General features: G+C 42.2%; 43 protein-coding genes and 1 tRNA gene. 5 read left to right on the forward strand and 39 right to left on the reverse strand.

What is annotated here, in order from left to right; genetic code table 11:
* Positions 1-547 precede the first annotated feature (547 nt).
* Together tsf and rpsB are read right to left on the reverse strand one after the other, a co-directional pair.
* Positions 548-1588, reverse strand: coding sequence for a translation elongation factor Ts (gene tsf, locus AB5Y61_RS08940; protein ID WP_126404945.1), 1041 nt, complete (start codon positions 1586-1588; stop codon positions 548-550).
* Positions 1589-1669: 81 nt separating this feature from the next.
* Positions 1670-2452: a 30S ribosomal protein S2 gene (rpsB, locus tag AB5Y61_RS08945; RefSeq protein WP_003002189.1), complete on the reverse strand. Its 783-nt coding sequence runs from the start codon at positions 2450-2452 to the stop codon at positions 1670-1672.
* A 264-nt stretch (positions 2453-2716) separates the two neighbouring features.
* On the opposite strand from rpsB, the gene AB5Y61_RS08950 reads away from it, so the two are divergent.
* Both AB5Y61_RS08950 and AB5Y61_RS08955 read left to right on the forward strand, forming a co-directional pair.
* Positions 2717-2787, forward strand: a tRNA-Cys gene (locus AB5Y61_RS08950).
* 144 nt (positions 2788-2931) lie between these two features.
* Positions 2932-3690 carry a hypothetical protein gene (locus AB5Y61_RS08955; protein ID WP_368403899.1) on the forward strand — a complete coding sequence of 253 codons (759 nt, stop codon included), beginning with the start codon at positions 2932-2934 and terminating at the stop codon, positions 3688-3690.
* 251 nt (positions 3691-3941) lie between these two features.
* Here AB5Y61_RS08955 and nusG read toward each other — a convergent pair whose 3' ends face one another.
* The 3 genes from nusG to rpmG all read right to left on the reverse strand — a co-directional run bounded on the left by nusG (position 3942) and on the right by rpmG (position 5003).
* Complete coding sequence (gene nusG, locus AB5Y61_RS08960; RefSeq protein ID WP_003002077.1) at positions 3942-4478, reverse strand: transcription termination/antitermination protein NusG; 537 nt, start codon at positions 4476-4478, stop codon at positions 3942-3944.
* A 186-nt stretch (positions 4479-4664) separates the two neighbouring features.
* Entirely contained in the window at positions 4665-4841 is a 177-nt protein-coding gene (secE, locus tag AB5Y61_RS08965; protein WP_003002261.1) for a preprotein translocase subunit SecE, read from the reverse strand.
* Between the two features lie 9 nt (positions 4842-4850).
* Positions 4851-5003, reverse strand: coding sequence for a 50S ribosomal protein L33 (gene rpmG, locus AB5Y61_RS08970; RefSeq protein WP_003009043.1), 153 nt, complete (start codon positions 5001-5003; stop codon positions 4851-4853).
* Positions 5004-5147: 144 nt separating this feature from the next.
* Here rpmG and ypfJ point away from each other — a divergent pair, with 144 nt between their 5' ends.
* A complete protein-coding gene (gene ypfJ / locus AB5Y61_RS08975; protein ID WP_368403900.1) occupies positions 5148-6062 on the forward strand; it encodes a KPN_02809 family neutral zinc metallopeptidase in 915 nt (304 codons plus the stop codon).
* Positions 6063-6104: 42 nt separating this feature from the next.
* On the opposite strand, the gene pbp2a is transcribed toward ypfJ, so the two are convergent.
* A complete protein-coding gene (gene pbp2a / locus AB5Y61_RS08980; RefSeq protein WP_368403901.1) occupies positions 6105-8339 on the reverse strand; it encodes a penicillin-binding protein PBP2A in 2235 nt (744 codons plus the stop codon).
* A gap of 103 nt (positions 8340-8442) precedes the next feature.
* On the opposite strand from pbp2a, the gene AB5Y61_RS08985 reads away from it, so the two are divergent.
* Positions 8443-9306, forward strand: coding sequence for an RluA family pseudouridine synthase (locus AB5Y61_RS08985; RefSeq protein ID WP_368403902.1), 864 nt, complete (start codon positions 8443-8445; stop codon positions 9304-9306).
* Positions 9307-9333: 27 nt separating this feature from the next.
* On the opposite strand, the gene AB5Y61_RS08990 is transcribed toward AB5Y61_RS08985, so the two are convergent.
* The 33 genes from AB5Y61_RS08990 to AB5Y61_RS09150 form a co-directional block, all read right to left on the reverse strand.
* Positions 9334-12108 carry a GBS Bsp-like repeat-containing protein gene (locus AB5Y61_RS08990; RefSeq protein ID WP_368403903.1) on the reverse strand — a complete coding sequence of 925 codons (2775 nt, stop codon included), beginning with the start codon at positions 12106-12108 and terminating at the stop codon, positions 9334-9336.
* A 143-nt stretch (positions 12109-12251) separates the two neighbouring features.
* Positions 12252-15722, reverse strand: coding sequence for a GBS Bsp-like repeat-containing protein (locus AB5Y61_RS08995; protein ID WP_368403904.1), 3471 nt, complete (start codon positions 15720-15722; stop codon positions 12252-12254).
* A 145-nt stretch (positions 15723-15867) separates the two neighbouring features.
* Complete coding sequence (locus AB5Y61_RS09000; RefSeq protein WP_302692327.1) at positions 15868-16920, reverse strand: galactofuranosyltransferase; 1053 nt, start codon at positions 16918-16920, stop codon at positions 15868-15870.
* Between the two features lie 10 nt (positions 16921-16930).
* A complete protein-coding gene (locus tag AB5Y61_RS09005; RefSeq protein WP_368403905.1) occupies positions 16931-17923 on the reverse strand; it encodes a Stealth CR1 domain-containing protein in 993 nt (330 codons plus the stop codon).
* Positions 17920-19020 (reverse strand): UDP-galactopyranose mutase, encoded by a 1101-nt coding sequence (glf, locus tag AB5Y61_RS09010; RefSeq protein ID WP_368403906.1) that lies wholly within the window; start codon positions 19018-19020, stop codon positions 17920-17922. The genes AB5Y61_RS09005 and glf overlap by 4 nt, the downstream gene beginning before the upstream one ends.
* A 10-nt stretch (positions 19021-19030) precedes the next feature.
* The gene (locus tag AB5Y61_RS09015) at positions 19031-20446 is read right to left on the reverse strand and encodes a flippase (RefSeq protein WP_368403907.1); all 1416 of its coding nucleotides are present in this window, start codon (positions 20444-20446) and stop codon (positions 19031-19033) included.
* Between the two features lie 2 nt (positions 20447-20448).
* Positions 20449-21597, reverse strand: a complete 1149-nt coding sequence (locus tag AB5Y61_RS09020; RefSeq protein WP_049486286.1) for a hypothetical protein — start codon at positions 21595-21597, stop codon at positions 20449-20451.
* Positions 21598-21629: 32 nt separating this feature from the next.
* Positions 21630-22700 (reverse strand): glycosyltransferase family 2 protein, encoded by a 1071-nt coding sequence (locus AB5Y61_RS09025; protein ID WP_368403908.1) that lies wholly within the window; start codon positions 22698-22700, stop codon positions 21630-21632.
* Positions 22693-23664 carry a DUF6625 family protein gene (locus AB5Y61_RS09030; protein WP_368403909.1) on the reverse strand — a complete coding sequence of 324 codons (972 nt, stop codon included), beginning with the start codon at positions 23662-23664 and terminating at the stop codon, positions 22693-22695. Before AB5Y61_RS09030 ends, AB5Y61_RS09025 begins: the two co-directional genes overlap by 8 nt.
* Positions 23661-24302 (reverse strand): DUF1919 domain-containing protein, encoded by a 642-nt coding sequence (locus AB5Y61_RS09035; protein ID WP_368403910.1) that lies wholly within the window; start codon positions 24300-24302, stop codon positions 23661-23663. The genes AB5Y61_RS09030 and AB5Y61_RS09035 overlap by 4 nt, the downstream gene beginning before the upstream one ends.
* A 1-nt stretch (position 24303) precedes the next feature.
* On the reverse strand, positions 24304-25452 hold the full coding sequence (locus AB5Y61_RS09040) for a glycosyltransferase family 4 protein (RefSeq protein WP_368403911.1): 1149 nt from the start codon (positions 25450-25452) through the stop codon (positions 24304-24306).
* Between the two features lie 2 nt (positions 25453-25454).
* Positions 25455-26627, reverse strand: a complete 1173-nt coding sequence (gene cps2T / locus AB5Y61_RS09045) for a beta 1-4 rhamnosyltransferase Cps2T (protein WP_368403912.1) — start codon at positions 26625-26627, stop codon at positions 25455-25457.
* Between the two features lie 38 nt (positions 26628-26665).
* The gene (locus tag AB5Y61_RS09050) at positions 26666-28042 is read right to left on the reverse strand and encodes a sugar transferase (RefSeq protein ID WP_368403913.1); all 1377 of its coding nucleotides are present in this window, start codon (positions 28040-28042) and stop codon (positions 26666-26668) included.
* Positions 28043-28061: 19 nt separating this feature from the next.
* Positions 28062-28754 (reverse strand): tyrosine-protein kinase, encoded by a 693-nt coding sequence (locus AB5Y61_RS09055; RefSeq protein WP_049474176.1) that lies wholly within the window; start codon positions 28752-28754, stop codon positions 28062-28064.
* A 12-nt stretch (positions 28755-28766) separates the two neighbouring features.
* The gene (locus AB5Y61_RS09060; protein ID WP_150906710.1) at positions 28767-29462 is read right to left on the reverse strand and encodes a Wzz/FepE/Etk N-terminal domain-containing protein; all 696 of its coding nucleotides are present in this window, start codon (positions 29460-29462) and stop codon (positions 28767-28769) included.
* 44 nt (positions 29463-29506) lie between these two features.
* Positions 29507-30238: a capsular polysaccharide biosynthesis protein Cps4B gene (cps4B, locus tag AB5Y61_RS09065; RefSeq protein ID WP_045760016.1), complete on the reverse strand. Its 732-nt coding sequence runs from the start codon at positions 30236-30238 to the stop codon at positions 29507-29509.
* Positions 30235-31704 (reverse strand): LCP family glycopolymer transferase CpsA, encoded by a 1470-nt coding sequence (gene cpsA / locus AB5Y61_RS09070; RefSeq protein WP_368403914.1) that lies wholly within the window; start codon positions 31702-31704, stop codon positions 30235-30237. The genes cps4B and cpsA overlap by 4 nt, the downstream gene beginning before the upstream one ends.
* Before the next feature lie 188 nt (positions 31705-31892).
* The gene (gene nrdG / locus AB5Y61_RS09075) at positions 31893-32492 is read right to left on the reverse strand and encodes an anaerobic ribonucleoside-triphosphate reductase activating protein (protein ID WP_368403915.1); all 600 of its coding nucleotides are present in this window, start codon (positions 32490-32492) and stop codon (positions 31893-31895) included.
* Positions 32458-33003 (reverse strand): GNAT family N-acetyltransferase, encoded by a 546-nt coding sequence (locus AB5Y61_RS09080; protein WP_009731856.1) that lies wholly within the window; start codon positions 33001-33003, stop codon positions 32458-32460. Before AB5Y61_RS09080 ends, nrdG begins: the two co-directional genes overlap by 35 nt.
* Positions 33004-33012: 9 nt before the next feature.
* Positions 33013-33513: a GNAT family N-acetyltransferase gene (locus tag AB5Y61_RS09085; RefSeq protein ID WP_368403916.1), complete on the reverse strand. Its 501-nt coding sequence runs from the start codon at positions 33511-33513 to the stop codon at positions 33013-33015.
* Between the two features lie 39 nt (positions 33514-33552).
* Positions 33553-33693 carry a hypothetical protein gene (locus tag AB5Y61_RS09090; protein ID WP_141754472.1) on the reverse strand — a complete coding sequence of 47 codons (141 nt, stop codon included), beginning with the start codon at positions 33691-33693 and terminating at the stop codon, positions 33553-33555.
* An 11-nt stretch (positions 33694-33704) separates the two neighbouring features.
* Positions 33705-35915: an anaerobic ribonucleoside-triphosphate reductase gene (gene nrdD, locus AB5Y61_RS09095; protein ID WP_368403922.1), complete on the reverse strand. Its 2211-nt coding sequence runs from the start codon at positions 35913-35915 to the stop codon at positions 33705-33707.
* Between the two features lie 122 nt (positions 35916-36037).
* Complete coding sequence (locus AB5Y61_RS09100) at positions 36038-37894, reverse strand: MFS transporter (protein WP_368403917.1); 1857 nt, start codon at positions 37892-37894, stop codon at positions 36038-36040.
* 170 nt (positions 37895-38064) lie between these two features.
* A complete protein-coding gene (cls, locus tag AB5Y61_RS09105) occupies positions 38065-39600 on the reverse strand; it encodes a cardiolipin synthase (RefSeq protein WP_368403918.1) in 1536 nt (511 codons plus the stop codon).
* 276 nt (positions 39601-39876) lie between these two features.
* Entirely contained in the window at positions 39877-40287 is a 411-nt protein-coding gene (locus AB5Y61_RS09110; RefSeq protein ID WP_368403919.1) for an SP_0198 family lipoprotein, read from the reverse strand.
* A 76-nt stretch (positions 40288-40363) separates the two neighbouring features.
* Positions 40364-41596 carry a folylpolyglutamate synthase/dihydrofolate synthase family protein gene (locus tag AB5Y61_RS09115; protein ID WP_368403920.1) on the reverse strand — a complete coding sequence of 411 codons (1233 nt, stop codon included), beginning with the start codon at positions 41594-41596 and terminating at the stop codon, positions 40364-40366.
* Positions 41597-41753: 157 nt separating this feature from the next.
* Complete coding sequence (locus tag AB5Y61_RS09120) at positions 41754-42059, reverse strand: DUF1292 domain-containing protein (protein WP_003001941.1); 306 nt, start codon at positions 42057-42059, stop codon at positions 41754-41756.
* A gap of 22 nt (positions 42060-42081) precedes the next feature.
* Complete coding sequence (gene ruvX / locus AB5Y61_RS09125; RefSeq protein WP_023919889.1) at positions 42082-42501, reverse strand: Holliday junction resolvase RuvX; 420 nt, start codon at positions 42499-42501, stop codon at positions 42082-42084.
* Positions 42501-42767 carry an IreB family regulatory phosphoprotein gene (locus AB5Y61_RS09130; protein WP_003002070.1) on the reverse strand — a complete coding sequence of 89 codons (267 nt, stop codon included), beginning with the start codon at positions 42765-42767 and terminating at the stop codon, positions 42501-42503. Before AB5Y61_RS09130 ends, ruvX begins: the two co-directional genes overlap by 1 nt.
* A gap of 123 nt (positions 42768-42890) precedes the next feature.
* Positions 42891-43487 (reverse strand): SP0191 family lipoprotein, encoded by a 597-nt coding sequence (locus tag AB5Y61_RS09135; protein WP_031576799.1) that lies wholly within the window; start codon positions 43485-43487, stop codon positions 42891-42893.
* A 135-nt stretch (positions 43488-43622) separates the two neighbouring features.
* Positions 43623-44021 (reverse strand): transcriptional regulator Spx, encoded by a 399-nt coding sequence (spx, locus tag AB5Y61_RS09140; protein WP_003009108.1) that lies wholly within the window; start codon positions 44019-44021, stop codon positions 43623-43625.
* Between the two features lie 87 nt (positions 44022-44108).
* Positions 44109-45254 carry a recombinase RecA gene (gene recA / locus AB5Y61_RS09145; protein ID WP_003002082.1) on the reverse strand — a complete coding sequence of 382 codons (1146 nt, stop codon included), beginning with the start codon at positions 45252-45254 and terminating at the stop codon, positions 44109-44111.
* Positions 45255-45374: 120 nt separating this feature from the next.
* Positions 45375-46643 carry a competence/damage-inducible protein A gene (locus tag AB5Y61_RS09150; protein WP_195529622.1) on the reverse strand — a complete coding sequence of 423 codons (1269 nt, stop codon included), beginning with the start codon at positions 46641-46643 and terminating at the stop codon, positions 45375-45377.
* A gap of 376 nt (positions 46644-47019) precedes the next feature.
* On the opposite strand from AB5Y61_RS09150, the gene AB5Y61_RS09155 reads away from it, so the two are divergent.
* The gene (locus tag AB5Y61_RS09155) at positions 47020-48051 is read left to right on the forward strand and encodes a S66 peptidase family protein (RefSeq protein ID WP_368403921.1); all 1032 of its coding nucleotides are present in this window, start codon (positions 47020-47022) and stop codon (positions 48049-48051) included.
* Positions 48052-48161: the final 110 nt, after the last annotated feature.

Below are 48161 nucleotides of genomic sequence, written 5' to 3' on the forward strand. Positions count from 1 at the left end.
AGAGTATAGACAAACTGTTTTTTACAAATCTAATAAATTCTATAAAACAAAAAAATTTATTTATTAGAATTACTCAGTCATCTACTAAAACTTTCCGCTGTGAGAAAAGTGCTAGAAACAATCATGTTTCTAGCACTCGGGAGTTTTGGAAGTAAAACAGTTCGGGGAACTGTTTTAGCATGAGCTTAAAATTTGAAAAGCGAATGGGTCTAAAACTAATTGAACACGGGCTGCGGATTGTGTCAAAAAGCGCAAAATACATTAGTACTAAATCCAAGACACAGTAGCTGATTGAATTCTTCTCTCACCTTTTAGCTCGGAAGAATCCTAATCAGCCTTGTGGGGGCAGGACAACGAAGCAATCCCATACAGCAGTGCTTCTGTTCTGCTCCCTATTTTGACTTTATCCGCAGACGCCCTTTGTATCTTAATAAGTCATGGAACTTCTTTGAAGTTCGCTGACGTCCGTACTCACCTAAGGAAAGTTATTTAGATGAATTTATTTTACAAAAAAGAGGTTTCCTTCGAAACCTCTTATTTATTATTCTTAGTTGTTAAGAGCTGCTGCCATTGTAGCTGCAACTTCTGCTTCAAAGTCATTTGAAGCTTTCTCAATACCTTCACCAACTTCAAAGCGAACGAATTCAACAACTGAAGCATTTACTGATTCAAGGTAAGCTTCCACTGTCTTGCTGTCGTCCATGATGTAGACTTGTGCAAGAAGTGTGTAAGCTTGGTCAACTTTCGTGTTGTCCAAGAAGAAGCGATCCATTTTACCTGGGATGATTTTATCCCAGATTTTTTCTGGTTTACCTTCAGCTGCCAATTCAGCTTTGATATCTTCTTCAGCTTGAGCGACAACTTCGTCTGTCAATTGAGCTTTAGAACCATACTTCAAGTGTGGAAGAGCTGGTTTACCAACCATTGCACGGCTTTCGTTATCTTGGTCGATAACGTGGTTCAATTGTGCCAATTCATCTTTCACGAATTGTTCATCCAATTCTTTGTATGAAAGAACAGTTGGTTTCATTGCAGCGATGTGCATTGAGATTTGTTTAGCAAGTGCTTCGTCTCCACCTTCGACAACAGAGATAACACCGATACGTCCACCGTTGTGTTGGTAAGCACCGAAGTGTTGTGCATCTGTTTTTTCAAGCAAAGCAAAACGACGGAATGAAATTTTTTCACCGATAGTTGCAGTTGCAGATACGTATGCAGCTTCAAGAGTTTCACCTGAAGGCATTGTCAAAGCAAGAGCTTCTTCGTTGTTAGCTGGCTTCCCTTCAGCGATGACTTTTGCAGTTTCGTTTACCAATTCAACGAATTGAGCGTTTTTCGCAACGAAGTCAGTTTCAGCATTTACTTCAACTACTGCTGCAACGTTACCATTGACATAAACACCAGTCAAACCTTCAGCGGCAACACGGTCAGCTTTCTTAGCTGCTTTAGCCATACCTTTTTCGCGAAGCAATTCGATCGCTTTTTCGATATCACCATCAACTTCAACCAATGCTTTTTTAGCGTCCATGACACCAGCACCAGATTTTTCACGCAATTCTTTTACAAGCTTAGCTGTAATTTCTGCCATTTTTGTTCTCCTATATTTTTTAATAAAATAAGAGGGTCGGGCTGAGCCCTGCCCTCTTAGGTTCGTTACTTATTGAATGAATTAAGCGTTGTCGCCTTCTACAACTTCAACGATTTCTTCGATTGAATCAGCTTGACCTTCAGTAGCTGCCAATTCAGCTTCTACTGTAGCAACACTGTCTTCACCTTGACGTCCTTCGATAACAGCGTCAGCCATTTTCGCAGTGATCAATTTAACAGCGCGGATAGCGTCATCGTTCGCTGGGATGATAACATCGATATCATCTGGGTCAGTGTTTGTATCAACCATCGCTACAACTGGGATACCCAATTTCTTAGCTTCTTTAACAGCGATTTGTTCTTTATGTGGATCCACAACGTACATTACGTCTGGGATACGAGGCATGTCTTCGATACCACCCAAGAATTTTTCAAGACGAGCGCGTTGTTTGTTCAACAATGCAACTTCTTTCTTAGGAAGAACTTCAAAAGTTCCATCTTCTTCCATGCGTTTGATTTCTTTCAAACGAGCGATACGTTTTTGGATTGTTCCCCAGTTAGTAAGAGTTCCACCCAACCAACGGTGGTTGATGAAGTATTGACCTGCACGAACAGCTTCTTCTGCAACAGCATCAGCAGCTTGTTTCTTAGTACCTACAAACAAGATCACTGCATCGTTTGCAGCTGCATCACGCATGAAGTCGTATGCTTGGTCTGCATATTTTACAGTTTGTTGCAAGTCGATCACGTGGATTCCGTTACGTTCTGTGAAGATGTACTTAGCCATCTTAGGGTTCCAGCGACGAGTTTGGTGACCGAAGTGTACACCAGCCTCAAGAAGTTGTTTCATTGAAATTACTGCCATGAGTAGTTTCTCCTTTTTTGTTTTTTTCTCCTCTCTCAGACGTCAGCTTGCAACACGACCACAAGGGCAACGGTGCCACAATGGATCCGAGATGAGTATTTGCTGTCTTAGACAACTCTATAAGTATAGCAAAAATCCCTAGAATTCGCAAGCTATTTGAGAGATTTTTTCAATCCCTACGATGAAATGGTTTTCTAAAGTTATTTGACGTAAAAAGTTTTTCTTGACCTATCTTGTTTTTTAGGTTACAATATTATATGTTACGGCGGTATAGCCAAGTGGTAAGGCACGGCTCTGCAAAAGCTTGATCGTCGGTTCAAATCCGTCTACCGCCTTGATAATAAAATTTTTTATCATCTTTTATCTTTTAAAAATTCCCCTAGCAATAGGGGTTTTTTTGTTTCCATTTGCTCCATTCCTGGATTATTGATATAATAAAACCTCGCCTAATCGGCGAAGCACAATTAGAAAGGGTATTTATGAAAAACATTCGTTTCTTTACGATCGGCCTTCTGTCTCTAGTGACACTAGCAGCTTGCTCTCCTGCCAATTCTGGGCAACAAGCAAAAACAGCTTCTAGTTCTAGAAAACCGATCAAACAATCTTCAACCAAAAAATCATCTAGTAAACCGTCGAGCGCTTCTTCAGACAGCAGTAGCTCAGATGATTTTTCAGATCGCTACAGTTTGGATCCAGATGATGGTTCCTCTCTCCAATATGTGCCGGGAGCTGCATCCATTCCTGAGATCGAAAAACTCAAGAAACTCCATCTGAGCACTGGTTTTGTATTAAGAACCGAAGATGGACAAGAGGTTGGTGGGCCAAAAGAAAGAAGCAGTTACGATGACGTAGTTGCAGCCTTTGGTCAACCCGTAAGTAGTACAGACAGTTCGAATCCTGGCGATGGGGTCAATGTTTGGGCAACAGACAATGGCGATATCATGGCTGTCTTCCGCAATAATGTCCTAACAGATATCACCTTCCGTTTAAAAGGAGGCGATGCCAACCACCAGTCTACCGGTAGCATTTCCAAATCCGATACACCAAAAACAGCCCTCGAACGTCTTGGAAAACCCTATATCATTATGCGTTCCGAACGTTGGACCAGCTATGTCTATAAAGATAGCAACGGAGACGAATCTAACTTCTCTACACAGGGAGACAAGATCGTTGATGTCATGTCTGCTGCAGAAACCAAGCAGCTAAAAAAGATCACTGGCCTGGATAAAAATCAATAAAGCGCAATGAAAAGAGGCTGGGACAAAAGTCCTAGCCTCTTAATTGTTTTTGGATTGTCGAGCAAGACGCAGTGGTTGAGTGCTCAAAGCACTGCTTTGAGGTGGCGGATAGAACTTGCGAAGCAAGTATCCTAAGTCTTTGTTCGCTTTTTAAGCTTCAAAGATGCCCTATGTTGACGGAAACTATGTTTCCTTTATCTGCAACCTTCAACAGTCTCCCAGACTGTTGAAGCTGTCCCACTCTCTCTTTCTTACAATTCAGCAATTTGGTTCAGGTTCACTTCTGCAACTGTATCGTTACCGAACATAGAAATGACCATTTTCACTTTGTTGTTATCAATTTCAGTGATCTTACCAGTATAGTCTGTGAAGGCACCGTCAATGATACGAACCGTATCGCCCACCTTAACATCCAAATCAAACTCTTGAACGGTTTGACCCATAGAGAGCAAGATGCTGCGGATTTCTTCTTCCAACAATGGAGTTGGTTTTGAACGGTTCCCGTGGGATCCGACGAAACCAGTAACATTCGGTGTATTCCGAACAACAAACCAAGCTTCATCTGTCATGACCATTTCTACCAAGACATAACCTGGGAAGCGGTTTTCTTCGATTTCTTTTGTTTTACCGTTTTTCTCAACTTGTACGGTTTGAGTTGGAATCTCTACGCGCAAGATGTTTTCTAACATATTGTAAGTTTGCGCACGTTGCAAAAGATTCTCTTTTACCTTGTTTTCATATCCTGAGTAGGTTTGTAGTACAAACCAGCCTTTATCAAAACTGTCCATTTGGGCATCCTTTCTTTCTGTTTAGCCTGCTCGAGCTTTTGTGAACATACTAAAAAAAGCCTCTTGGCTTTCCGTTTCCTAGCTTCATTATACCACATTTTGCCGGAATGCAAAGAGGTTTGCTGATTTATTTTTAAGAAAAGACCATAAAAGCAGGACCCTTGGGATCCCGCCTGGCTTCTTTTCTTAAAAGAAATTGATCATGTGCAATAGGCCACGTGCAATGACTTTGTCGAACAAATAAATCAATGCAACAAAGAAAGCGGTGTACTCAATCACTGAGATAAAGTTTTTCCATCTTTCCTTGCGATTTGGCCAAGTTGTATCTTTTAGTAAGACGAAAATATCTTTAATGAATTTCACAACTCTCTCCTATCGTGTTTCTTTATGGATGGTATACTTGCTGCAATGTTTGCAGAATTTATTGACTTCTAGACGTGTTGGTTTTGGCGTCCCACTCAACTTAATGGAGTAATTGCGTGACCCACAAACCGTACACGCTAGACTTGCTTTTTTTAATGCCATAACGCCTCCGTTCACCCCATTATAGCAAGTTTTCCACGTTTTGACAAGAACAGAAAATCTCCTGTCAAGAAAAAAGCAAATATAAAGCGTTATCACTCTGGTTTTCGCCTCATTTTTGGTAAAATAAAACAAGAGGAGACGAATATGAAAAGTGATAACTTAAAAGAAAGTAGAAATATCGAAGACCGTCGAGGGCAAAGCTACTCCCAGTCTTCAGGCAACAGTAACCTTGGCGGGGGCATTTTACAAATTTTGCTATCGCCTGGTAGCTTCAAGAGTAAGATCATCATCATCCTTCTCGTGGTCCTTCTAGGAGGGGGAGGAGCTAGCCTTGGGGGCCTCTTTGGAAATGGGACTTCTTCTCAACCTTACCAGTCCACCCAAGTCACACGCACCAACAAAACCCATGTCGACGATGCAGATGCTGAGTTCGTCAGCAAAGTCCTTGGAACGACCGAAGATCATTGGCACAAGGTCTTTCAGGCCGAAGGACGGACCTACCAGGAGCCCAAACTAGTCTTCTATACCGGACGGACAAAGACAGGCTGTGGGGTTGGGCAAGCATCGGCTGGTCCCTTCTACTGTCCAACCGATAAGAAAATTTATTTGGATATGAGCTTCTATAAGGAATTGACCACCAAATACAAGGCTAGTGGGGACTTTGCCATGGCCTACGTCATCGCCCATGAAGTCGGCCACCACGTACAAAATGAGCTGGGAATCCTTGGCAAATACCATCGGATGCAACAAGGACTTTCTGAAAAGGAACGGAATGCCATCAGCGTCCGCATCGAGCTACAAGCTGATTATCTAGCAGGCGTCTGGGCCCGCTCCATTCAAGACCGAAATCTTCTGGATATCGGGGATATCGAAGAGGCCATGAATGCAGCCCATGCAGTCGGTGACGATACTCTCCAGGAACAAGCCTACGGCTACTCGGTACCAGATAGCTTTACCCACGGGACTTCGGAACAACGCATGCGCTGGTTCAAGAGGGGCTACCAGTACGGAGATTTGCAACATGGCGATACCTTTAGCTTGTCAGATAGTGAACTCTAAACAAAAATCTATTCAGAAATCCTTCTGAATAGATTTTTTTGATTAGAAACCAAACCAGCCTTTGAAGGTATCCCAAGCATCTTTCGCTTTTCCTGGGAGATCAGCCTCGTCAATTGCTTTTTTCGCATCATCGACCATATTTGAGGCTTTTTCTTTGACTTCTTCAAAGAAACCTTTATCTTCTTTACTGTCTGTTTCTGTCGTTTCTTCTCCGACTGGCGCAATGCCGTTTTCAGCATAAGAGTTCTTCACAGAGTCAAACTGGGTGCCGTCTGTATAAGGCAGAACACTGTTTGCAACATTGCGGAAGATCTCTGACGCCGTTCCAGCACTACTGTCTGTCAGATAGTGACCTTCATCGGTCTTTGGAAAACCAAGCCATTGACTGATAACCACATCTGGTGTGTAGCCGATCACCCATTGGTCTCCAGAGAGGTCCTTGTTAAAGCTGGTCTCAGTCGTACCGGTTTTCCCTGCCATGGTATAGCCATAAGGCGCAGCGTTAACCCCTGTACCATTACTGAAGGTACCCAGCATCATATTGGTCATCTTATCTGTTGTTGACCCACTCAGCACTCGGGTTGATCTCTGGCTGTGACTCTTGACCACTTGGCCACTGGCATTTTCGATCTTGGTAATAAGATGGGCATCATTCATGACCCCGCCATTAGCAAAGGTGCCATAGGCCTGGGCCATCTGCATCGGATTGGTTGTTACACCGGCTCCTAAGGCAACGGCAAGCGACTTGTCTACCTTGTCCATGTTGAGACCGAATTTTTTTCCGTACTCAAAGACCGTATTGAGGCCCAATTCATTAGCAGTCGCTACTGCTGGAAGGTTGAGGGATTCTGCCAAGGCCTGGTACATCGGTACCGTTGGGCTCGACTGGATTCCCGCGTAGTTATTAACCTCGTAGCTTCCATATTGGGTGGTACTATTGTCCAATTCCTTATTGGTCGACCAACCTGCTGCAACAGCTGGGCTATAGACCACTAAAGGTTTGATGGTCGATCCCGGACTACGAGCAGCTTGGGTGGCATAGTTGTAAGTCCGAAATCCTGGATTTTCATCGCTACCGACACGACCTACGAGAGCCCGAACCCCTCCGGTTTTAGGATCGAGGGCGACACTACCAGACTCTGCGCGCGTGCCGTCTTCCGCTACTGGGAAGAGAGCCGTATTGTCATAGATCACCTGCATGCTGGCTTGGTAATTCTGATCCAGCTCTGTGTAGATCCGGTAGCCATTTTTGACAATGTCTTCTTCGGTGAGACCGTATTCATTGACCGCTTCGTTGATGACCGCATCAAAATAGGATGGGTAGCGGTAATCCTCCGACTTGCCTTCATAGGCATCAACCAGCTGGCCATGGATATCAACAGCAGCAGATTGATCGGCTGTTGCCTGGTCAATATAGCCAGCTGCCACCATATTTTGGAGGACGGTATTGCGACGATTGGTTGCATTCTCTACTGAATAGAGCGGGTTATAGATCTCTGGTCCCTTGAGCATACCTGCAAGTACCGCAGACTGATCCAGACTTAATTGACTGGCTGAAACCCCAAAATACTTCTTAGAAGCATCCTCAATTCCCCAAACCCCATTTCCAAAATAGGCATTGTTGAGGTACATGGTGAGGATCTCTTTTTTACTGTATTTCTTATTGATTTCAAGCGCCAGGAAGAATTCCTTGGCCTTACGTTCCACCGTCTGGTCCTGAGATAGAAAGGCATTTTTCGCTAGCTGCTGGGTGATGGTCGACCCACCACCTGAGCGACCCAGGGTCAAAATCGCTAAGAAGAAGCGACCATAGTTGATCCCACTATTCTTGTAAAAGCTACGGTCCTCTGTTGCAACCACAGCGTTTTGCAAATTCTCACTAATAGCATCAAGTTCGACATAGGTTCCTTTTTGTCCGGTCAAACTTCCAGCCTGGTCCCCATTCTTATCATAGATAATGGTTGTGGCCTTGAGTGCATTCTGCAAATCCTTGACGTTGGTCGTCTTAGCAAGATAGAAGAGATAACCCCCTATCAAGAGGCTAAAGCCTAGCCCAATGATCAGGAGAATCTTGGTCAAATGGAATCTGCGCCAAAAACGACGGAAGGGATGCTGAGAGAGAGGCTTGCTTCTGTGCTTGCCTGAGCGACTATAGGTTGGCTCTACTGTCTCTTCCGGTAGTTCCGTATCTGGCACTTCTTCTGCCACCGCTTTGGGCGGATGATCCTTTCTAAAAAAAGTGATCAGGTTTTCAAATAATTCTTTTATTCTATTCATACCTGTTATTGTAACACCTTATCCTTGTCCTAGCAAGAAAAGATAGCTCCTCGCTATTTCTCATTTAGTTTTCTTTAAGCTTAGATTTTGCTACAATAGGGTCATGAACTATCAATTTACCATTCCAGAATCCTTTCCCCAAATGACTGTGAAAGAGCTCCTTGAAGACTACTTCCTCATCCCCCGTAAGATCCGGCATTTTTTACGGGTCAAAAAACACGTCTTGGTGAATGGAGAGATCATCAACTGGCAGAGCCCCGTTCAAAAAGGGGATCAGATCCAGCTGATCTTTGACGCAGACGATTACCCTGAAAAAGAGCTCCTAGAAGGAGACCCCAGTCTCGTCGAAGAGCTCTATCAGGATGAGCACGTCATCATCGTCAATAAGCCCGAAGGCATGAAAACCCATGCCAACGAACCGATGGAAATTGCTCTTCTCAACCATGTTTCCAGCTATGTTGGATCCACCTGCTACGTCGTGCACCGGTTAGATAAGGAAACCAGCGGAGCGATTTTATTTGCTAAGAATCCTTTTATCCTGCCTATTCTCAACCGAATTTTAGAAAATAAAAAAATCCAACGCGAGTACTGGGCCTTGATCCAAGGAAATTTAGCGCAAAAGACCATCATTTACAAGGATAAAATCGGGCGCGATCGCCACGATCGACGCAAGCGCCTGGTCGATCCACGCAAGGGACAGTATGCAGAAACTCAGGTGACGCAACTGAAAAAAATCGGGCGAAACAGCCTGGTCAAATGCCAGCTCAAGACGGGACGTACCCATCAGATCCGGGTTCATCTCTCCCATCATGGACACCCGATTGTCGGGGATCCTCTCTACAATCCTGCGCGTGGAGAGCGACTCATGCTCCATGCCCACCGCTTGACCTTCACCAATCCATTAACCCTTGAAACCATCCAAGTCGAGGCCCCTTCTAAGAGTTTCGAAGAAGGATTGAGAGACTAAAAAAGAAGCCACAGGGCTTCTTTTTTATTATTGATAGCGAGGAGTTGCAAATCCACGAATATTGCCATGTCCAATCCGATACGTATTGCGACGGACTTGGTTGTTGGAGTTTCCTTCAATGGTATGAATGATCCCATTTGAGACGCTCTCAACAATTCCGATGTGATCCGCAAAACCATTATTTTGCTGGCTATTTTGATCCCAGTTAAAGGTGATGATGTCCCCTGCTTTTGGTGTAGTGGTCCCATCTTCATTCCAAATGCCCAAACGTTTGAAGATCTGAATGTGACGTTCGACTCCACATTCACGGCCAATCAAACCGCTCAAACCTTCCCGCTGGAAGACTGTTGTGACAAAGATATCACACCAATCATCGGTCGTCTTCACTGCATAACCTACAGGAAGTGGTTTGACACTGTTATAATCATTGACCAATTGATGGTGAGCTGCAGTTCCGCCACGAACGCCTACTAGACTCGCTGCTGCCCGCAAGACACGGTCCCGTTGTCCATTCGTTACACGAGGACTAAAAGCAGTTTGATCTACTGTCGCACGGGGATGAAGGGCTGTTTGACCAAGGTTAAAGCCTTCAACGCCACCATCGACATAATCCACATAGACGTGAGTGGTATAGTTACCTGATTGGTACTGGTGATTTGCTGCAGAGACCTGCACTTCTGTATGCATTCCAGAAGGTGCTGTTGAATACCAGAAGAGGTTTTCCTGATGGGCTTGAGACCAGGCTGCAACACGGATGTTCTTAATCTGACGACCTTGAGGCGCTTGATCCACCGTTACTGTATAAGTTCCAGCACCAGAATTGACATTCTTGATAGACGCTTGAGTCTTGGTCTTGGCATTTCGGAACTCGACTTCTGTAGTCGTTGTTCCAACACCCACACGAGAGCCATCATTTTGGATGTAGTAGAGGTGGATATGGTACTTACCAGTAGAGTTCTTGTGATCGCTGGCTTTAACAGATACCTTGTAGTCTCCGTTCGCTTGACGAGTTGCTTCATACCAGCGGATATCGTCTTGGCCGTCCTTATCCGACCAAGTTGGGACTTGCACAGTTCGCACACCTTTAGGATTGTAGACATCCTTAATGATGACGTCAAAGGTACCTGTATCCTTGTTGTTGTTTTGGATTAAGATTGTACCAGAACGGCGGGCTTGACGTACCTCTGTCGTGGTTTCTGTGATGTAATTTCGTTGATTAGTTTGATCTACATAATAAACATGGACATTGTACTTACCATCCTCATTTTTATGATCTGAGGCTTTGATGGTCGCACGATAACTACCGTCGCTTTGACGCACTGCTTTATGCCAGACTAGATCATCAGGCCCGTTTGAATCTGACCATGTTGGGATCAGAACTTCTTTCAAGCCATTTGGAGCAAAAACATTACGAATAACGGCATCAAATGTGCCTGTTACAGTATTGTTGTTCTCAATTGTTATAGTGCCACTTGGTTTAACTTCACGTACTTCTGTCGTTGTCTTTGTGATGTAGGCTTTTTGATTATTTTGATCTACGTAGTAAATATGAACATTAAATTCACCTGTATCATTCTTATGATCAGATGCTTTAATGGTTGCACGGTAGCTGCCATCACTTTGACGAATTGCTTTATGCCAGACTAGATCATCCTGACCATTTTTGTTAGACCAAGTAGGGACTAAAACTTCTTTCAAACCAGTTGGAGCGACTACATTACGAATAACGGCATCAAAAGTACCTTTCTCAGTATTGTTATTCTCAATCGTTACTGTGCCACTTGGTTTGACCTGATGAACTTCTGTAATTGCCTCTGTCACATAACGTCGATGATTATCGGCATCAATGAAATGTACATGAACGTTGTATTTCCCACTATCGTTCTTATGATCGCTCGCTTTAATAGTTACACGATAAGAGCCATCAGCTTGGAGAGTTGCCTTGTGCCAGATAAGGTCATCTTGACCACCAACCAAACTCCATGATGGAACTAAAACCTCTTTTAGACCAGTCGGTGCAACAATTTTGCTAACAACCGCATCAAAGGTGCCTGCTACTGGGTTATTGTTTTCAATCGTCAGAACACCACTTGGTCGAACGTAATCAACCGAAACTACTTGTTCAGCGATATAGTGGCGTTTACCAGAGTTATCAACGACGTATGCATCGGCACGGTAGTCTCCTTTATTCCCTTTATGCTCACTCGCCTTAATCGTTACGCGATAGCTACCATCAGTTTGCTTAGTAGCCTTATGCCAAATAAGATCATCTTGACCATTTTCAAGACTCCATGATGGCACCAAAACTTCTTTCACACCTTGTGGTGCTGTGATATTACTAACAACCGCGTCAAATGCACCTGTAGTTTGGTTATTATTTTCAATTGAGAAAGTACCACTTGGTTTCTGTACTTCCTCTGTTGGTAAACTATTATCTTCTCCTGCTACCACTCGTGCACGTGCGCCATATGGAGCACGACTAGCTACTACGGCAGGTGCTGGATGCTCTGATGTAACCTTGTCGCTAGTGCCCTTGTCAGAAGGCTCGTTATTGCTAACAGTCGGTGTGACAGGTGCTGTCTCTGTTGGAACGGTATTTTCTGTCTGAACACCTTTCTCAACTCCCACTCCTTCGTTCACAGTATTCTGCGCTTCTGATGAAGTTGTTGTTTTTGCAACGATAGCTGATGTATTTTCTTGTGTTTGATCGGACGCATGTTGCTCATCGGCTTTGACTTGTTGTGTAGAAAAAGCTAACAAAACAGCTGTCCCAGCATAAAAAATAAGATCTTTCTTTTTCATGTATCTTCCCTTACAATTTTTTTACGGATTGTACCCACATAGTAGTATTATAGCACAAACCGCCGGATCAAGAAACAATATCATTAGAAGATTTTATCCTGTTTTTAAAGAAAACAGAAGGCCAGATTGGCCTTCTGTTTAGCTTATGCAAAAATAGAGAAGAAAGGTGCTCCAAGCTTGTTATCCATCGGATCCTTACTCTTAATAGAGTGAAGATAATTGATGGAGTACCAGCCGTTGTTGCCGCTATTATATGGATCGCGTACATAGGTTCTACCATTATCATAGCCATGCAAGACCAACTCATGGGTATAAGGATCGCTAGTAAATTGGCTATTGCCTACCGCAGCAAGTACATGCTTGCCAGCCATGAGGGCTTCTGCAATGCCTCCAGCTCCGTTAACCAATTGACTCTTCAAGCCCCAGTTACGGGTAGCAGATACAATCCCATCTGCATCCGTTCCTGCTTCACCTTTGTTAAATGAATCAGTATTGTTGTAAAGATAATCAGCCACTGTTGTTGGCAAAATCGTTCTGCCAAGGATATCTGTGAAGGTCATAGCAAGAGAGGTTGGCACACAACCTGACTGATCGACATTGCTCACACCATACCACTTCCCAGCCCAACGAGGGTCTCGTTGAGAATAATAGGTTGTTTGTGGATTCACCTTTTGATTCCGTTGAGACAAGGCTGTTTGACCCAGGTTAAAACCTTCAACTCCTCCATCTTTGTAGTCCACATAGACGTGAGTCGTATAGTTGCCTGCTTCATTACCGTGATTATTAGCAGAGACTGTGATCTCTGTGTGCATACCTGTTGGAGTTGCGGAATACCAGTAAAGATTTTCTTGATGAGCTTTCGACCAAGCTGCGACACGAATATTCTTAATCTGACGACCTTGAGGCGCTTGATCTACAGCTACTGTATAAGTCCCGTTCGTTGCATTGACATTCTTAATGGCAGCTTGTGTCTTGGTCATGGCATTTCGGAATTCCACTTCTGTAGTCGTGGTACCAACACCTACACGAGAACCATCATTTTGAATGTAGTAAAGGTGAACATGGTACTTACCAGTAGAATTCTTGTGATCGCTCGCTTTGACCGATACCTTGTAGTCTCCATTCGCTTGACGAGTTGCTTCGTACCAGCGGAGATCATCCTGTCCGTCCTTATCAGACCAAGTTGGGACTTGAACAGTTCGTACACCTTTAGGACTGTAGACATCCTTGATAATGACGTCAAAGGTACCTGTATCTTTGTTGTTATTGACAACCGAAATGATTCCAGTTGGTTTATCATGTTTAACAGTTACAATCGTTTCAGTAACATAATGACGGTTGTTATCATTATCAACGACATAAAGGTCTGCACGATAATTCCCTAGTGAGTTTTTATGATCACTCGCTTTAATAGTCACTCGATAACTTCCATCTGCTTGACGATTTGCCTTGTGCCATACAAGATCATCCTGTCCGTTTTCAAGGCTCCATGATGGAACTAAGATTTCCTTTACACCAGTCGGTGCCACCACATTACGAATAACCGCATCAAAACTACCAGTTGAAACATTATTGTTTTCGATCGTTAATGAAGCAGTTGGGCGTGATTGACGAACGTCAACTACTTTTTCAGAAATATAATGACGATTGTTGGAATCATCTACAATGTAGGCATCAGCACGGTAATTACCAGTTGAATCCTTATGATCCGTTGCTTTGATAGTCACACGATAAGAACCATCTGCTTGACGCGTTGCCTTGTGCCAAATGAGGTCATCTTGGCCACCAACCAAACTCCATGATGGAACTAGAACTTCTTTTAGACCAGTCGGTGCAACAATATTACTAACAACCGCATCAAAGGTACCTGCTACTGGGTTATTGTTTTCAATCGTCAGAACTCCACTTGGTCGAACGTAATCAACCGAAACTACTTTTTCAGAAATATAATGACGATTGTTAGAGTTGTCGACGATGTAAGCATCGGCACGATAGTTTCCTTTATCGCCCTTATGCTCACTTGCCTTAATCGTTACGCGATAGCTACCATCAGTTTGCTTAGTTGCCTTGTGCCAGATAAGATCATCTTGTCCATTTTCTAGACTCCATGATGGGACTAAAACTTCCTTAACACCTAGTGGTGCTGTGATATTAGTGATCACAGCGTCGAAAGTCCCTGATTTAGCATTATTATTTTCAATAGTAAAACTTGCTTTAGGTTTTAACTGCTCAGGTGCCTTACTAATGAATACTTGAGTCGAGGTTCCACCCACACCCGTCATTTGTCCATTGTTCTGAACATAGTAAAGGTGAACATTGTAAAGACCGGTTGAGTTTTTATGGTCCGCTGCTTTTACATTGACGGTATAGGTCCCATTTGCTTGACGATTGGCTGTATACCAAACAAGGTCATCTTGACCGCCTGTTTCTGACCAGATCGGTACAGAAACGGTTCGAACTCCATTTGGTGCCTTGACATTTGAGATGACAACGTCAAAGCGTCCCGTCATAGTATCGTTATTGACAATGTCAATCTTCCCACTTAAGCTGCCTTCTGTTGGATCCGCTGCAGGTTTTGCGTTCGCTGTGAAGCGACCGGTATAATCCACACTGTGGTCAAAGAGGTGTTTTCCTGGAAGCAATTCCGCTTGAGAAGTGAACTGCCAGGCACCAGCTTTCCCATTGTAACGCAAACTTTTCGCATCGTTTACAGATAGTTTTGGAGAAGGGTATTGGGCAACCCAGAAATTCTGAAGACCAAATTGAGCGGTGTTGACAGGACCTTTCTTGCGAAGGTTGTTTTCATCCAACCAGCTAGCACTGGTGTAGAACATCAAGTTGCTGTAGCCATTTTTACGCATTTCGTCAGCCCAAGCTTGGGTGTTGCGGTTAATATTTGCCTGCATCTTGGCATCCTCAAAGTCATTGACCATGAGGGTGTTCTTTGGAAGATTCAAGCGTTGCGCCTCTGCAATGTAGAATCGCGCTTCTGCACGCGCTGCTTCCTCAGAAGTGTAGCGTGAGAAGTGGTAGGTCGATACTTGCAGACCCGCAGCTTGTGCATTACGAATTTGGTTCTCCGCATTCGGGTTCTTGTACCAAGTGTCTTCTGTCAATTTGATAACGACACCGCCTACGCCTTTATTAGCTAGGGTACGGTAGTCGCCAATACTAATGTCTTCGTTGTGGCTACTCACATCAACAAATGATTTTGGTTGAACCGCCACATCTGTTGAACGACCAGCAGGAGCGTGAGCGCCTGTGTTAAAGAAGGTCGTGCTTCCTGTATTAGACGGAAGAGGAGTTTCTTCTTTCTCAGTAGTCGATGCTTCTGTAGCTTTCTCAACAGATGGGGTTCCACTTTCTGAAGCCGTGGTCTTGCTCGCAGGTGCTACAGGCTGCTCGGTCACATTTGCTGGTGCTGCATAGTTGCTTGCGACAGGTGCTACCGACTTTTCAGCAACGGCTACTTCTGGCGCTTTTTCAGCTTGGACTTGGTTGCCTTCAGTAGTAGCGGCCTCGTTTGAAACCAGCTCATCTGCACTGACTCCCTGAGCAGATACAGCCATCAAGACTGCCGCTCCGGCATAAAAAATAAGATCTTTCTTTTTCATATAAACTTCCCTTTATACAAATTTTATACGTTAATCATTTTACCACACGGTTTCAGCGATGAAAAGTTTTATAAGGCAAATTTTTAAAATTAGTGATATTTTTTTGAAAAACTAAAAAAAGAAGTCCGTCTGACTTCTTTTGATCTTATGCTAAATGATTTAACGCCGTCTTTAAGTAGTGACCATCTCGGATTTCCTGACCAACACGCTTGGCATTGTCCACCAAGTCTTGGTAATCAGCATCTGAAATATTGTCGATTGTCTCCTTCAAATCATGGAGAGACTCTACTGCAATCCCGCAGCCCTTCTCAAGCACAAAGTGAGACAAGGCTGACTGTTTCCACACGACAAGCGGGAAGCCCGATGCTAGATAAAGCGACGCCTTGTGGGAGTTGTTGTAGCGAAGGTACTCGCCAAAAACACCACTACAGGTCTCAACGCTATCTCCATCCCAGACCAGACCAAAACCGCCCTCAAGGGCTGCAGGAAGTTCATCCGGTAGGAAGGAACCAAAGTAGGTTTCATTTGCAAGCGCTCTACTCTCATCAAAGCCAACACCATAAAGGTTATAAGACGGTGCTTCTGGAAGAGTATAAAGATAACCAGCTTTTTCCTTGGCCAAATTACCTGCCACAATTATCGGCTGGTCTTTTGTTTGGCCACTCTTTTCTTGAAAATCTGGAATCAAATAGTCAAAAATTCCAAGGCTGACAATCTTGTCTTCTACAACCCCTTTATCCACTAAGACAGATTTCATAACCGGGTTGTGAGCAATAATTCCTGTAACACTACGGAACGTATCACTTTCAGTTAGTTTCATCCGTAACTTCATCCTAAATGGTAAGGTTTTATCATTCACAAAACGCAGTGTTTCCAAATCATGAACTAAAAAATAGACATCCGTACCCCTGTTTTTAAGTTTTTTTAGTAAATGGTTAAGAAATAAAGAATGATGTAACAAAGGAAATTGAATTATGATCTCATCATTTTTCTTTAGGTCTTTGAAAGCTCTAAAGAGAGCTCTATATTTATGAATTTGTGCCCTAAGAACATTCATTTGATACCAGTCATCCACCAAAACTTTCAAAGGAGAATAACCTAATTTATTTAAAATGGCTTCAACGTCATTACGTGCTTTATTTCCCGCATTTTTAGCATTATTGTCGTGTAAAAATTCTTCTTTTAAATAGTATTTCATCTTTTACTTCTCATTTTTCATACGTTGATTTTTTAGGATAATATTCATTTAAAATTTGCTTGAAATGAATGATGTTTTCTTCCCTAAAGTCCCCATCATCATTGACACAAAGCAGTTTTTTACGTCTATCTTTAAAGATAGATTCCAGCTTATCCACTTGATTTAAACCAATTGTTTCTCCGAAATTTTTAGACATAGGATAAAACTGATTACTTTCAATTTGCCAGTTAGAACAAACGTATTGATTGACATCTACCCCATAATCTCTAATCTTATTTCTGGATGTTCTATCCAAAGTTTCACCTTCGATGTCCCACAAATGTGACAAAGTACTCTTCTTCATCGGTACAGGCAAATGCTGATTCACATAACCCGTCGGTCCCCATGGTAAGAGTAACAAGTTTTTCAAAACCAAGAAACCATAACGAAAATTAAAAAATTTCCAAGGAGAGGATTTCATAGCCTTCTTATTAGGAAAATGGCGATAAATCAACTCAACATTATTGTGATAAGTATTTGTAAATGGTGACCATGGAACTAAAGCATCGTATACTGCTAAAAGCTTGGGGTGCCCATTTTTATAAAAATCAGAAGGTTGAGTATCCTTTATCATGAACATATCATCATTGAAGTAGATAAAATGTTCTGATAAGCCCTCAATACGATGAAGATTTAGCTCAATTGCTGCTGAATTATATGAAGGAAGGTAAGCTTCAGGCATAAATTCCCTATGAGTGATCAACTTAAGTTTTGGATGCTCCAAATTTAACCAGTCAGGCTTTTGCCCGTTGGTAATTAGATAAACATTATTCACCCAAGGAGCATGCTTTTCAATCATTCGAAACCAGTAATTAAAAATACCGTAATCACGATAACGTTGCTCTCCGTCGATTTCTTGGTCTATTTTTGACATTTGACCTGTCACGACTTGTTTCTCGCGGATAAACTCAGTATCACTTCCGTCGACCCAAAGAACCACGATATCAATTTTTTCTTGTGTCATTTACTAAATTCTTTCTCTACGACTTCCAAGGCACGCTCAATAACCACGTGCATGTCGTAGTATTTATAGTCTGCCAGGCGTCCACAGAAGATGACCTTGTCATTTTTAGCTGCTTCTTCTTGGTACTTGGCAAACATGGCATTGTTCTTTTCATCATTGATTGGATAGTAGGGCTCATCGCCTCGTTTCCAATCAGCTGGGTATTCACGGGTAATCACCGTCTTCGGTTGAGTCCCATACTCGAAGTGCTTGTGCTCAATGATCCGAGTATAAGGAATTTCACGCTCGGTGTAGTTGACCACAGCATTACCCTGATGATTTTCCTCATCCAAGATCTCGTGTTCGAACCGAAGGCTGCGGTATTCCAACTCCCCATGCTTGTAGTCAAAGTACTGATCAATCATCCCTGTGAAGACAACTTTTTCAGCAGAGCTTTCCAGTTCTTCACGATTGGCAAAGAAATCAACCCCAAGTTCTACTTCTACATCGCCCAGCATATTTTCGATAATGACATTGTAACCACCGATTGGAATCCCTTGGTAACGGTCGTTAAAGTAGTTGTTATCAAAAGTCAAACGCACTGGGAGGCGCTTGATGATAAAGGGTGGAAGGTCTGTTGCAGAACGTCCCCATTGCTTCTCCGTATAGCCCTTGATCAACTTTTCATAGATATCTGGACCAATCAACTTGATGGCCTGTTCTTCAAGGTTCTTGGGCTCAACATCTTTCATATCCGCCGTTTGCTCTGCAATCTTGTCTTTGACTTCTCGAGGAGTCTTGGTTCCCCACATGGCATAAAAGGTATTCATGTTGAAGGGAAGATTGTAGAGGCTACCCTTGTAATTAGCTACCGGTGAATTGATATAGTTGTTAAATTCAGCAAATTGGTTGACATAATCCCAAACCTTTTTGTTTGAGGTATGGAAAATGTGGGCACCGTACTTGTGAACATTGATTCCTTCAACTTCTTCACAATAGATATTCCCACCGATGTGGTCCCGTTTATCAATCACTTTTACTTTTTTGCCACGCTTGGTTGCCTCATGAGCAAAAATTGCTCCCGATAGACCAGCACCAACAATCAGATAATCGTACATAGTTGTCTCCCTATTTTTTTATTAATTGCTGTTTCAACTCTTTCACATTCACTACTTTGAGGAGCAAAATCAAGGTCCCATAGATGACCCCACCTAGGCCAGCATACAGAACGACATTCAGCGTTGGCGAAAGGTGGACGATGGACTTGACTAGTAGCAAAAGACCATACATGAGGCCTGAAGCGAACACAATCTTCATCATTGAGCCCATAATCGGCACTTCTTTAAGATAAGTTCGTGTGAAGTAGAGTTGAATCCCCCATACCAAAGCTTCTGTCAACACTGAAACAATCGAAGCTCCAATAAAGCCCAGTTTTGGTAGGAAGATTAGGTTCAATCCGACACTGACAATGGCAGGAACAGTTGTCGAAATCATAAATTCTTTATTTTTATTATGAGGGATTAGAATTTGAATCCCCATGATATTGGTCCATCCGATAAAGAACATTCTAAAAATCATGATGGCAATGGCATAACGTGCATCCTGGAAATCCTTCCCTAGGAAGAATTGAACAAAATCATCATTGACAATCAGCATGCCGGCAATAATCGGGAAAATGACCAAATTATAAATCAAAAAGGACATTTGATGCATCTTGTTAACCGCTTTGTGGTCCCCTGAGGATAAGAGGCTCGATACCCGAGGCAACATGACACTCCCCAGTGAAGTCACCAAGGTTAACAAAATATTGACCAATTTTAAGGCCTGGTCATAGATCCCTACATCCTTTGTAGATGCGAGAGCCCCCAGCATGGTTCGGTCCAAAGTGACATACAAGGAAATGGCAATCTGCGGTAAAAAGAGCAGAATGACCGGTTTTAAATGCACCCGTGCATAAGCCAAATCAAAATGTGCTTTCCCAATAAATTCACGAGCGGGTAGCCACATACTGAGCTGACCTAAAAGCTCAAAGATCGTTAATAAGAATACATAGAGATACAGATCATTGGCAGATTTGACAAACAAGAAGATGGAGGTGACTCCAACCAGTTTGACCGTGATATTCCGAATCGTAATCTTACGGAAATCCTCTAATCCCTGAAAGAGCCAGGAAATGTCGAGTCCCTTAGAAACCAAGCTAAGTCCTAAGATATAAGCGACAGGATTTTGCATAGAAGATAGAGTTACACACAAAAGAACATAGAGGGCAAGAGATAAAATCGTAGCCCCCAACTGGAGAGTATAAATCCCCCAGAAATTCTTTTGGATGTCTTTTCGGTGTCCTGAAATCTCCTTAGTTCCATAATTAGCCACTCCTAGCGTCGCCAAAAGGAGAAAATAAGTAACAATGGAGTTGAAATAGCCATAGGTCCCCAAGTCATTTGAACTAAAGACCCGCGTCACATAAGGGGTGGTGATAATCGGCAAGATAATCACCAGTAACTGGTAGGAGAGATTATAGGCGTAATTTTTAAGAACTTTCATGATCATTCAATTCTATCTTTTATTTTGTATTGAACTGGCACAAGGCTAGCAAAAAGTGTAAAAATAAAAATATTATATCCTGGTCTTATCCAAAAAGCTTCTATCATACAATTAATTGTAATAAGCGATAATAAAGCTAAGAATAGGAACATACCCTGTTTATAAATTCTCTTTGATGCAAGTACATAAATCAATACCAGTAATACTACAGGAACAACTCCGTAGTAAAATAACATTTGAATATAAGAGGAATCTACATAGTTATAACTGTATACTGATTCTGTTGTGCCGCCATATCCTATAAACTTAACCCCGGTTGCTCCAAACAAATGTAATCCATAGGTCTCTATTGCATTTTTCCCTAAAAATAACCTCATACTGAATAAGTTGTTCAAACTCACAAATAATGAAGAAGACCAGGTAAAGAAATACGATAAGTAAAACATTAAGAAAGAAAATATAGCTGCAAAATAAGGTAGGATCCCATAAATTTTAAATTTTCTTTCTTTAGTAACATACATAACAATAAAAATGACAGTTGCTACAAGTACAGAAAGGGCATTTAACCTAGCATCACAAAATTTGATGATAAAAAATGCTAAACTAATACCTACCAAGGTTCGTAGTATGATGAACCTTTTCCGTAGTACATATCCCCAAGCAATAAATAAATAAAAACAGTGAGACGCAAAGTCAGTTGGATAAATGAAACCAAAGGAATTTCTAATCACAAGGCCAGACGAACGGACCTGAGCAAATTGTAAATTAGGAATAACTCCCAGAATTGAAAGTAAGAACACTCCGAACACTATCGTTCCTGACACAATAACGTATGTTTTTAAGATAACATCAATATCTGCATCATATAATAACAAAATCAATAATGAATAAAGTAGGAAATTAGTCCCGCCCGTATGCATGAATACGATAGAACTTGTTAGTAGTAATAAAATAGCAGTTAAGATATAAAAGAACGTGAATTTTTTTATATACAAAAATCTAAAACATAATAATAATGAAAAACAGATTAATAAAACAACCGGAAGGTTTGGGATTATTCTGTTTAACATTGTTGTCATAAGAGTATCGTACCCAACAATGAGAGTCAATACTAGAATAACCAAAAGGTTCTCAAACTTAATTTTTAACATAATCCCTTTTTCTCTTAATAAAATAGCTACACCTATTTAAAAGCAATTTTACGTAAAATTGGATTCATTTTCATTTTTTCAATAAAGATGACTGTCCGAAATTTTTTTTGGGTGAGAAGATCAATACTCAATCTTCTAAGAAAAGAAGAAATATCTCGCTGTCTTAATAAGGTCTTATAAGACCCAATCATTTGATTCCTATTTCCTGAAAAAATATGATCAAAAGCTTTATTAGTAATAATAGATTGCAGTAATTCTATCTTTTCTTTCCTTCGCGCATTTAAATTAGAAATTTGAAAGGCTGCACTTACAATAATTTTTGTCTTAATTTCTTGAATTAATGAAGCATCTTCTATTTGGAACTTTTCAAGTAATTTTTGCAATTCTTGAAGTTCATCTAATTGTATTTCGATTCTTCTAGGATGAAAACTGGTCAATGCTGAACCGCTTCTACCAGCAATATAATTATAAAGAGTCGATTCAATAAAAAGAATGTTATCTAAATGTAGATAAACTTGAAAATTGAATGAAGTATCCTCTCCTATTGGTTTACTAGGAAACTTAATATCGTGTTTTAAAATAAATGACTTGTTATAGATTCTTGACCAAACATTATACATCATATCAGTTTTGAATAACTCTATAAATTCATTTCTAAATTCATTCTTTCCAAGAAGACCACAACGCGTATACAAATGAGGGCGACAAGACAAAATAGTATCCTTATTTTCTTTAATTTCATTGTAGCCAAAACAAAGAACATCCCATTTATCATTGAGGTTAGGAAATATTTTTTCAAAGAAATCCTCAGATACGAAGTCGTCTGGATCCATAAAAAATAAATAATTACCCCTTGACAAAGAAATACCTAGGTTTCTAGCTTCTGACACTCCGTTATTTTCAATATGCCTAGCACAAACATTAGAAAAATTATTTTGGTACTCATCGCAAATCGCACCGCTATTATCACTTGAACCGTCATCAATTAACACAATTTCATAATTGATCGGTGACGATTGCATAAGTATGGAATCTAGGGCTCTTTTTAAATAACCTTCAACATTAAATACTGGAACAATAATACTCAAATCTATATTATTCATTACTCTTCATCCTTAATTTATGACGAATAAATTCTAGTGTCCATTTTTCTTTTTTAAATTTCTTTAACATTGTTGATTTAATATATTCCCAATAGAATTTATTTCTTGTCACCTCTACTAGCTCTTGCTTAGAAATTTTCTCTCCAATAACTAATTGATTTGGTATAACATAAAATGAATCAACCAATTTAAACTCAGGACATTTGATCATCCTCTTTTGGAAATGTGCATATAGAGGACGCTTGACCACTATATCACTATCGATTAAATTTATCGATTCCAAACCATTTTCCTCTGACCAAAAATAGTAACGTTTCGGTTCATTTTCGCCATATTCCCGAAATGAGAAATGACTAATATCAATATCATCAAAAAACTTATCTTGCAGTTGTTTGAAATAACTTTTTCCAAAAAGCTTTTGGATACCTTCTGCCTCATCAAAAATAAAATTTTGTTCACTAGTATAGACATTGTGATAATCTAATCGATAGTATGAACCTTGCCCAGACATAAAAACACGATTAACTTCTCTTGAATTCTTAAAAATTTGAAGATGACCTAAAAGACCATATCTAGCATAGTCATTCTCAAAAAAGCTATGCTCTTCAAGAAATTGATAAATATCACCTAGTAAGACATCTGTGTCACAAAAACCCCAGTAATCATAACCCTTTAATTCTTCTTCAAAGATAAGCCCATAAGCAACTTTATAGTCACATAATTTATAAGGTGTTTTAAGAGAGATTTTAAAATCAAACTTAGACTGAACTTTCTCTCTTAACTCATCAAAAGAAAGAGTTACAAATTCTATATTTTTAGCATTTAAAATGTCAAATTGGTCAACCTTTTGATCCGTATAAATTAAGAAATCAATTTTTTGATTACGTTTGGCGGTCAACAAAAAATAAGGGAAAAATTTTGGAAGTCTTCCGAAATATGGAATAATAAGTCTTATTCTTTTCATTTAGTTAGATCCTCTCCCCCCTTATTCAACCAAGTGACAGCATTAAAATAGCGATGATACGTTTTCAAGTCGATGCCAACGTATCCTTGCTTTTCAGCTGATTTGAAATGAACTAAGGAAGGTAAATCACTATAATTCTTCGAAGAGAAGATAACCTTACTCTTGTATGGAAGCTCTTCGAACTCTTTCATCAACTCATAAGTGCAGGCATCATTATCATTGAACTTGAAATACAAATTATTCCAATGAATTCTTTCCAAACGGCGTTGCCATTTCTGAGAAGCTTCTTTTTCATCTGCATAATGCAAGAAATGAAGTTCAATATCATCAAGAAGTGCTAGAGGATAGGCATTATCAAAGTCTTTGATATATTTTGATTCCTTAACAAATTTCAAAGGGATGTTTCCGCTCAAATAATATTTTAAATTCTTGAGCATTTTGATGTAATCAGGTGAAAAGATAAACATCCCTACAAATGGAGTTTGGTAAGGCAAACCCAATTCTTGATAAACTTTTCCTGCCCAACAATTATCGCATATGATCGTAAAGTTTTTATTCTTGAGTCTTCGCCGAGGAATAAAGTTAATAATTGGATAAACGATTGGTTTTAATTTATTTTTTAGTGTTTCACTGTTCATATTAGTACTTCTTATATAGTTCTGAGAAATTACGAATATAACTTTGTAATGAGAAGAGTTCTTTTTGGCGTTTAACAGAGGCCTTGCCAAATTGATCTCTCTTCTCAGCGTTATCAGCTAATTCTTGGATGGCCTTAGACAATTCTGCAGGTTGATTTGGTGTGGCAAGAAGACCGTTTTCGCCCTCCTTGACCATTTCACAGACACCACCATGACGGTAACCCACTACAGGTTTACCACAAGCCATGGCTTCTAGTACGACTGTTGGTAATGGATCTGGATTGGTACTTGGTAAGACAAAGATATCAAACATATTATAGAGTTCTGTCGTCTTGCTATAATAGTCAATTCGTTTGATTTGGCTAGCTGCTGGTGAGTCTGAAATAGCTTTTTCCAACTCATCGACACGCCACTCTTCCCCCTCAAATGCACTACCTGCTAAAAAAGCTACTGCTTTTGAATTGGCCTGTAAGATTGGCGTCACAGCTTCTAAAAAGTCGCCTTGACCTTTCCAGGCATTCACTCGACCAACCATACCGATAACCAAGGCATCCTGTGCGATCCCAAATTGGTCACGGACAGAGCTAGCATCGATTTCATGATAGACGGCATTGTCGACCCCATTATAAATCACTTGAACCTGGTCATTTTTTACAAAGCGAGACTGCTTGACGTGGTTGGCTACAGCATTTGAAACTGTCACAATCGTATCCGCATAGCGCCCCATCAAAAAGTTGATGAAGTCAGAAATAGCTTTTGGTTTGACGATAATTTCATGCACATGCCAAATCAGAGGAAGTTTCAACTTACGTTTGAGATAAATTCCCTCAAGTACCGCAGTCGTATTGTTGTGAATAAGGGTAATGCCATTCTCCTTAGCATATTGAGCAATTTGCTTTGAATAACGATTATAAGAGCCAAAATACTCAAGAATTCCCTTAGGATTAAAATACTTCCGGCGCAAGATTGGATAATCGATAACTTTTACCTTAGCACCAACCTCTTCCAATGCACCCACTAAGACGCCATCGTTGGGCAAGATGACATGAGCCTCAAAGGCTTCTTTATCCAACCCTTTAATAAGCTCCAACAACACCTTGTCAGCACCATACATTTCGGCACCAGCGTGGAGATATAATATTTTCTGCATTTCTAACCTTTAAATACTTTCTCGTAGTCTGTGACAATCTTTTCCCAAGTGAAGGCTTCTGCGATCCGTCGACTTGATTTCTCATTGAGGTCTGCGATGGATTGAGCGTCCAATTGTTCAGCCTGATCAATGACATGTGCCAATTGATCTTTCTTCCAATAAAGAGCCCCCTCTTCACCGACTTCTCGGTTGAAACCAACATCTAACAAGAGGTTGAGTTTAGTAGACTCTAGCGCCTCAAGAAGGGATGGATTGGTCCCGCCTACCTCATGACCATGGAAATAAGCAAAAGCATTCTCACGAATGTATTTAAGTAATTCTTGATCATAGACAGTCCCCACAAACTTCACTCGAGGATCTTGATCAAATCCTGTATCCTTGCGTAACTGTTCATAGAACTTGTTTTGCTCTACATTAGTAATCAGGACAAAATCTTTTTTGGAATTGGACTGCATAAAGCCACGAATCATGGCCTCATAGTTGTTTTCGGGTACAAAGCGACCTACGACAAGGTAGTAACTCCCTTCAGAGACTTGCTTACCTGCAAACCAGGTCCGTATTTTCTTATCTTCTCTACTCAGGCCAGACTTGCTTGTATCCGTTCCATAGGCAATATAGGTCGTCTGTGGCTGATACTTAGCGTAATCTTTCTGAATATAAGCCTCGATATTCTTGCTATCACAGATTAACAGGTCGGCGTGTTTAACCATGAGTTGTTCCGAAAACTTCCAGTACTTACGGACTGGGAGACTCCACTTGGCGCGAAGCCATTCATGACCATCTGGATTGACCATGAGGATCCCACCGATCGCCTTGATTTTCTTTTTAATTTTTGAGATAAAAGGACCAATCCGGCAAGCCAAGACATAGAAGATCGGAGCTTGATCCTTGTTTTCTTTTGCGATTTCAATAGCCTTATTGAGAGCCGCAATATCATAAGCAATGGCACGCGCAGGACCGATATTAGGGACGTCAATATTGTAACAGATTGCTCCATTATGCTCGAAAGTATCTGCAGTAATTCCTGATTTTGCTGAATTCTCCCGCATACAAGCTACATAATACTGGATATTTTTGTCTTGTTGGAATTCGGTTAACTTCTCAACAAAGGTCTCAAAACCACCATATTTTGCTGGAATACCTTTGGAACCAACGATATAAATTGATTGTGTCATTTTTCTCCTAACATGGAAAGGACGAAGTAGGCAGTCTCCTACTTCGCTCCTTCTTTTCTAAGTACAACCTTCACGGTCTTGAGCAAGATCTGAATGTCTCTCCAAATCGTCCAATCATCCATGTACGCAACATCCAGTTTGACCACTTCGTCAAAGTCTGTAATCTCACTGCGTCCGCTCACTTGCCAAAGGCCGGTAATCCCTGGTTTGAAGCTGAGCCGGCGTTTTTGGGCTGGCGTATACTCTTGGTATTCGTCAACCGTTGGGGGACGAGTCCCAACCAGACTCATATCACCGATCAGAACATTGTAAAATTGTGGCAATTCATCGAGACTGGTCTTACGGATAAAGCGTCCAATTGGCGTTACCCGCGGATCATTTTCCATCTTGAACATGCCACCCGTCATGGTATTTTGTTCCATGAGGTCTTTTTTAATCTCTTCGGCATCCACTCGCATGGAACGGAATTTATAGAAGTTGAAATACCGTCCGTTCTTTCCGACCCGCTTCTGTACAAAGAAAGCAGGCCCACCATCCTTACGGATTAGAGGGACTAAAACGATACTCACAAGTCCACAAAGTAAGAGTCCAAAGAGAGCTCCTACAATGTCCAAGAGGCGTTTAGCAAACACGTGACTCGGCTTGTAGAAATTGGTTGAGAAAGTGACGACACTTAACCCCCCGACTTCTCGAACCCGTTTATTGCCCAAGGAAGCAAAATTAAAAGCATTAAGATTGACCGATACATCGATCCCCATACTCTCAAACTCCGAGACGAAGTCACTAATATTGTAGTCCTCACTTGGCAGATTGATAAACACTTCATCCACCACTTCCTTGGTCACAAAGTTCATCATTTGATCCGGTTGCACCACCCTTACCCCCGGATGAGCAAAATCCGTATCGTCCATAATGGTAACACCAATTAGTTCTCCATGATAGAGGTTGGACGAATGCAGAATATCAAACACCTTTTCCATCCGACTAGTCGCAGTGATCAAAAAGATCTTTCTCGAACTTTTCCGTCGTGGTGAAACAGACTTCCGGTACCTCTTGAGCAAGAAATCCATAATATAGACAGAAAACGTATTAAAAAGAAAGAAGTAGATCATCCCCCGACGAGAGATGGAAAAGACCCCATCGAGCATAAAAGAGGTAAAGGTGATCCCAACAGCAAAAAATACATTGTATTTCAAGACCTGAAAGAGCTCATCTAGATAGCCTCTGCTGTAAAAACGATAGGCAATATTACTAATGTAAAAGGCTACAAAATGTAAGAGATAGAGAATGGCAATCGTCTTCGATGTGTATTCAGCATCCTTGAAAAGACTCACAATGTAGGCTGAAAATAGGACCGCTAAACTTTGAAAGAGAACAATATTTAGTTTTTCCAGTTCGATTCTTTCTTCTCCCATTTTCCCTCAATCCTATTCTTTACTTTTTCCCATACTCTCCGTAAGATCCATATCCACCATATGAACCATACTCAGCAGCTTTAATATTAAATTTATTAAGCACGACTCCCAAGAAAGGGGTACCTGTTTGTTCTAATTGATCCTTGGCCTTTTGGACAGCCTTGCGTCCATTGGCACCCGATTCTGTGATCAAGACAGTTCCATCACAGCGTTGGGCGATAATGGCCGCATCGATCACAACTCCAATTGGAGGTGTATCGACAATGATATAATCATAGTGTTCCCGAAGTGCATCCATCATCACAGTAAAGTTCTTGCTTTGCAAGAGACCCGTTGGGTTTGGTGCCACCTGTCCAGACTCGATGATATCCAAGTTTGGAAAATCAGTCGCATACAAGATTTGATCCAATTGGCTACGACCAGATAAGAAATCCGTTAAGCCTTGGATCTTAGTACGACTACGGAAAATCCCTGTCATGACAGAGTTCCGGATATCACAGTCGACCAAGAGGGTCTTGTAACCCGCACGCGCAAAGGCAACAGCCAAGTTGGTTGAAGTGGTTGATTTTCCTTCATTTTCTTGGACAGATGAGATGGCGATGACTTTCAGGTCCACCCCACTCAATTGGATATTCGTCGCTAGGGCATTAAAGTACTCTTCTGCCTTCCGAATTTCTTGTAATTTGTTTTTTGAAATTTCTAACGTATTCATGCGATCCCCAGTCTACAGTTTCTTAATATCTGGCACAATACCAAGTAAGGTTAAGCCCATCAATTCTTCGATATCTTCTGGTCTCTTGACACGATCGTCCAAGACTTCTACTACGACCATGAGAACCACCATCAAGCCGGCTCCAGCAATAAATCCAAGAAGGACATTGCGTCGAATATTGGGTGAAGAAGGTGATTGAGGCACTTCTGCTTCATCCAAGGTCGTAACATCTGACACCTTGGTTACAGAAATGATCTTTTCAGCCGCTACATTGCGAAGGCCATTGGCAATGCGGGCTGCTTCTTTTGGATCTCCGTCCTTAGCCGTGATCGAAAGGATACGAGTATCTGTCGGAACGGATACACTGATTTTTTTCGACAACTCAGCTGGTGTCAGATCGAGTTTCAATTCTTCGATGGCTTGACTCAAGACATTTTGAGAAAGGATGATCTCACGGTAGTCTTTAACCAAGTAAGATCCCGCCTGCAAATCAGAGTTTGTCAAGGCATTGTTGTCTTGGTTTTGACGACTGACCACGTAGATCCGGCTAGTACTTTGGTATTCTTTCTTGGCTAAAAAGGCACTATAGCCAAATGCTGCAATGGCAAAGACAAGAGCGACCAAAACGATCGAAAATTTGCGTTTCCATAGGGTCTTCAGCATAGCGAAAACATCAATTTCCACTGCTTGATTTTCTTGATTGTTCATTTCCTAATTACTCCTTCGTGTGGATCTCTCCACCTGTTTCCTGGTTAGATTAATTCATCCGCTAACAAGAGTTCCTGATTGCTGACAAAGAGAGCTTGTGCTCGTTGTTCTCCGTATTCTTCCTTGATCAAGCGATAGGCTTCTGCCATATAAGGCGGCCGCTTATCCACATTGTGCATATCACTGGCCACAAAGTGCACCAAGTCTTTTTCTAAGAAGTACCGAGCTCGTTTTTTGAGTTGTTTTTGCTCATCCCCAAAGAGGCGAGGCTTGAGAACACTGGAACTATTGATCTGCATGTAGCAGCCCATGTCAATCATCTCTTGCACGCGCTCCTCATTTTTTTCCAAGCACTTGTAGCGCTCGATATGGGCCACCACCGGTGTCACGCCTAGATGGAGCAAACGGTCCAAGGCCGTATGAATCTCCTTGTAAGGCGTTCCCATGCTGAATTCAATCAGCGCAAAGCGCGTCTCAGCCAAACGTGGAATGATCTTTTCTTCCAGTTTTTTTAAGACATCATTGGTAAAGTAGATCTCTGCCCCGTAATGAATGGTCAAATCTGGCGCGACCTCTGCTGCAATCTTTTTTACTTCTTGAAAATTTTCAGAAATCTTTTCTTCGGGAGTTTCAAACATCCCCTTGCGACGATGAGAAGTGGAGATAATAGTCCGTACCCCTTGGCGATAGCTTTCTTCCAATAAGGCACGCGTATCTTCTCTTGTCTTTGGTCCATCATCCACATCAAAGACGATGTGCGAGTGGATATCAATCATTTTTCTTTTCCTTCCATTACTTTTTGAATGGTTTCCTTAGCCTTGGTTAAGCTCGCTTGATCCAACTCCATAACATAGAGATTAGATCCAGGCATAGCATAAGACGGCAAGTCATTTCGTCCTTGACCGGTGATCGCTTGAGAAGTCACCTCATAAGAACCACCCGTTTCTAACTGGGTATTGATCAAGTTCATCATAGTCGGCAACTGCATATTGGTTTGGACAGAATCTTGGAGGTTTCCGATAATCTCGTTGTAGTTGCTCAAGACCTTGGTAGAGGTCAATTTTTTGATAATGGCCGCAATGACTTTTTCTTGGTTTTTCCCACGGTCATTGTCACCACCTTGAAGAGAGTAGCGTTCTCGGACAAAACCAAGCGCTTGCTCTGAATTCAAATGGACTTTACCAACTGGGAAATGGAACTTCCCGTGCAGGCTCGTGAATTCTTGGTCATTTTCCACATCGATCCCCCCTAGAAGGTCAATCAACTTGAGGAAGGAGGTGAAGTTGAGACGGACATAATAGTTGAGCTTGATATCATAGAGATTCTCAAGGGTATGAATGGAAGCATCCACACCGTAGATCCCCGCATGGGTCAACTTATCATTTTGGTTGTTACCACCATCTGCAATCGGTACATAGGCATCCCGCGGCGTCGTTGTCAACAGAACTTGCTTGGTCTTCCGATTGACGGTCATGATGATATTGACATCTGATCGAGAAACCGAAGTTACTGGGCCATAGGTATCGATCCCGCTGACATAGATGTTAAAGACATCCGCATTGGCAGACACCTTGCTCGTCGCTGCAACTTCTTTTCGAATCTTGTAGGAATAGATTTTCTTCAACTTCTTCGCATAGTCGGCATCTTCAGTAGCGATAGTATCTTCAAAGGTACTGTTGAGCACCATAGCAGAAGCATTCCCTTCTTGCAGGCTCTTATAGGCATCTAGATAAGTCGGTGCATCCACTACAGAAATTTCCTGACCCTTAGTCTTTTTGATATTGTCCAAGAGGGCCGTGAGATTGGCTTCATTATTGTTGCCCTTTGGTGCCACCACTTCCTTGATTTCTTTGATGTCTTTGATGTCACTGTCTTTCTTGACATAGACAGCCATCTCAAACTCTGTATAGTTAGAATGGCCATTGACATTGCTCGTCAGATTTAGCAGCTGTTGACTAGCAAACAAAACTCCTGAACTAGCCAATAAGCCGACAAGAAGCAGGACCAAAGTTGTCTTTTTGGCCTGATTTTTGATCACAAACCAAGCTGACAAGAGCAAGAGAACAGCTAGTAGTACCATCACGAGAACATTAACATAGCGAAAAGCCAAGATGTTATTGGCCAACATGGTATAGGTCGCCCAACTCGCGGTCATAAGCAAAAAAATAAGCAATACGGAATTAACGATTCGCAATTGCCCCCACTTATGCTCTGAACGACGACTCCGTCTCCTTTGTGACATAAATACCTCCAATTAGTCCTAATCATATTTATTGTAACATATTTTTAGCAAAAAATGCATTAATTATCACTTTTTTGTCCGTTATGGACATTCGGAAAGTAAGCGCTTTCTAAAACAAGCAAAAATCCCTTGTATACTTATGCAGAGAATCCAAAAAAACCGAGTGAAAAACTCGGTTTTTGAAGATCCTACAAAAGATCACCCCGCTTGACTTGCTCAAAACTTTCCTTGCCATCATTGAGCTTGTCCCAGATGACAACCTTTCCTTCTTTCAATGATTTTTGAACATCAATAATCCGCTGGTTGGAAGACCCACGAAATTGCAACATGAGGTTGCGTTTACTCTTATCATAGCGCCCATCGACCAGAATATCAATCAGTGAGAGAAGCTCTAATTTATCTGGCGTTTCCAGCATCATTTCTTCCCAAGTGTAGCCGGTCCAAGACCAAATGTCTTTTTCCGGCAATTCTTTCCGAATACGTTTTACAAGGGGTAAAAGAATACCTGTATTAAGAAAAGGCTCTCCCCCTAGCAAGGTTAAGCCTTGAACATAGGGTTGGGCCAGATCGGCCATGATCTGCTCTTCTAACTCCTTGGTATAGGGAATACCAGCATTGAAAGACCAGGTCGCTACATTGTAACAACCCTCACAGTGAAACATGCAACCTGCTACGTAGAGGGAGTTGCGCACTCCTTCTCCATCCACAAAGTTAAAGGCCTTATAGTCAATGATTCGCCCTTTACTCAGCTCCTTACTTTTCCATTCTTGAGGTTTGGGATTGTTCATCTTCATCCTCCAAATCAATCCAGTAGCGCTGACTTCTGTCGATTGTGTTTTCGTAAACACCGCCAGCAGAGAGAATGGTGCGACGACTGGCTTCGTTGTCTTCATCACAGGTAATTAGTACTCGTTCCAATCCTTGCTTTCGAGCCTCTGCTAGTCCTAGCTCTAGCTGCAACTTAGCCAAGCCCTTTCTGCGTTGACTGGGCCGGATGGAATAGCCAATGTGACCACCCTCTACAAATAATTTGTCATTCAAGGACAAGCGCAGGGCTAAAAAGCCCAGAGGGTAGCCAGTCTCATCAAAGGATAAAAATTGAATGGTAGGAACCCAGCCTTCTGGCAGATTCTCAGTATCCTCCTGCTGCTCTACGATTCGTAACCAATCCGCAAAATCCTTTGCTCGCTTCCAAGTGGAGCCCATGCCACCGTGCATATAGGATTTTGCAGCATCGAACTCAGCAATCATCTCTAAAATCGCGTCTTTATCTTCTAAAGTTGGTCGTTGTAACTTCATAAACTTTCCTCAATTTAAATCAATCCAATAGCGCTCTTTCCCGCCTCGAACATCCTCTAAAGCTCCGCCATTAGTCAGAATCACTGCTCGACTGGCAGCATTGTCACTATCACAAGTCACTAAAGCACGTTTGATATTTTTACTTTTGGCTACTTGCAATCCTTGCCGCAGTTGCTCTTTTGCCAATCCTTTCCCACGCGCAGAGGGACGGATACTATAGCCAATATGACCACCTACCTCCAGCAAATAGTCACTAAGACGCAATCTCAGATTGAGAAACCCTACGGCTTGTCCATCTCTCGAAAAAGCAACTAACTGAATATCAGGCACCCACCCTTCAGGCAAATTAATCCCCATTTCATGATTCTGATTACTTTCCAACCACTCTTCATAAACAAAATTCTCAGCATCCCAAAATCCGCCATCGTGAGCTGATTGATTCGCTTCAAACTCTGCCATCATGTCTAATACAGTTTCTTTATCTGCTAGAGTCGGTCTGCGTAGTTCCATCTTTACCTCCCCCCATACGAGAAAAGCGAGAGCGGACTCTCACTTTTTCTTATTTTTATTTAAAAATTGTTCTCTCAGGCTTGCTACTCGGTCTTTTTTATTGACTCCACCTGTTGAATGCTTCTCGTGGAATCGTTGCACCTGAGCCTTGCCCTTATCATCTAATTGGTATTTTCCCATAATGTCCTTTTCTAATCTGTCACTTCATGTCCACCATACTTGATGGTAGACCCGTTCATGTGTTTGACACGCGCCGCGATTTCTTTATGTCGTCCATTGACCATGGGGCGAGCTTGTGGGTTTCCTAGATAACCACAGGTCCGTTTGACCACATCGACCGTTTTCGGATCGCTATTGCCACAGTTTGGACAAGCAAATCCGCGCTCAGTCGGTGTGAAATCTCCTTCAAAATCACACTTGTAACAACGGTCAATCGGCGTATTGGTTCCGAGATAACCGACCCGGTCATAGGCATAATCCCAAACCGCTTCAAGGGCTTTTGGATTTTGTTGGAGCACAGGGTATTCACAATAGTGGATAAAGCCACCAGACGCCCCTGCTTCAGGATAAACTTTTTCAAAATCCAACTTCTCAAATGGGGTTGGGTTCTTACGAACATCGTAGTGGAAACTATTGGTGTAGTATTCCTTGTCTGTGATATCCGGAACCTTACCAAATTTCTCCGTATCCAGGCGACAGAAGCGGTCTGTCAAGCTTTCTGACGGTGTCGAATAAATAGAGAAGTGGTAATCATACTGGTCAGACCATTCTTCCACGCGCGCTTTCATATCCTTGATGATATCGATCGTGAATTGTTTGGCTTCTGGATTGTGTTCCCAATTTGGACCATAAAAGACGGTTGCAACTTCATAGAGTCCGATATAGCCAAGAGAAACAGTTGCTCTGCGATGACGGAAGAGCTGATCTACCTGGTCATATTTGCCCAAGCGTTTTCCGAAAGCGCCATATTGGTAGAGAATCGGTGCATTGGCTGGTGTCGCTTCTTTGGTGCGTTCCACCCGGTAAACCAAGGCATCTTCAGCGATATTCATCCGTTCATTAAAGATTTGCCAGAACTTCTCCTTGTCTCCGCCAGATTCCAAGGCAATTCGAGGTAAATTGACCGTCACGACTCCAAGATTCATCCGGCCAGAATTGACTTCCACACCATTCTCGTCCTTCCAACCTTGAAGGAAAGAGCGACATCCCATCGGAACCTTGAAGGAGCCTGTCAATTCTACAATCTTGTCATAAGAGAGGACATCTGGATACATGCGTTTCGTAGCACATTCCAAGGCCAATTGCTTGATATCATAGTTAGGCGTTCCAGGCTCTAGGTTGAGCCCCCGCTTGAGGGTAAAGATTAATTTTGGAAAAATGGCTGTCCGATGTTCCGATCCAAGACCCTTAATCCGAATTTCCAGAATCGCCTTTTGGATTTCCCGTTCGAAGCGATTGGTTCCAAGACCAAAACCAAGCGAAGTGAAAGGAGTTTGTCCGTTTGAAGTAAAGAGGGTATTGATCTCATATTCTAGCGATTGCATGGCATCATAGATGTCTTTTTGAGTCTTACTCCAAGCATAGTCCTCTTGCTTTTCAGGAAGTACCCACTCTTTGGCATCCGCTAAGTGTTTTTGGTAGTTCTTTTCTGCATAAGGGGCCAAGACTTCATCGATCCGGTCTGCTGAACAGCCACCATACTGACTAGAGGCCACATTGGCAATAATCTGCGAGATTTGTGCCGTTGCAGTTTGGATAGACTTAGGACTTTCGACTTCTGCATTCCCGATTTTGAAGCCATTTCTGAGCATGCCTTCAAAATCGATCAAACAACAGTTGGTCATCGGTGTATAAGGGCTATAGTCCAAATCATGGTAGTGGATGTCCCCTTTTTGGTGAGCATTGGCTACGTGTTTGGGCAACATTTTAAGACCAATAGACTTACCAACGATCCCTGCCGTCAAGTCCCGTTGCGTGTTAAAGACATCGCTATCCTTATTGGCATTTTCATTGACGACGGCTTGGTCCTTATTGAGGAGTTTGCCAATCGTAAAGTTGATATCCGTCGCTTTTGAGCGCTCAAAATCCCGCTGGGTACGATAAGTAATGTAGCTCTCAGCAATCGCATATTCATTAGCTTGAAGCAATTCATGCTCGACGACATTTTGAATCTCATAGATCTTCACGCCATTTGGAAAACGTTCCAAAATCTCTGCGATCACACGATCGACAATGGCTTCTAGTTTGGCTTCCATCACGGGAGTGAGAGAAGTCACTTCTTCTGTCGCCTTCAACAAGGCTTTATAAATTTTTTCAACATCGAATGGAACACGACGGCCATCTCGTTTTTCAACAAAAATATCCGGGGCCATTCTCAGTTTTTCTTCTCTCAAGGTGATCATACCAAACATGCCTCTCTTCATTTATTTACATACAAGTTGTATTATACCACTCCAAAAATAAAAATCAATATCTTGTGGAAAATTTTATAAAAAACTTTCTAAAGCACAAGATATTGATTTTCTTAAGAGCGTTGATAGAGTTTGAAATGACGGTATTTCTTCTCAAACAGACGATAATTTTCTTTGAGCAAGTCCTTCATTTTGGAGGTCAATTCTACCTGATTGTTGACCACAATATACTTAGGTTCAGACCGATCGATTTGTTGGATCACATTGGTCCGATTTTCATTAATTCCCAGATAAGATGTCGGAGTCAATAAGGCAGAAGCTGCCAAACGATCGCTTTCTTGATAGAGAGTAGCTGTCGTATCCCAAGCATAGATGGTATCTTTCGACTTGGTGTGATTTTTAATGTAGCTGGCAATAGCACTCCGTTCACTGGATTGACCAGACTGAAGCACGACATCTTGAACCACCGGATTCGCCAACAGATAGACAAGGGCTACTAGCGGTAAGAAAACTTGGCTCGTAAAGTAAGCGGCCCAAACTTCCTTGTTTTTCTTCTTCCGACCACGACGTTCGATCCCATCGTTTTCTTCCCCATCTCGTGAGAACCAGATCGCAAACAAAGGAAGAACAAATGGCAACATTGGCAACAATTGGTAAGCGCCTTGTTCAGGAAGACCAATCGACACGATGAGGACTACCAGGCTACCTGCCCATCCCATAAAGCGGAAGATCCGGCGAGCGCTGCTATTTTGCTTGGTAAAGGACATCAAAAAGGCAGAGACTAAGCCAAAGGCCAGCGCCAACAGTCCATAATAAATGGCATTACTGAAGGTCTGTCCATTAGTAAAATTCAAGGCATTAAAGACATAGGTCACTTGATTAATGGCATAACCAAAAGTCTGATTCAAAACGGTGATATAGCCAATTGGGTAAAAGACGAGTGAAAAACCAAGGAGAGCTGCCAGCAGTTGATAAAAGCCACGCGCCCATCTCTTTTGCTTGATATTAAAGGCCGTTAATCCAAGGAAGGCCAACAAATAAAACAGGGCACTGGTCATCGGATCAATCAAGAAAGCCACAGCTGCAATCGCACCATAAAGGATAAAGCCTTCATCCTTACGATGCCCAATCAAATAAGCCAAAATGAAATTCATGCTGGCAAATAGGATTGGAAGGCTAAAGAGAGTCACATAAGTCCCTCCAAAACCAAGGCCTAACACCAAGAAATAAAAGAGTAACTGGACATTCTTCGCTGTATCTTTATCAGACACCAGCAAGCGCACAACCCGATAGAGATAAGTACCCGCAAAGAAGAGGGCAATCGCTTGGAGAATCATCAAGATCCAATGTCCACCAGCTAAACTTCCCAACCAGTTGATTGCATAATAGAGGAGACCATTGGTCCCGTAAAAATCACCAAACGGTACTTGACCCTTGGTCATTGCCCAGCCAGCATACAAGTTTTGCGATTGTTGATTGGTTGCAAAACGGGTTAAAAATGGCACCCCGACATGCAGTAAACTAATCAAGAGACTCAACACAAAAGGAATCGCTAGAGGCACTGGACGCTTGAGCTGACGGCGGATCGGCTCAACTGCTACATCCGCTTCTAGCTCTTCCGTATCCTCTTCTACTTTAGATGCTTCCGCTTTTGTCGCTTCAACTCCCGATTTACGTGAACGACGACTCATCCGACTGAGCGGTTGCTCCGGTTCCTGTTCTGGTTCTTGCTTAGGCTCTGTTACTGGTTCTAGCTCCGCTTCCACTGCTGGCTCCACATCACTAATTGACTCAGATGTATCCAACGCGACCGGCTCCTCTAAGACTTCTGTCTGCTGACTATGCGTAGGCTCTTCTTCGCGAAAGACCGACTTGTCTAGCACTTCGCGAATTTCACGTGTATCCTGGAAACTATCCCCCACGTGAAGCCCTAATTTTTTCGAAGTCATTTCTTGCTCTTTTTCGCTCATTCTTTTTCCTTTTCTTCACTATTCCTCTGCTTTTCCTTTTAGAAAAAAGCTCATTATCTTCTCTAGTATACCAAATTCTGCCGACCCTGTCAGCCTCTTATCACATAGTGATAGGTAAAAAGAGTCAGGCCTCTCAGCTTCTGACTCTTTTCTCTGTTTTCACACACTTGTTACAACATCGGTGCGAATAATTGCATAATTTCCTTGATCAAACTTTGGTGCCATGTAAAGCGGAAGGTATCTTCAGTGATTTCTTGAGACACTTCAAAGATGTGGTCAAAGTCCGATCGAATCTCTTTCAGAGCAGGCGTTTGATACATCCAGACCGCATTTTCATAGTGATGGACCAAACTACGGTAGTCAAAGTTAATCGATCCCACAACCGCCATTTCATCATCTGCTAGGACTTGCTTGCTGTGGACAAAACCAGGTGTGTACTCATAGATCTTCACTCCTGCATCCATCAAATCTAAATAAGCCCCACGAGTTACGATTTGGATTAATTTTTTATCCGGAATATGCGGGGTTACAATTCGAACATCCACCCCACGAAGGGCCGCATTGCGGATATCTTCTGTCAAATCATAATCGATGATCAAGTAAGGAGTCGTGATATAGACATAATCCGTCGCTTGGTTGATCATATTTTGATAAACCGTCTTTCCAACCTGTGACTTGTAAATCGGTTTTGGACCGCTTCCATAGGGGATGTAGAGCCCTTCGCCTTTGACCGCCTTGTTTTCAATATGGTAGCGGTCAAAATCCTCGATTTCCCCACGGTTGATGTACCAGTTCATGAGGAACAGTCGCGTTAAGGCCTTAACAGCTCGTCCATCCAAGCGGATGGCACTGTCCTTCCAGTGACCAAACCGTTCAATGTGGTTGATGTACTCGTCTGCCAAATTGACCCCACCCGTATAGCCGATCTGACCATCAATGACCAGTATCTTACGGTGGTCTCGGTTGTTATAAGCTACCGTTAAGCGGGGGATCACCTTGTTAAATTTATGGGCATCAATCCCCATTTTTCTCAATCGTTTGGTATAGTTTCCAGCCAAAGTCGCCATACAGCCGATATCATCATAAAGGAGTTTAACTTCAACCCCCTCTTTCACTTTCTGCTCTAAAATCTCTAAGATACTGTTCCACATCAAGCCCTCGTCAATGATGTAAAACTCGATAAAGATAAATTTTTTCGCTGCTCGCAGATCCTCTAGTAGTTGCGCATACATGTCCTCTCCTAGAGGATAAAAGGTTGATGCCGTCCCATTGTAGAGATCCGCATTGTGGTCCATGGATAAAATCGACTTGACCAAGCCATAAACCGCCTTGCTTTCTTGCTTGAGTTCCTTACGCAATTGCTGGCTGTTATCCTCTCTAAACTTCATGGATTCCATATTTTTCAGCTGGATCATTTCCTTCTTGGACAAACGCCGCTCGCCAAACATGAGGTATAAGAGCGATCCAAAGACAGGAATGACCGCAATCAAGAGCCAAGTCACCTTATTTTCGGGAGGGGTATTGCGGTTAACAATAGCTAGGATCGTCGACACATATAAGATCCCAATGACCGCAACTGATAGCCAATGCGGGAACCATTTATTGAGCCAAAAGAAGGCCGCAAAGGATAGCCATAGTTCGAAGCCCATAAACAAAATGCTAAATCCATACTTGGACATTAAAAGACGTAATTTTCGAAAGGTCACAGCATCCTCCTTTTTTCTTTCTACTAGTATACCAATTCTTTTTACCCGATGCAACGACCAACCAAACCCCTTCTTGACAAACAAAAAGAGGCTGGGACAAAAGTCCTAGCCTCTCAATTGTTTTTGGATTATCGAGCAAGATGCAGTGGTTGAGTGGGCTCTACTACGCTAATTTCATCAGCTTTTACAGCCCTACTCAACTGTGCGGAGGTGGGACGACGAAATCGAATTCTAACGAATGACCGATTTCTGTCCCACTCTCTCTTCTCTCGTCTCTTATTGCTTGGTCAAAACGATAACCCCTTGATCATCCTCTGCTTGCTCCAGATCTTCTAGCGATAACTGATCTCCTTCGATCCGATAGCGATAAGGCTCATCCCCTATACGCATGGATTGATTGACAGGATCAATACTGACCTCTTTTCTCTCTTCTTCTCCATCAGCATCTTGTACCGTAAACGTGCCTTTTCGCCCCGTCACAACTAAGAGAATCGTATTTTCCTCGTCCTGTCCTCGATAACTACCATCTATGGACACTCCTTCTTTCTGTTCTTCACTCGCCGAAGTCATAGTCTGTGATGAAGTTGACGTCTGTTTGCTCGAAGTCTGTGTTGCTTTTTCTTGCTGGCTACAAGCAGTCAGGAAAAGAGCTACCGCCAAGGTCAGTATAGACATGATTTTTTTCATTAAGATCGACTCCTTTCGCCATAACCGTATACTATCTACCACCAGTATACGCCAAGAAAGTCTTTAGGTCAATTGTTTACCCCTCTAATAAAAATGCCCTTACTTCTGCAATAAAATACAAGGAACCTGTCACAAATAAAACCTCATCTGGATGGCTCTGATCCATAAACTCTTTGATATAGGCCTTGTAGTCAGCCACATAAGGCAGGTCTTGTCGATCACCCTGCGCCACCACTTCACCGTAATGAAAGGTCGTCAAAATCAATTCAGCTTCTGGCAATCCCGCTTGAAGCGTTTGGAGCATCCCACTATAATCTTTTCGTTTGAGAGCACCGAATAAAATCTTCACGCGCTTTCCTGCTAAGCTATTGGCAAACTCGATCAAGCGCAACATAGCATGAGGATTATGAGCGCCATCCAGATACACCTGGTCGCCAAATAACTCTAGACGGCCCGGCCACCTTGTCTCTTGCAAGGCGTGTTTGACCTGCTCCATATCCACTTCTTGATCTAGGCCCTCCATATAGAGGAAAAAGGCCTCCAAAGCTACTGCAGCATTTTCCCGTTGGTAATCACCCTTCAAACCCAGAGACGGCAAGACAAGTTCCACGTTTTCATTCCAAAAACGATCCTGCTCTAAGCCAAAATCGTTCTGGAAGGCGTAGAGATCCACATCCAATTGCTTCGCTTTTTCTTGACAAACAGTTATAGCATCATCCGACAAGGGACCCACAACAGCTTTCTTGCCCTTCTTAAAGATTCCTGCCTTTTGCTGGGCGATTTCCGCAATCGTCCCTCCCAGTGTTTCTTGGTGATCGAGGCCAACTGAAGTGATCACTGCGATCTCTCCCGTCACTACGTTGGTCGTATCCAGAAGCCCTCCGATACCAACTTCCAGCAAGACCACATCCACAGCTTGTTCCTTAAAATACAAGAGAGCCATGAGGCAGATAATCTCAAAATAAGAGAGTTGGTCCTGGGTTTGAAGCAAGGTCTGCTCCATTTGTTGGACTTCTTGGCCAATCCGAGTAAAATCTTCATCTGAAATCGGCTGATCCCCAATACAAATCCGATCATGGATACTGATCATATGAGGAGAAGTAAAGGTCCCAACCTTCTTCCCATGAGCCATCAACAATTGACGCAGAAAGGCGATTGTGGATCCCTTCCCATTGGTTCCTGTCACATGAAGGATAGGATAGGCCTTATCCGGCCTCCCTAAAAGGCTCACTGCCTGCTCCATACGATCCAGTCCCGATCGAAAATTCAGACCGATCCGACTATTCATCCATTGCTCAATCTTATTCACATCTTCCTCCTAAAAGAAAAAAGCGACAAAACCTCCTCTGACGTTTGCGCTCCTTTCTTTTGTAATTGTTTCGTTCTCATTTTTACAGCAAGTCCCCCGGACTTACCAACTCTTTCTAATTTCTTGGAGTTGGGGTAAAAACATGCACTGGATGTTTTTACTCCTCCATAAAGCTGTTGAAGACTTCTTCGATCATATCCCATTCTGCATCTGAGTCTTCTGGGATTGGTTGAAGGTCGCCTTCTGTTCCGTCTTCGTTTTCTGTAAATGAATAAGCTTGGATTTCAACTTCGCCGTTTTCATCTTCTTCTGCATTTGCAGGGATCAAAAGGACATAGTTCTTTCCAAATTCTTCTTTGCCATCAATGGTCAAAAGAATTTCAAACAAGGTTTCATTTCCTTGTTCGTCCACCAATGTGATTAATTCACGTTCTTCATGGTCGTGGTTATGATCATGTGCCATACTATTCTTCCTCGTTTTCTTTCTAAAAATTGCGATCTAAATAATTTTGTAAAATAAGCTGCGCCGCTAACTTATCAATGACTTTTTTGCGTTTGCTACGGCTAATATCTGCTTGCTCAATCAACATCCGCTCTGCAGCAACTGTTGTCAACCGTTCATCTTGGTAGTCGACTGGCAACCCAAACTTTTCAGCAATCATGGCGCCATAAGCCTGACTGGCTTCCACACGCGGTCCGCTGGTGTTGTTCATGTTTTTCGGCAAGCCCACAACAAAACGGTCCACCTTGTATTGAGCCACTAATTCAGCTAAGCGCTCCAAACCGAATTCTTTTTTATCTTCATCGATTTGGATGATTTCAAGACCCTGAGCTGTAAAGCCGAGAGGATCACTCACAGCAACCCCAACGGTCTTTGAGCCAACATCCAATCCCATAATTCTCATTAGAGGTCTATTCCTTGCCCTTTCAAATAATAACGTACCAATTCTTCCACGATCTCATCTCGTTCATATTTACGAATTTGGTTCCGTGCATTATTATAACGAGGTACATAGGCAGGATCACCACTGAGTACGTATCCTACGATTTGATTAATTGGATTGTAGCCTTTTTCATCCAGTGACAAGTAAACATCTTTCAAGGTCTCGCTAATTTCCTTACGATTTGAATCATCAAGATTAAAACGTACTGTTTCATCTGTAAATCCCACAAGAACACCCTCTTTCCTTAGAATATTACTATTATACCATAATTAAGAGTTTTCCACAACGGCCAAGCCCTTGATTTTACGGCTTTTTCAAGCATTTTTGAGCTATTTTAGCTAAACTGTTTTTTATTTTTGCTCACTTGCTCCAGCATTGATAAGATTATCCGCAAATTGACTCGGTGTCAGCTTCAACAACTCTGGTAAGTGATTGTTTTTGAAGTAAGTCATGCCTTCGGCCTTCTTCACATCCATCGCTTCAAAGTCATAGGTGATGGTTACCTTGTATTCATTCTCATTTTCCAAGGTTAAATCAGCTGTGAAACCTGGCACTGTCAAAGCTTCCTTAAAGGCATCGTCCTTGTTAAAGGATTCTCTCAATTGCTTTTGTGCTTCCTCGACTCCAACCTGTTGGATCCCTTTTTTCAACTCCTCATCTGTTGCCGTCACATTGATGGTCTCCAATTTTTTAAAGGTATTCCCCACATAGGTGACGATTTGCGTTTGTTGTGTCCCCTTGTCATCTTTTGGAAAGACAAAGGTTCTAGTGATGACTTTATTTTCTTCAGCTTTTTGCAGGATACTCTTATTATCCTTTTGCAGTTGCTCTGCTTTTGCTTGGATTGCCTTTTGTTCACTTGAATTTGGCGTTTTCGCTTGTTTTTTTTGACCGCATCCAGTCAAACACAAGGCAAGTGCACCCAATAAGAAGATTTTCCTTTTCATTTTCCATTCCTTACTAGTTATTGTTTTCTAAAATATTGTATCATAGATTTGGTAAAATGGCGCAGTAAACTGCTTTCCATTTCGATTTTTAAAAAGAAAAAATCAGAAACAAATTGTTTCTGATTTTCAATCGCTTTAAAGAGCTGCACGCATCCGCGCTTCTGCATTTTCTACATTTCGAACTGATCGTGGCAAGAAGGCACGAATATCGTCTTCTTTGTAGCCCACTTGGAGACGTTTGTCATCTACCAAGATCGGACTTTTAAGAATACGAGGTGTTTCCATGATGATGTCAATGACTTCATTGACACTCAAGTCTTCGATGTCCACTCCTAGATTTTTAGCGTATCGATTTTTTGAAGAGACAATACTTGCCACTCCATTTTCAGTCTTTGTAAGGATATCCAATAATTCTTCTTTGGTGATCCCTTCCTTACCGAGGTTTTGTTCTTTATAGGTTAGCTGATGAGCGTTGAGCCAAGTCTTTGCTTTTTTACAGCTGGTGCAACTTGACACTGTATAAATTTTAATCATGCATGCACTCCTTTCGCTACACGATAATACTATCGTATTAAATTATAACACAAAAACCATCAGTCTAGCGACCTATTTTGAAAAAAATTAATCTTCAATTTCAATCGCGTCATCTAAATCTAGAGTTACTTCTTCTACGACAGGAGCTGCTTCTTCAGTTTTATCAAGGGTTTTCACTGCTTCGTCTTCTTCGATCAAACCAAAATGAACCCGAACCTTGTGGTCGATTTCGTCAAAAATTTCTGGGTGGTCAGCCAAGAATTTCTTAGCATTTTCAGATCCTTGACCAATTTTTTCGCCATTATAGGAGTACCACGCACCCGCTTTTTGGATGATATCCAAATCTGTTGCAATCTTCACCAATTCACCTGTACGTGAAATTCCTTCCCCGTACATGATTTCGACCATGGCTTCTTTGAACGGTGGAGCTACCTTGTTCTTCACAACCTTGATCTTGGTTTCCTTACCAACGTTGGTATCTTTTTGGTCCCCAGTCCCCTTGATTTGAGTGTTTCCACGAACATCTAGACGAACAGAAGCGTAGAATTTCAGGGCACGACCACCAGGTGTGGTTTCAGGGTTCCCAAACATGACCCCAACTTTTTCACGCAATTGGTTGATAAAGATGGCAATGGTCTTGGTCTTATTGATCGAAGCTCCGAGTTTACGCATCGCTTGGCTCATCATCCGCGCTTGCAAACCAACGTGGCTATCCCCGATATCTCCATCGATTTCTGCACGTGGTACCAAAGCCGCAACAGAGTCGACAACCACCAAATCAACCGCACCAGAGTCGATCAATTTACCAGCAATTTCAAGTCCTTGTTCCCCTGAGTCTGGTTGAGACAAGAGAAGTTCATCGATATTGACCCCAAGAGCTGCTGCATAAGATGGATCCAAGGCATGCTCGGCATCGATAAAGGCAGCAATGCCTCCTTCTTTCTGTGCTTGCGCTACTGCATGGAGGGCAACGGTTGTTTTACCAGATGATTCTGGACCATAGATTTCGATGATCCGACCTTTTGGATAACCACCAGCACCCAAGGCAATATCAAGCGCCAAGGAACCAGAGCTCATGACTTGTACTTTTTGCTCTGCACGTTCGCCCAAACGCATGATCGATCCCTTACCAAAATCCTTTTCGATCAACTTCAGGGCATCATTGAGCGCTTTTTCACGCTCATCTCCAAATTTCTTAGAGATATCATCTAATTTTTTCTGTTTTTTCGCCATTCTTTTCTCCTATGTTTTTGCTATACAGGAAATGCATGCAACTCACCGACGTTTTCCGGTCTTTGAAAGGCACATTTCCTATCCATTTTTAGAATTATTCTTCATTTGGCACAAGCTTCATTATACCAAATTTTCACCATTTAATACAGCCAAGCGTACCAAATTAAAGGCATGAAGAACTGCAATTTCGCGGACATCCGCCCGGCTACGTCCGGCGATATTGACTTGGGCACTATCTACTCCATTTGGAGTCGCAAGGCCGATAAAGACAGTCCCTGCTGGGTGCCCTTCTAGACTATCTGGCCCCGCAACTCCGGTCAGGCTAACACCATAATCGGATCCTGTTAACTTACGGGCCTGTGAAGCCATGGCTTGAGCTGTAAAATGAGACACCACTCCATGTTGCTCTAACTCTTGAGCTGGAATAGACAACATCTTGCTTTTTTCTTCCAGACTATAGGTGACAAAACCACCAGCGAAGATGCTGGACGCACCTGAAAAATCTGCCAAAGTCGCTTGGAAAAGGCCAGCCGTCAGGCTTTCTGCAGCTGTAATGGTCTTACCAGTCCCTTTCAAGAGATCAAAGGCCACCTTGGCCATCGAATTATCATCTCCATAACCGTAAAACAGTTCATGCAAGGGTTGATGGTCCAGCGTGTGACGTGATAAGATTTCCTTTTCTAAGACATCGAGCTTCGCATCTGCTGCGGTTTGATCCTTCGCCTTTGTAGACAGACGCAAGGTCACTTCTCCTGTCTTGGCATAAGGGGCAACCGTCGGATCACTCTGCTTTTCAATGATATCTGCTAGGATCGTAACCAGCTGGCTCTCCCCAATCCCAAAGAAGCGCAAGACTCTTGAAAAGAGCTGTTCCCCTGTCGTCAAATGAGGCACCAATTGTTCGTTGACCATGGGTTTTAACTCACTTGGTGGACCAGGTAGAACGACATAGGTCACACCGTCGACTTCAATCAAACCTCCAACCGCGAGACCTGTACGGTTTTGAAGGGGGATTGAACCGGCAATCAATTGTGCTTGTCGCTCATTATTGGGCGTCCGGACATAATCAGGGCGACTTGCAAAGAAGGTGTCGAGTTTAGCAAGCGCTGTTGGATCAAAAACCAGTTCTTTCCCTAAAAACTTAGCAAGGGTTTGCTTGGTCAAATCATCCTCTGTTGGCCCAAGTCCACCACATAAAATCACCAAATCACTGCGTTTTGAAGCTGTCTCAATGGTCGAGAAGAGGCGACCTTCATTGTCTCCTACCGCCACATGATAATAGACATCAATCCCTAAACTAGCCAATTTTTCAGACAAGAATTGAGCATTGGTGTTCACAATTTGTCCTGTTAGAATTTCTGTTCCAACTGCAATAATTTCCGCCTTCATGGTGCCTCCCACTTATACTATTCGTAATTTTCATTTCATTTTAACACAATTTCCTAAATTATTTAAAAAACAGATTGAAGATAAAGTCCATTTTGGACAACTTTCTTCAATCTTTTTCTTTTAGAGTATAAAGTAAAAAATTCTTAGAAACACTATTACATCAACATTCCTAAGAGTTTTAACTATGTGGTAATCAGCTTCTAAAGGGCTATTTTCTATTGTTGATAGAGCTTATCTATATTCCGAAGCAACCATATCGAGCGGTTGCTTTTTGACTACTTTCTTGATCTAAAAGCCTTCTTCTGACTCTAATTCTTGTTGTTCCCCCTCATCTTTTGTGATACAATAGCATCAATTTTTTCTAGGAGGATAATATATGACTTCTACTATTGGTATTATAAGTTTATCTAGTGGGACTATGGGTGAAGACTTTGTCAAGCACGAAGTGGACTTGGGTATTCAACGTCTCAAGGACCTCGGACTCAATCCTATCTTTTTACCTCATTCGCTAAAAGGCTTAGATTTTATCAAAGAACATCCTGAAGCTCGTGCAGAGGATTTGATTCAGGCATTTTCTGATGATAGCATCGAGATGATCCTATGCGCCATCGGTGGAAACGATACCTATCGCTTGCTACCTTATCTTTTTGAAAATGACCAACTACAAAAGGTTATCAAACCAAAGATTTTTCTCGGTTTCTCGGATACGACCATGAACCATCTCATGTTGCATAAACTAGGAATCAAGACTTTTTATGGCCAATCCTTTCTAGCAGACATTTGTGAGTTAGACAAAGAAATGTTGCCATATAGCCTCCACTACTTCAAAGAATTGATTGAGACGGGAAGAATCTCAGAAATTCGACCTAGTGACGTTTGGTATGAGGAACGGACTGATTTTAGTCCCAAAGCCTTGGGAACACCTCGTGTCAGCCATGCAAATACAGGTTTTGACTTGTTACAAGGCAATGCTCAGTTCGATGGGGAAATCCTCGGTGGTTGTCTTGAGTCTCTATATGATATTTTTGACAACTCTCTACACGCAGATAGCACAGACCTCTGCCAAAAATACAAACTTTTCCCTGACTTATCCGACTGGGAAGGAAAGATTCTATTGCTAGAAACAAGTCAAGAACAGCCTGAACCTGATGATTTCAAAAAAATGTTGCAGGCTTTAAAAGAAACTGGGATATTTGAAGTCATCAGTGGACTCTTGGTCGGAAAACCTATGGATGAAACCTTCTATGACGACTATAAGGATGCTTTAATGGACACCATTGATAGCAATATCCCAATTGTCTATAATCTGAATGTCGGACACGCAACTCCAAGAGCAATTATCCCCTTCGGAGTCCACGCCCATGTAGATGCAACGGAGCAAGTCATTCGCTTTGACTATAACAAATAAGAGGCTGGGACAAAAGTCCTAGCCTCTTATTTATCTTTGGATTGTCGAGCAAGACGCAGTGGTTGAGTGGGCTCTACTACGCTGATTTCATCAGCTTTTACAGCCCTACT

Source organism: Streptococcus parasanguinis (genome assembly GCF_040908565.1).
Taxonomy (GTDB): Bacteria; Bacillota; Bacilli; order Lactobacillales; family Streptococcaceae; genus Streptococcus; species Streptococcus parasanguinis_AC.

Excerpts from the sequence above, each read along its gene's own strand:
- tsf (WP_126404945.1), bottom strand. The coding sequence starts at position 1,588 with ATGGCAGAAATTACAGCTAAGCTTGTAAAAGAATTGCGTGAAAAATCT.
- rpsB (WP_003002189.1), bottom strand. The coding sequence starts at position 2,452 with ATGGCAGTAATTTCAATGAAACAACTTCTTGAGGCTGGTGTACACTTC.
- AB5Y61_RS08955 (WP_368403899.1), top strand. The coding sequence starts at position 2,932 with ATGAAAAACATTCGTTTCTTTACGATCGGCCTTCTGTCTCTAGTGACA.
- nusG (WP_003002077.1), bottom strand. The coding sequence starts at position 4,478 with ATGGACAGTTTTGATAAAGGCTGGTTTGTACTACAAACCTACTCAGGA.
- rpmG (WP_003009043.1), bottom strand. The coding sequence starts at position 5,003 with ATGGCATTAAAAAAAGCAAGTCTAGCGTGTACGGTTTGTGGGTCACGC.
- ypfJ (WP_368403900.1), top strand. The coding sequence starts at position 5,148 with ATGAAAAGTGATAACTTAAAAGAAAGTAGAAATATCGAAGACCGTCGA.
- pbp2a (WP_368403901.1), bottom strand. The coding sequence starts at position 8,339 with ATGAATAGAATAAAAGAATTATTTGAAAACCTGATCACTTTTTTTAGA.
- AB5Y61_RS08985 (WP_368403902.1), top strand. The coding sequence starts at position 8,443 with ATGAACTATCAATTTACCATTCCAGAATCCTTTCCCCAAATGACTGTG.
- AB5Y61_RS08990 (WP_368403903.1), bottom strand. The coding sequence starts at position 12,108 with ATGAAAAAGAAAGATCTTATTTTTTATGCTGGGACAGCTGTTTTGTTA.
- AB5Y61_RS08995 (WP_368403904.1), bottom strand. The coding sequence starts at position 15,722 with ATGAAAAAGAAAGATCTTATTTTTTATGCCGGAGCGGCAGTCTTGATG.
- AB5Y61_RS09000 (WP_302692327.1), bottom strand. The coding sequence starts at position 16,920 with ATGAAATACTATTTAAAAGAAGAATTTTTACACGACAATAATGCTAAA.
- AB5Y61_RS09005 (WP_368403905.1), bottom strand. The coding sequence starts at position 17,923 with ATGACACAAGAAAAAATTGATATCGTGGTTCTTTGGGTCGACGGAAGT.
- glf (WP_368403906.1), bottom strand. The coding sequence starts at position 19,020 with ATGTACGATTATCTGATTGTTGGTGCTGGTCTATCGGGAGCAATTTTT.
- AB5Y61_RS09015 (WP_368403907.1), bottom strand. The coding sequence starts at position 20,446 with ATGAAAGTTCTTAAAAATTACGCCTATAATCTCTCCTACCAGTTACTG.
- AB5Y61_RS09020 (WP_049486286.1), bottom strand. The coding sequence starts at position 21,597 with ATGTTAAAAATTAAGTTTGAGAACCTTTTGGTTATTCTAGTATTGACT.
- AB5Y61_RS09025 (WP_368403908.1), bottom strand. The coding sequence starts at position 22,700 with ATGAATAATATAGATTTGAGTATTATTGTTCCAGTATTTAATGTTGAA.
- AB5Y61_RS09030 (WP_368403909.1), bottom strand. The coding sequence starts at position 23,664 with ATGAAAAGAATAAGACTTATTATTCCATATTTCGGAAGACTTCCAAAA.
- AB5Y61_RS09035 (WP_368403910.1), bottom strand. The coding sequence starts at position 24,302 with ATGAACAGTGAAACACTAAAAAATAAATTAAAACCAATCGTTTATCCA.
- AB5Y61_RS09040 (WP_368403911.1), bottom strand. The coding sequence starts at position 25,452 with ATGCAGAAAATATTATATCTCCACGCTGGTGCCGAAATGTATGGTGCT.
- cps2T (WP_368403912.1), bottom strand. The coding sequence starts at position 26,627 with ATGACACAATCAATTTATATCGTTGGTTCCAAAGGTATTCCAGCAAAA.
- AB5Y61_RS09050 (WP_368403913.1), bottom strand. The coding sequence starts at position 28,042 with ATGGGAGAAGAAAGAATCGAACTGGAAAAACTAAATATTGTTCTCTTT.
- AB5Y61_RS09055 (WP_049474176.1), bottom strand. The coding sequence starts at position 28,754 with ATGAATACGTTAGAAATTTCAAAAAACAAATTACAAGAAATTCGGAAG.
- AB5Y61_RS09060 (WP_150906710.1), bottom strand. The coding sequence starts at position 29,462 with ATGAACAATCAAGAAAATCAAGCAGTGGAAATTGATGTTTTCGCTATG.
- cps4B (WP_045760016.1), bottom strand. The coding sequence starts at position 30,238 with ATGATTGATATCCACTCGCACATCGTCTTTGATGTGGATGATGGACCA.
- cpsA (WP_368403914.1), bottom strand. The coding sequence starts at position 31,704 with ATGTCACAAAGGAGACGGAGTCGTCGTTCAGAGCATAAGTGGGGGCAA.
- nrdG (WP_368403915.1), bottom strand. The coding sequence starts at position 32,492 with ATGAACAATCCCAAACCTCAAGAATGGAAAAGTAAGGAGCTGAGTAAA.
- AB5Y61_RS09080 (WP_009731856.1), bottom strand. The coding sequence starts at position 33,003 with ATGAAGTTACAACGACCAACTTTAGAAGATAAAGACGCGATTTTAGAG.
- AB5Y61_RS09085 (WP_368403916.1), bottom strand. The coding sequence starts at position 33,513 with ATGGAACTACGCAGACCGACTCTAGCAGATAAAGAAACTGTATTAGAC.
- AB5Y61_RS09090 (WP_141754472.1), bottom strand. The coding sequence starts at position 33,693 with ATGGGAAAATACCAATTAGATGATAAGGGCAAGGCTCAGGTGCAACGA.
- nrdD (WP_368403922.1), bottom strand. The coding sequence starts at position 35,915 with ATGATCACCTTGAGAGAAGAAAAACTGAGAATGGCCCCGGATATTTTT.
- AB5Y61_RS09100 (WP_368403917.1), bottom strand. The coding sequence starts at position 37,894 with ATGAGCGAAAAAGAGCAAGAAATGACTTCGAAAAAATTAGGGCTTCAC.
- AB5Y61_RS09110 (WP_368403919.1), bottom strand. The coding sequence starts at position 40,287 with ATGAAAAAAATCATGTCTATACTGACCTTGGCGGTAGCTCTTTTCCTG.
- AB5Y61_RS09120 (WP_003001941.1), bottom strand. The coding sequence starts at position 42,059 with ATGGCACATGATCATAACCACGACCATGAAGAACGTGAATTAATCACA.
- ruvX (WP_023919889.1), bottom strand. The coding sequence starts at position 42,501 with ATGAGAATTATGGGATTGGATGTTGGCTCAAAGACCGTTGGGGTTGCT.
- AB5Y61_RS09135 (WP_031576799.1), bottom strand. The coding sequence starts at position 43,487 with ATGAAAAGGAAAATCTTCTTATTGGGTGCACTTGCCTTGTGTTTGACT.
- spx (WP_003009108.1), bottom strand. The coding sequence starts at position 44,021 with ATGATTAAAATTTATACAGTGTCAAGTTGCACCAGCTGTAAAAAAGCA.
- recA (WP_003002082.1), bottom strand. The coding sequence starts at position 45,254 with ATGGCGAAAAAACAGAAAAAATTAGATGATATCTCTAAGAAATTTGGA.
- AB5Y61_RS09150 (WP_195529622.1), bottom strand. The coding sequence starts at position 46,643 with ATGAAGGCGGAAATTATTGCAGTTGGAACAGAAATTCTAACAGGACAA.
- AB5Y61_RS09155 (WP_368403921.1), top strand. The coding sequence starts at position 47,020 with ATGACTTCTACTATTGGTATTATAAGTTTATCTAGTGGGACTATGGGT.